This is a genomic window from Collinsella aerofaciens (assembly GCF_040910265.1).
GTDB classification, from domain to species: Bacteria; Actinomycetota; Coriobacteriia; order Coriobacteriales; family Coriobacteriaceae; genus Collinsella; species Collinsella aerofaciens_BK.
The window spans coordinates 1-51,330 of the sequence record NZ_JBDGAW010000017.1; the positions used below are offsets into that span (position 1 = coordinate 1).

At 59.5% G+C, this 51,330-nt stretch carries 45 protein-coding genes, 1 tRNA gene and 2 pseudogenes; 22 read left to right on the forward strand and 26 right to left on the reverse strand.

What is annotated here, in order from left to right:
• Positions 1 to 137 precede the first annotated feature (137 nt).
• Positions 138 to 1,157: a hypothetical protein gene (locus tag AB5Z14_RS07350; RefSeq protein WP_368130920.1), complete on the reverse strand. Its 1,020-nt coding sequence runs from the start codon at positions 1,155 to 1,157 to the stop codon at positions 138 to 140.
• Positions 1,158 to 1,592: 435 nt separating this feature from the next.
• Between AB5Z14_RS07350 and AB5Z14_RS07355 the strand changes: the two genes are divergently transcribed.
• The gene (locus AB5Z14_RS07355) at positions 1,593 to 3,590 is read left to right on the forward strand and encodes a DNA gyrase/topoisomerase IV subunit B (protein ID WP_368130921.1); all 1,998 of its coding nucleotides are present in this window, start codon (positions 1,593 to 1,595) and stop codon (positions 3,588 to 3,590) included.
• Between the two features lie 45 nt (positions 3,591 to 3,635).
• On the forward strand, positions 3,636 to 5,876 hold the full coding sequence (locus tag AB5Z14_RS07360; RefSeq protein WP_368130922.1) for a DNA gyrase subunit A: 2,241 nt from the start codon (positions 3,636 to 3,638) through the stop codon (positions 5,874 to 5,876).
• A 121-nt stretch (positions 5,877 to 5,997) separates the two neighbouring features.
• Here AB5Z14_RS07360 and AB5Z14_RS07365 read toward each other — a convergent pair whose 3' ends face one another.
• The gene (locus tag AB5Z14_RS07365) at positions 5,998 to 6,528 is read right to left on the reverse strand and encodes a flavodoxin family protein (RefSeq protein WP_368130923.1); all 531 of its coding nucleotides are present in this window, start codon (positions 6,526 to 6,528) and stop codon (positions 5,998 to 6,000) included.
• A 319-nt stretch (positions 6,529 to 6,847) separates the two neighbouring features.
• On the opposite strand from AB5Z14_RS07365, the gene AB5Z14_RS07370 reads away from it, so the two are divergent.
• Positions 6,848 to 7,765, forward strand: a complete 918-nt coding sequence (locus tag AB5Z14_RS07370) for an LPXTG cell wall anchor domain-containing protein (protein WP_368130924.1) — start codon at positions 6,848 to 6,850, stop codon at positions 7,763 to 7,765.
• Between the two features lie 631 nt (positions 7,766 to 8,396).
• Here the strand turns inward: AB5Z14_RS07370 and AB5Z14_RS07375 are convergent.
• A complete protein-coding gene (locus AB5Z14_RS07375) occupies positions 8,397 to 8,723 on the reverse strand; it encodes a winged helix-turn-helix transcriptional regulator (protein WP_117803809.1) in 327 nt (108 codons plus the stop codon).
• 151 nt (positions 8,724 to 8,874) lie between these two features.
• Between AB5Z14_RS07375 and AB5Z14_RS07380 the strand changes: the two genes are divergently transcribed.
• On the forward strand, positions 8,875 to 9,228 hold the full coding sequence (locus AB5Z14_RS07380; RefSeq protein ID WP_117803810.1) for a cupin domain-containing protein: 354 nt from the start codon (positions 8,875 to 8,877) through the stop codon (positions 9,226 to 9,228).
• On the opposite strand, the gene AB5Z14_RS07385 is transcribed toward AB5Z14_RS07380, so the two are convergent.
• A complete protein-coding gene (locus tag AB5Z14_RS07385) occupies positions 9,225 to 9,782 on the reverse strand; it encodes a TetR/AcrR family transcriptional regulator (RefSeq protein ID WP_368130925.1) in 558 nt (185 codons plus the stop codon). The genes AB5Z14_RS07380 and AB5Z14_RS07385 overlap by 4 nt on opposite strands.
• Positions 9,783 to 9,925: 143 nt before the next feature.
• Between AB5Z14_RS07385 and AB5Z14_RS07390 the strand changes: the two genes are divergently transcribed.
• The 7 genes from AB5Z14_RS07390 to AB5Z14_RS07420 all read left to right on the forward strand — a co-directional run bounded on the left by AB5Z14_RS07390 (position 9,926) and on the right by AB5Z14_RS07420 (position 16,177).
• Complete coding sequence (locus AB5Z14_RS07390) at positions 9,926 to 10,891, forward strand: SIR2 family NAD-dependent protein deacylase (protein WP_368130926.1); 966 nt, start codon at positions 9,926 to 9,928, stop codon at positions 10,889 to 10,891.
• An 87-nt stretch (positions 10,892 to 10,978) separates the two neighbouring features.
• Entirely contained in the window at positions 10,979 to 11,593 is a 615-nt protein-coding gene (locus AB5Z14_RS07395; protein WP_368130927.1) for an SIR2 family NAD-dependent protein deacylase, read from the forward strand.
• Positions 11,581 to 12,429, forward strand: coding sequence for an SIR2 family NAD-dependent protein deacylase (locus AB5Z14_RS07400; RefSeq protein WP_368130928.1), 849 nt, complete (start codon positions 11,581 to 11,583; stop codon positions 12,427 to 12,429). The genes AB5Z14_RS07395 and AB5Z14_RS07400 overlap by 13 nt, the downstream gene beginning before the upstream one ends.
• A 215-nt stretch (positions 12,430 to 12,644) precedes the next feature.
• Positions 12,645 to 12,995: a class B sortase gene (locus AB5Z14_RS07405; protein WP_497496123.1), complete on the forward strand. Its 351-nt coding sequence runs from the start codon at positions 12,645 to 12,647 to the stop codon at positions 12,993 to 12,995.
• Positions 12,996 to 13,233: 238 nt separating this feature from the next.
• A complete protein-coding gene (locus tag AB5Z14_RS07410; RefSeq protein WP_368130929.1) occupies positions 13,234 to 13,875 on the forward strand; it encodes a hypothetical protein in 642 nt (213 codons plus the stop codon).
• An 11-nt stretch (positions 13,876 to 13,886) separates the two neighbouring features.
• Positions 13,887 to 15,047, forward strand: a complete 1,161-nt coding sequence (locus AB5Z14_RS07415) for a hypothetical protein (RefSeq protein ID WP_368130930.1) — start codon at positions 13,887 to 13,889, stop codon at positions 15,045 to 15,047.
• Positions 15,048 to 15,757: 710 nt separating this feature from the next.
• Entirely contained in the window at positions 15,758 to 16,177 is a 420-nt protein-coding gene (locus AB5Z14_RS07420; protein WP_368130931.1) for a YjdF family protein, read from the forward strand.
• 208 nt (positions 16,178 to 16,385) lie between these two features.
• On the opposite strand, the gene AB5Z14_RS07425 is transcribed toward AB5Z14_RS07420, so the two are convergent.
• Complete coding sequence (locus tag AB5Z14_RS07425; RefSeq protein ID WP_368130932.1) at positions 16,386 to 16,835, reverse strand: hypothetical protein; 450 nt, start codon at positions 16,833 to 16,835, stop codon at positions 16,386 to 16,388.
• A gap of 562 nt (positions 16,836 to 17,397) precedes the next feature.
• Here AB5Z14_RS07425 and AB5Z14_RS07430 point away from each other — a divergent pair.
• The 3 genes from AB5Z14_RS07430 (at position 17,398) to AB5Z14_RS07440 (ending at position 19,565) form a co-directional block, all read left to right on the forward strand.
• Positions 17,398 to 18,027: a class I SAM-dependent methyltransferase gene (locus AB5Z14_RS07430; protein WP_368130933.1), complete on the forward strand. Its 630-nt coding sequence runs from the start codon at positions 17,398 to 17,400 to the stop codon at positions 18,025 to 18,027.
• Entirely contained in the window at positions 18,014 to 18,619 is a 606-nt protein-coding gene (locus AB5Z14_RS07435; protein WP_368130934.1) for a class I SAM-dependent methyltransferase, read from the forward strand. The genes AB5Z14_RS07430 and AB5Z14_RS07435 overlap by 14 nt, the downstream gene beginning before the upstream one ends.
• Positions 18,620 to 18,734: 115 nt before the next feature.
• The gene (locus AB5Z14_RS07440; protein WP_368130935.1) at positions 18,735 to 19,565 is read left to right on the forward strand and encodes a class I SAM-dependent methyltransferase; all 831 of its coding nucleotides are present in this window, start codon (positions 18,735 to 18,737) and stop codon (positions 19,563 to 19,565) included.
• A 95-nt stretch (positions 19,566 to 19,660) separates the two neighbouring features.
• On the opposite strand, the gene AB5Z14_RS07445 is transcribed toward AB5Z14_RS07440, so the two are convergent.
• The 7 genes from AB5Z14_RS07445 to AB5Z14_RS07475 form a co-directional block, all read right to left on the reverse strand.
• On the reverse strand, positions 19,661 to 20,545 hold the full coding sequence (locus AB5Z14_RS07445; RefSeq protein ID WP_368130936.1) for an ROK family protein: 885 nt from the start codon (positions 20,543 to 20,545) through the stop codon (positions 19,661 to 19,663).
• 79 nt (positions 20,546 to 20,624) lie between these two features.
• Positions 20,625 to 21,749 (reverse strand): glycoside hydrolase family 172 protein, encoded by a 1,125-nt coding sequence (locus AB5Z14_RS07450; protein ID WP_172676343.1) that lies wholly within the window; start codon positions 21,747 to 21,749, stop codon positions 20,625 to 20,627.
• A gap of 12 nt (positions 21,750 to 21,761) precedes the next feature.
• Positions 21,762 to 22,160, reverse strand: coding sequence for a PTS sugar transporter subunit IIA (locus tag AB5Z14_RS07455; RefSeq protein ID WP_055287011.1), 399 nt, complete (start codon positions 22,158 to 22,160; stop codon positions 21,762 to 21,764).
• A gap of 26 nt (positions 22,161 to 22,186) precedes the next feature.
• A complete protein-coding gene (locus tag AB5Z14_RS07460) occupies positions 22,187 to 23,020 on the reverse strand; it encodes a PTS system mannose/fructose/sorbose family transporter subunit IID (protein ID WP_117680463.1) in 834 nt (277 codons plus the stop codon).
• Positions 23,021 to 23,022: 2 nt separating this feature from the next.
• Positions 23,023 to 23,808, reverse strand: coding sequence for a PTS mannose/fructose/sorbose/N-acetylgalactosamine transporter subunit IIC (locus AB5Z14_RS07465; protein ID WP_195192560.1), 786 nt, complete (start codon positions 23,806 to 23,808; stop codon positions 23,023 to 23,025).
• Positions 23,809 to 23,817: 9 nt separating this feature from the next.
• The gene (locus tag AB5Z14_RS07470; RefSeq protein WP_117736586.1) at positions 23,818 to 24,291 is read right to left on the reverse strand and encodes a PTS sugar transporter subunit IIB; all 474 of its coding nucleotides are present in this window, start codon (positions 24,289 to 24,291) and stop codon (positions 23,818 to 23,820) included.
• Positions 24,292 to 24,414: 123 nt separating this feature from the next.
• Positions 24,415 to 27,156, reverse strand: a complete 2,742-nt coding sequence (locus tag AB5Z14_RS07475; protein WP_368130937.1) for a PRD domain-containing protein — start codon at positions 27,154 to 27,156, stop codon at positions 24,415 to 24,417.
• A 14-nt stretch (positions 27,157 to 27,170) separates the two neighbouring features.
• On the opposite strand from AB5Z14_RS07475, the gene AB5Z14_RS07480 reads away from it, so the two are divergent.
• Positions 27,171 to 27,641: a hypothetical protein gene (locus AB5Z14_RS07480; RefSeq protein WP_368130938.1), complete on the forward strand. Its 471-nt coding sequence runs from the start codon at positions 27,171 to 27,173 to the stop codon at positions 27,639 to 27,641.
• 497 nt (positions 27,642 to 28,138) lie between these two features.
• Here AB5Z14_RS07480 and tet(W) read toward each other — a convergent pair.
• The 5 genes and pseudogenes from tet(W) to AB5Z14_RS07505 all read right to left on the reverse strand — a co-directional run bounded on the left by tet(W) (position 28,139) and on the right by AB5Z14_RS07505 (position 34,131).
• Positions 28,139 to 30,058: pseudogene (gene tet(W) / locus AB5Z14_RS07485) on the reverse strand (tetracycline resistance ribosomal protection protein Tet(W)).
• Positions 30,059 to 30,429: 371 nt separating this feature from the next.
• Positions 30,430 to 31,773 (reverse strand): plasmid recombination protein, encoded by a 1,344-nt coding sequence (locus tag AB5Z14_RS07490; RefSeq protein WP_368130939.1) that lies wholly within the window; start codon positions 31,771 to 31,773, stop codon positions 30,430 to 30,432.
• Positions 31,774 to 32,229: 456 nt separating this feature from the next.
• Positions 32,230 to 33,384, reverse strand: a complete 1,155-nt coding sequence (locus AB5Z14_RS07495) for a helicase RepA family protein (protein ID WP_052792089.1) — start codon at positions 33,382 to 33,384, stop codon at positions 32,230 to 32,232.
• A gap of 7 nt (positions 33,385 to 33,391) precedes the next feature.
• The gene (locus tag AB5Z14_RS07500; protein WP_052792090.1) at positions 33,392 to 33,712 is read right to left on the reverse strand and encodes a plasmid mobilization protein; all 321 of its coding nucleotides are present in this window, start codon (positions 33,710 to 33,712) and stop codon (positions 33,392 to 33,394) included.
• Positions 33,713 to 33,714: 2 nt separating this feature from the next.
• Positions 33,715 to 34,131 (reverse strand): site-specific integrase, encoded by a 417-nt coding sequence (locus AB5Z14_RS07505; RefSeq protein WP_227791403.1) that lies wholly within the window; start codon positions 34,129 to 34,131, stop codon positions 33,715 to 33,717.
• Between AB5Z14_RS07505 and AB5Z14_RS07510 the strand changes: the two genes are divergently transcribed.
• Positions 34,124 to 34,417: an XRE family transcriptional regulator gene (locus AB5Z14_RS07510; RefSeq protein WP_068539730.1), complete on the forward strand. Its 294-nt coding sequence runs from the start codon at positions 34,124 to 34,126 to the stop codon at positions 34,415 to 34,417. The two genes, AB5Z14_RS07505 and AB5Z14_RS07510, sit on opposite strands and share 8 nt — an antisense overlap.
• Positions 34,418 to 35,034: 617 nt before the next feature.
• Here the strand turns inward: AB5Z14_RS07510 and guaA are convergent.
• Positions 35,035 to 36,633 carry a glutamine-hydrolyzing GMP synthase gene (gene guaA / locus AB5Z14_RS07515; protein ID WP_368130940.1) on the reverse strand — a complete coding sequence of 533 codons (1,599 nt, stop codon included), beginning with the start codon at positions 36,631 to 36,633 and terminating at the stop codon, positions 35,035 to 35,037.
• A gap of 267 nt (positions 36,634 to 36,900) precedes the next feature.
• On the opposite strand from guaA, the gene AB5Z14_RS07520 reads away from it, so the two are divergent.
• A complete protein-coding gene (locus tag AB5Z14_RS07520; protein ID WP_368130941.1) occupies positions 36,901 to 37,914 on the forward strand; it encodes an asparaginase in 1,014 nt (337 codons plus the stop codon).
• 18 nt (positions 37,915 to 37,932) lie between these two features.
• Here the strand turns inward: AB5Z14_RS07520 and AB5Z14_RS07525 are convergent, their stop codons facing one another.
• Positions 37,933 to 38,151 (reverse strand): helix-turn-helix domain-containing protein, encoded by a 219-nt coding sequence (locus AB5Z14_RS07525; protein WP_368130942.1) that lies wholly within the window; start codon positions 38,149 to 38,151, stop codon positions 37,933 to 37,935.
• A 76-nt stretch (positions 38,152 to 38,227) separates the two neighbouring features.
• On the opposite strand from AB5Z14_RS07525, the gene AB5Z14_RS07530 reads away from it, so the two are divergent.
• Positions 38,228 to 38,617 (forward strand): hypothetical protein, encoded by a 390-nt coding sequence (locus AB5Z14_RS07530; protein ID WP_368130943.1) that lies wholly within the window; start codon positions 38,228 to 38,230, stop codon positions 38,615 to 38,617.
• Positions 38,618 to 38,626: 9 nt separating this feature from the next.
• On the opposite strand, the gene AB5Z14_RS07535 is transcribed toward AB5Z14_RS07530, so the two are convergent.
• From AB5Z14_RS07535 to AB5Z14_RS07560, 6 genes are all read right to left on the reverse strand, one after another.
• A complete protein-coding gene (locus tag AB5Z14_RS07535) occupies positions 38,627 to 39,010 on the reverse strand; it encodes a DUF1648 domain-containing protein (RefSeq protein ID WP_117765273.1) in 384 nt (127 codons plus the stop codon).
• Between the two features lie 11 nt (positions 39,011 to 39,021).
• The gene (gene ychF / locus AB5Z14_RS07540; protein WP_035136922.1) at positions 39,022 to 40,098 is read right to left on the reverse strand and encodes a redox-regulated ATPase YchF; all 1,077 of its coding nucleotides are present in this window, start codon (positions 40,096 to 40,098) and stop codon (positions 39,022 to 39,024) included.
• Between the two features lie 114 nt (positions 40,099 to 40,212).
• Positions 40,213 to 41,466, reverse strand: coding sequence for a 4Fe-4S binding protein (locus AB5Z14_RS07545; RefSeq protein WP_368130944.1), 1,254 nt, complete (start codon positions 41,464 to 41,466; stop codon positions 40,213 to 40,215).
• 151 nt (positions 41,467 to 41,617) lie between these two features.
• Positions 41,618 to 42,685, reverse strand: a complete 1,068-nt coding sequence (locus tag AB5Z14_RS07550; RefSeq protein WP_368130945.1) for a glycerol dehydrogenase — start codon at positions 42,683 to 42,685, stop codon at positions 41,618 to 41,620.
• 113 nt (positions 42,686 to 42,798) lie between these two features.
• Complete coding sequence (locus AB5Z14_RS07555; RefSeq protein WP_368130946.1) at positions 42,799 to 43,899, reverse strand: glycerol dehydrogenase; 1,101 nt, start codon at positions 43,897 to 43,899, stop codon at positions 42,799 to 42,801.
• An 84-nt stretch (positions 43,900 to 43,983) separates the two neighbouring features.
• Positions 43,984 to 45,207 (reverse strand): iron-containing alcohol dehydrogenase, encoded by a 1,224-nt coding sequence (locus tag AB5Z14_RS07560; RefSeq protein ID WP_035136916.1) that lies wholly within the window; start codon positions 45,205 to 45,207, stop codon positions 43,984 to 43,986.
• Positions 45,208 to 45,707: 500 nt separating this feature from the next.
• On the opposite strand from AB5Z14_RS07560, the gene AB5Z14_RS07565 reads away from it, so the two are divergent.
• The 4 genes from AB5Z14_RS07565 to AB5Z14_RS07580 all read left to right on the forward strand — a co-directional run bounded on the left by AB5Z14_RS07565 (position 45,708) and on the right by AB5Z14_RS07580 (position 50,426).
• Positions 45,708 to 46,784, forward strand: coding sequence for a tetratricopeptide repeat protein (locus AB5Z14_RS07565; RefSeq protein ID WP_368130947.1), 1,077 nt, complete (start codon positions 45,708 to 45,710; stop codon positions 46,782 to 46,784).
• A complete protein-coding gene (locus tag AB5Z14_RS07570; RefSeq protein WP_368130948.1) occupies positions 46,784 to 47,827 on the forward strand; it encodes a hypothetical protein in 1,044 nt (347 codons plus the stop codon). Before AB5Z14_RS07565 ends, AB5Z14_RS07570 begins: the two co-directional genes overlap by 1 nt.
• A 45-nt stretch (positions 47,828 to 47,872) precedes the next feature.
• The gene (locus tag AB5Z14_RS07575; RefSeq protein ID WP_368130949.1) at positions 47,873 to 50,050 is read left to right on the forward strand and encodes a MurT ligase domain-containing protein; all 2,178 of its coding nucleotides are present in this window, start codon (positions 47,873 to 47,875) and stop codon (positions 50,048 to 50,050) included.
• 299 nt (positions 50,051 to 50,349) lie between these two features.
• Positions 50,350 to 50,426 (forward strand) — tRNA-Glu (locus tag AB5Z14_RS07580).
• 369 nt (positions 50,427 to 50,795) lie between these two features.
• Here AB5Z14_RS07580 and AB5Z14_RS07585 read toward each other — a convergent pair.
• Positions 50,796 to 51,330, reverse strand: a pseudogene (locus tag AB5Z14_RS07585) (glutamine synthetase type III); the annotation flags it as partial.

Consider the following 51,330-nt stretch of genomic DNA (forward strand, 5'->3'; position numbering starts at 1 on the left):
CGTTTGTCTCCACCCGCATAGCGGGTGGGTTGAAGCTGGCCGCTGCGCGCCCAGCAGACTAAAGTCTTGAACCAAAAGGGCTGGCCCCGATAAATCGAAGCCAGCCCCGAGTCGCCTGACGTGGGGATCGCAATCCGTTACTTGAGCTTCAGCGCCTCCATCATGGGCACGGCAGCATCCCAGTCAATCTTCCAACCAATCGACACGCGGACGGTCTCGCCCGTTGCGGGAGCCGTCGCAAACAGCGTATGGCCGTTGTCGGGGCCGGTAAAACGCAGCCACGTTATGCCGTTGTACTCGACCTGGTCGGTTGTTGTTTCCTTGCCTTCGAAGACCTGCTCTAGGCTTGCGACCTCTTCCTCCGGCGAGCGCGGGAAGATGCTGATGTGCAGGCGTCCTCCAGTCTCGTCATGGAAGAAGTCTGCCTTTTCGTGCTCTTCGTTGGACGAATCCAGCGTGTACCCATCGGCGGCCTCGATACTGTACGATGCGCAATCGATGCCTGTTAAATCTGCCTTCTCGCCAGAATCGGCCACGCCACCGGCCGCCTTGAACTCCTTGGTCTCGCATCCCGTGGTGTCAAAGTGCATGGCCTCATGATTCTTGGCGGGGGCGTAAGCGTCTACGAACTCGACAGTGATGGGCCCGTAGTACGCCGTCTTGGGCGCCCAGAAATACACGTACTCAACGGTCTCGCCCGGACCGATATCTTGCCTCTTGGAAAGGTCGATGCCCTCGTGAAGCTCATCGGGAGCCTCGCTTACAACGTAGTCGAGCACGGCCGCCTTGCCGGAAGTAAATAACGGGTCGCCTGCCTCAAGATCGCCCTGGGCAGCATGCACGTTAAAGGAGCTAAACGTCCTGTTCTTTGTGTTGTTGTTGGTGATCTTGACGTGCAGGTAAAAGCCGTCCTGCAGCTTAGCGTCGCCGCGATAGAACGTACCGTGGGCTACCGACTCATAGGTTATGCCAGCCACCTCGACCGTCTGCGACTCATAGGCCTTGGCCTTCTTCTCTACGGGAGCACTGCCGCCCGAGCTGCCAGCCGAGCCGCTCGGAGCACCACCGCCACAGCCGGCCACCGAACACGCCAGCACGGCCGAAAGCGTCACGGTGGGAATTCCTAACAGCAGCTTTTTCGTCATGGGCTTCATCATCCTCACCGCTCCTTTCGGCTTGCAGCTCATCCGCTGCCCGAGGCTTTCGTCGGCCCCGTGGCATCGGCTTCCACTATGAGCGTATGACGAAAAGCGGCGCAGGCGAAGTGACCCGTGGCCCAAATAACGCCCCGTTAGATCCCCTTTCAGGCCAAAAGGGCCGTGGTTCGCATACCCTCGGCCCATAAAACGAGACGTCTGTCCCAATGTTCGATTTGAACCAACAGCCGCAAACAAGATAGGGCCCCTTCAGCCGCCTTCAAACTTACTCGGACAGAACCGACTCGGTTTTGCCCGAGTAAGCGCCGTTGCACCAAATTCCGAACGATTGTTCGATGGATTTCGTGTTAGGTGGAATCGCCCGCGGGCCGGGCTATGCTACCTTGACTATCTATACGACTTAAATGCACAAGAGGAAGCACCAAGAGAGCGAGTATGGCAAAAAACACCGCAAACTATGGTAACGACAGTATCCGCCAGCTCAAGGACGAGGAACGCGTACGTCTGCGCCCCGCCGTCATCTTTGGCTCGGACGGACTCGACGGCTGCGCGCATGCCGCCTTCGAGATCCTGTCCAACGCCGTTGACGAGGCGCGCCAGGGCTACGGCAAGCTCATCACCCTTACCGCCTTTCGCGATGGCTCCATCCAGGTAGAGGACAACGGCCGCGGCTGCCCGCTCGACTGGAACCCCTCCGAGAAACGCTTTAACTGGGAGCTCGTCTTCTGCGAGCTCTACGCCGGCGGCAAATACAACAACAACCAGGGCGGCAACTACGACTTCTCGCTCGGCACCAACGGCCTGGGCTCCTGCGCGACCCAGTACGCTTCTGAGTACATGGACGTCACGGTTTGGCGTGACGGTAACAAATACTCTCTGCACTTTAAGAAGGGTAAGGTCGTCGGCGCCAAAAAGAAGGCGCTCGAGATTGAGCCCAGCGACGAGAACCGCACCGGCACCACCATCAAGTGGCGCCCCGATCTTGAGGTCTTCACCTCCATCAGCATCCCCCACGATTGGTATCGCGAGACCATGCGCCGCCAGGCCGTGGTCAACGCCAACGTTACCTTCCGCCTGCGCATCGAGGGCGACGATGGCGAGTTTTCCGAAGAGGACTTTTGCTACCCCAAGGGCATCGAGGACTATGTGCTCGAGAAGGTCGGTGCCGACTACCTCACCGAGCCCTTCTTTATCGAGGCCGACCGCCGCGGTCGCGACCGCGAGGACCTGCCCGACTACAACGTCAAGATCACCGCGTGCATGTGCTTCTCGCGCACCTTCATGATGCAGGAGTACTACCACAACTCGTCATGGCTCGAGAACGGCGGTTCGCCCGAAAAGGCCGCCCGTAGTGCTCTGACCAGCGCCATCGATGCCTACATCAAGCAACAGGGCAAGTACAACAAAAACGAGAGCGGCATTAAGTGGCAGGACGTCCAGGACTGTCTGGTGCTGGTGACCAACTGCTTCTCCACCCAGACGTCCTACGAAAACCAGACTAAGAAGGCCATCAATAACCGCTTTATCCAGCAGGCGATGACGGCATTCTTTAAGGAGCGCCTCTCGACCTATCTGATCGAGAACAAAGACGCCGCCAACAAGATCATGGAGCAGGTGCTCATCAACAAGCGCTCGCGCGAGAACGCCGAGAAGACGCGCCAGAGCATCAAGACCAATCTGCAACAGAAGACCGACATGGCCAACCGCGTGCAGAAGTTCATCGACTGCCGCTCCAAAGACAAGGACCGTCGCGAGATCTACATCGTAGAGGGCGACTCGGCAGCAGGCGCCATCCGCACCTCGCGCGATGCCGAGTTCCAGGGCGTTATGCCCGTTCGCGGTAAGATCCTCAACTGCCTGAAGGAGGACTACCCGCGCATCTTTAAGTCCGACATCATCATGGACCTCATGCGCGTGCTGGGCTGCGGTGTGGAGATCAAGGACAAGCGCATCAAGAACCTTGGCGCCTTTGACCTGGACAACCTCAACTGGAACAAGGTCATCATCTGTACGGACGCCGACGTCGACGGTTACCACATCCGCACGCTCGTACTCACCATGCTCTACCGCCTGGTGCCCACGCTTATCGACGAGGGCTACGTCTATATCGCCGAGTCGCCGCTCTACGAGATCAACTGCAAAGAGAAGACCTACTTTGCCTACACCGAGCTCGAGAAAAACGGCATCCTCAAGGAGATTGGCGACCAGAAGTGCTCGATCAACCGCTCCAAGGGTCTTGGTGAGAACGACCCGGACATGATGTGGCTCACCACCATGAACCCCGAGACGCGTCGCCTGATCAAGGTGGAGCCCGAGGACGTCACCAAGATGGAAACCATGTTCAACCTGTTGCTGGGCAACGACGAGGCGGGCCGCAAGCGCCATATCTCCGAGCACGGCAAGGAATACCTGGACCAGTTGGACCTGCAATAGCAGCAAATCGATAACGACGGCCCATAAGAAGTTCAAGAGGAAATCGTGGCAAAGAAGAAGACGAAGAACCAGCCAAAGAAAAAGCAGGTCAACGCCGAGAACGTCATCGGCCTGCACTCCGAGGTCACCGACCAGCCGATCACGCAGACGCTCGAGGTCAACTACATGCCCTACGCCATGAGCGTCAACGTCTCGCGTGCGTTCCCCGAGATTGACGGCTTTAAGCCCTCGCACCGCAAGCTGCTCTACACCATGTACAAGATGGGTCTGCTCAAGGGCGAGCGCCAGAAGAGCGCCAACATCGTGGGCCAGACCATGAAGCTCAACCCGCACGGCGATGCCGCGATCTACGAGACGATGGTGCGTCTGGCAACCGGCAATGAGGCGCTGCTTGCCCCCTTCGTGGAGTCGAAGGGCAACTTTGGCAAATACTATTCGGGCGACCTGAGCTACGCCGCCTCGCGTTATACCGAGGCCAAGCTCTCCCCCATCAGCGCCGAGATCTTCAAGGACATCGACAAGGACCCGGTCGACTTCGTCGACAGCTACGACGGCGCCATGAAGGAGCCGCGCCTGCTGCCCACCACGTTCCCCAACATCCTCGTCTCGGCCAACAAGGGCATCGGCGTCGCCATGGCATCCGATATCTGCGGTTTCAACCTCAACGAGGTCTGTACCGCCACAATGCATTACCTGCAGGATCCCGACTGCGACCTGCTCGAATATATGCCCATGCCCGATTTCTCCACCGGCGGTGAGATCATCTACCGCCGCGAGGAGATGGAGAAGATCGTCGAGACCGGCCTGGGCAGCTTCCAGATCCGCTCCCGCTGGCGCTGGATTCCCGAAGAGCGCATCATCGAGGTCTACGAGATCCCCTACACCACCAAGACCGATGTCATTATCGAGCGCATCGTCAAGCTCTCCAAAGAGGGCAAGGTCAAGGAGATCGCAGACATTCGCGACGAGACCGACCTTTCGGGTCTGCGCATCGCTATCGACCTTAAGCGCGGCGTCGACCCCGACAAGCTCATGGCGAAGCTCTATCGCTCGACCACGCTGCAGGATTCGTTCTCGTGCAACTTTAACGTGCTGGTCGACGGCTATCCCCGCGTTATGGGCGTGCGCCAGATCCTGCACGAGTGGGTCAAGTGGCGTATTGAGTCCACGCGCCGCCGCATTAACTTTGACCTGGGCAAAAAGTCCGAGCGCATGCACCTGCTGCACGGCCTTGAGGCAATTCTGCTCGACATCGACAAGGCGATTGCCATCATCCGCGGCACCAAGCTCGAGGCCGAGGTCGTGCCCAACCTTATGAAGGGTTTCGACATCGACGAGACCCAGGCCGAGTTTGTTGCCGAGCTCAAGCTCCGCAACATCAACGAGGAGTACATCCTCAACCGCACCAAGGACATTGCCAAGCTCGAGGGCGAGATTGCCGAGCTTGAGGAGATCCTCTCCAGCGAGGAGAACATCAAGAAGGTCATCAGCGACGAGCTGGCCGCGGTCAACAAGAAGTACGTGATGCCGCGCCGCACGGGCAGGATCGAGCCCCATGAGGTTATCGAGGTAAGCTTGGAGCCCGAGGTCGAGGAATACCCGGTCACCATCATGCTCTCGCGCGATGGCTACCTTAAGAAGATGACGGACCGCGTGCTCAAGAAGGCGACCACGCTCAAGTACAAGGACGGCGACAAACCCTTTATCGAGTTCCCGTCCTCCAACACCCACGAGCTGTTGGTCTTTACCAACAAGAGCCAGGTGTACAAGTGCAAGGTTGCAGCGTTTGAGGACACCAAGTCGGCCCAGCTGGGCTCGTACCTGCCCACCGATCTTGAGATGGAACCCGACGAGAGTGTCATCTGGGTCATCGACCCCGAGGACTATAAGGCCGACGTGCTGTTCGTCTTTGAGAACGGCCGCGTGGTCCGCGTCGCGCTTTCTGGATACGTCACCAAGACCAACCGCAAGCGCCTCAAGAACGCCATCTACGGCGGCAGCAAGCTGCTGTATGCCCAGGTGCTCAAGGAAGATCGCGACCTCGCGCTGGTCTCGAGCGACTATCGTTTGATGAACTTCAACACGTCGCTGCTCAAGACCAAGACGACCACCAACACGCAGGGCGTCCAGGCCTTTACGGCCAAGAAGGGCCGCTCGGTCACCACCGTCGGCACGACCGAGGAGATTCTTGGCGCCGGCGTCTCGGCCGAGAAGTTCACCGCGCAGAGCCTCCCCTCTGCCGGTGCCCTCATGAAAGAAAACGACATGCCGAGCCTGTTTGACTAACGCGATTGGTTAAAACCGCGGGAGTCGTACCGCCACAAATCCGTAAAAGAAAGGGTCCCGGGGCGCGATTAACTGCACTCCAGGGCCCTTTCTTTTACCATTTGCTCGCAGAAGTGCACTCTCACGCCAGCTTGCGAGCGAGCTCTCGCACCTCTTCCAACTTGGGCGACGATGCCATGCTGTCGCGCTCGGTCATGCCGCTAATGGTGACAATGCCCTGGTCCTCCCACTTGCAGTATGCGCAGGTTGACTTGTACATGGCGATCGCCGCGTCATAGACACCCTCGCTGTGGCTATCGAGTAAAAGGGCCGTCTTGGTGAACGGGAAGCCCGTAGCACCGAAGGCGTACAGGCGGTCGATGGCGGCCTTCTCCTGCGCAGTGATATCAAACCAGTAGATAGGCGAAGCGAAGACAACCATATCGGCGCCCTTCAACGACTCGATCACATCGGCCATGTCATCCTTCTGCACACAGGTGCCCTCATGGGTAAAGCAGTACTGGCATCCCAGACAACCAGCGATCTTTTTGCCGGCAACGCGGACGACCTCGACCGTATTGCCGCCCTCACGCGCAGTCTCGGCAAACACCTCGACCATGGTATCGGTATTGGCGCCCTTACGCGGGCTACCACTCAATACAACGATATTCATAGGAATCTCCCTCCTTCATGCCGCAGGCGCGCGGCACACATTTCGTTGTAACCAAAACAGATGGAGCTATTCAGTCGTCCGCAGACCACATCTCTCGTTCGTGCTCTCTAGACATAATCTCATTGCCTGATAACTCCTCGACTGTCTTGACTCTCTCCGAGAATTGAACAGCAAATCGTTGCTCGCAAAGTATCGCCTGTGGGAAAATTAACTTGAGCTTTCTCCCTGCTCGCGTAAGCGTTCGCGTGAAAGAGCCTAGCCGCATCGGCCAGGCGCAATATAGATCCGCGGAAACCGGCCTACGAACAAGGAGCGCCTTATGTATGGACAGCATGCACCACAAACCCAGAACGATCGAACCAGCTCGTTTATCCGCAGCGTCAAGCGTCATGTGGGCGTTAGAGCAGTCGCCTTCGGAGCGATTATTCTTGTGTCAGGGCAGCTCTTGCTACCCAATTCGGCACTAGCGGCCGAAACGCCCGAACCCGATGCTGCAACGCCCATCACCCGCAGCGAAGCCAACACGGACGGCAACTTCACAGCTACCACCGTTGTCGACCATAACTATGACTTGGAGCTCCCTCCTGCCTTCATGTTGGTCCAGAATGAGGCGTTTGTATACGACTTCCCCGACAAACCCGAGGATTTCGGCTACGGGCCTAACGACACCATCCACCTCTTCAAGGTCGACACCGATACCAAAAGCCTTATAAAAACCGAGAACCCCAAAGAAGCCAGCGTCTCTATTACGCTGACCATGATCGACAATCACGTAAGAGCAACCGTAGTCTTTACAGGCGGCTACGCCGACGACCAAATCCCTTATAGACTAAACCTCGCCAGCTCAACCCTCCTTGGCACACACGTTGACCGTGACTACGATAGCGGCCAGGGGATTATGCGCGAAACGCGGCACGACTACTACATCCGCTGCGTCTTCGACAGCGACGTGCAATTGATTGCAACCGACGTGACCGATCCCGAGCCCAGCCCTGACGTTAAACCGAACCCAGAGGTAAAACCCGAACCGGAAACCAAGCCCGAGCCCACACCGCAGCCCGAGGCAGAAAAGCCCGCGGCAAATCCCGTTTCCGCCAAGGCAGTAGCGGCGGTTAAACCAGCCGGGACCACCCTACCCGCGACGGGCGACAACGGTGCGATGGCAGTTGCCCTGAGTGTTGCCGGTGGTGTAGTTGTAGCAGTTGGCATTTCCGCAACAAGGCGTCGCAACCGCTAGCCAGCATTTCGTACCTCGCAGACAAAGATCCATCCCCGCTCCGACGAGCCTTACTCACCGAGAAGATTCTTCCCCACAGAAATGAGCCTCTTTCCAACGGCCGCCTTCACGCCAATCATTACAACCACGTGGACAGTGCGGGCTTCGAGGTCCGCAGCAAGGACGTCCCCCGATGCCCGCAGTGCGGCTGGCAACTCGTGCTGTGGGTGCGAAACGACACGTTTCTGCAGGGCGCGGCGTGGCGCGAGGGCCTCAGGCGATACGGGCCGATTTGGGCACCCTGCTCACGACGACGATTTGAATGCAAGCGAATTCCCGACAAGCATGACAATGCATATGTCGTCATGCTTGTCGGAACATATGACGGCTATCTAGCGTCCAGCCGAGCCATCAATTAGACTTGACTTCGAGTAACTCGAATGCACTAACCTGCGGTTTTGTAAGAGGGATACCGCGTAGCAGCGACGAGCTGCACGAGCGGGTCGCTGGAGGGGACGTTCGGACCCGAGTCCGAGCACTTTGTCTACAGTTGCCTATACACCACCAACGTTCTGCGAAAGCGACGGCACCTCACGGGAGAACTGCCATCGTACTCGTCGCCGCGCTCCGCCCCCCCTAAGCGATGTGCCTGCTACGAAACAATTGTCTTGTAATAAGCGCCGAAGTCTGCCAGCGAGTCCATGATGGGCATCATCTGGCGGCCGAGCTCGGTAAGGCCATACTCAACGCGGGGAGGATTCTCGCCATAGTCATGGCGAAAGACCAGCCCATCATCCTCCATCTGCCGCAGGCTGTCGGTAAGCACCTTCTGAGAGATCCCCTCCAGGTTGCGGCGCAACTCGTTGAAACGCCAAGGGCGTACGCGTAAGTTACGAATAATGAGCAGTTTCCACTTGCCGCCAATGAGCGCTACCGCCGTTGCGACCGGACACTCCGGAAGCTCCTCTTTCGCCATCATGGGAGACCAAACCTCCTTGACCATACCGGTTTCACAAAAAGGCACGCAGTTACAAATATGTGCGTACTCGTATTTGCATGCGCTTTCGCGTTGAATATATCTCACGCAGGAGATGCCTGCAAGGTAAATCAACCCCAAGAGAGGAACCATTATGGCTAATTATGCAAAGACCCACATCGGCAATGAGAGCCGCGTTGAGCTGCACGAGGTGCTCGGGCTTACCGGGGCAGAGGTGAGTATCAACAGTCTTCCCGCCGGCGCTGGCGTTCCGTTCGTCCATGCACACAAGGAAAACGAGGAGATCTATGGCGTGCTCGAGGGCGCAGGCTCGGTCACGATCGACGGTGAGGATATCGAGCTTGCGGCCGGCGACTGGCTGCGCATTTCCCCCGCTGCGCATCGTCAGTTCCGCGCCGCGTCCGACTCGGGGATCACATACGTCTGCATTCAGGTCAAGCAGGGATCCCTCGATGCCTTCACGGCCGACGACGCCATCATGTTCTAATTCGCGATTAATCTGCAAGGGGCCGATACCGCCCGCATGCCCCCTTCGGAATAGGCGCTGAGCAGCTCCTGGGCGTGGGCGAACTCGGGTCTCCGCCTCCAACCGAGCAGGCGGTTGACCGCGAGATTTCCCTGGACGTTGTGGACGAAGAGCAGGTAGGCGTCCTCGCGCGAAAGCCCAGTCTCCTCCATGATCGAGGGAACCATCTGCTCAGCGCCGCGCTCGACGACGTGCTGTGCCACCCGGGCGTACGCGTCGTCATCCGAGTAGAGCAGATAATAGTCATCGTTTGCCGGCGGCCGCTGGCAGAGGGCGCCCGCCTCCGTTCCCTCGAGCGGCGGCGCCGCCGCCAGGGCCTCGTCGATAAGTGCATCGAGTAGCGCGAACTTATCCTCGTAGTGCAGATAGAACGTGCCGCGGTTGATATCGGCGCGGCGGCAGATATCCGCCACCGTCATCTTCGCGAAGCCGACCTCGGCCAGCAGCGCGAAGAACGCCTCCCGTATGACCGAGAGCGTATAGCGTCGGCGACGGTCTATCTTCCCCGTTTCCATTACCCCTCCAATTGCAACGCTCGACAATGCCCGGCAAACGCTCGTTTATCGACAGCAGGCCGAAGCTGTTCATTGCTCTTAAGCAAATCGACATGGATACTTTTTATAGACATCTGTTTATAATAGCTGAAAGAAGGTATCCAGTGACTCAGTACGAGCAGCTCGTTATCGAGCTCACCAACCGATCGTTTTCCCATCAGGCCGCCTACCGCACCGGCGGCACGCCCTATGAGCTGAGTGCCCGCGAGCCCGAGCCCTACGACCAGCAAATCGAAACGTTTGCCCGCATGATCGAGGAAGCCGATTGCGTGCTGGTGGGCGGGGCCTCCGGGCTCTCCGCGGCGGGCGGCGGTGACTTCTACTACGAGGACAACGCGACTTATCGCAGACATTTCGGCAAGTTCGCCGAGCGCTATGGCTTCAAGGGGGCCTTCGAGGGGTCGTTCTATCGCTGGCCCACCGCCGAGGCGCGCTGGGGCTATCTTGCCACCTTCCTCGACACCACGCTCAACGCCCCGCTGCGCCAGCCCTACAAGGACCTCGACGCTATTCTTGCCGAGAAGGACTTCTTTGTGCTCACCACCAACCAGGACACGCAGTTCGTAAAGATCTACCCTTGGGAGAAGGTAGCGGAGATCCAGGGCGACCACCGCTTCTTCCAGTGCTCCCGCTGCTGCACCGATGACGTATGGGATGCGACCGAGCCCGTCTCCCGCATGATCGAGGCCATGGGAGACGACCTAGAGGTTCCAACAGAGCTCGTGCCGCGCTGCCCGCACTGCGGGGCCGAAGCGTTCCCCTGGGTTCGCGGCTACGGTAACTTTTTGCAGGGCGAACTCTACGAGGAACAGTACCGCAAGGCGTCCGACTGGCTTGACGCGCACGCGCATCAGAAGATTCTTTTCCTCGAGCTGGGCGTGGGTCGCATCACGCCTGCGTTTATCCAGGAGCCGTTCTGGGCCCTCACGGCGCAGTTACCGCAAGCCAGCTACATCGCCGTAAACAACAAGACGCAGTTTCTCCCCCGCGCGATCGAGGATCGAGGGCTTGCCGTTCGCGCCGATATCGCCGACGTGCTCGCCGACGTGCGCAAGACGCTGGGGAGGTAGCGCATGGAGACGGCGAAAGCAGTTCGCATAGGCAGGGCGCTAGCCGAGGCGGATCTTGTCATCATCGGCGCCAGCAACGGACTCGACATGGCGGAGGGGCTCAACCTCTTCCGCGCCGATGATCATTTTTGGGAGGCGTACGGGGACCTCGCCCAGACCGACGGTATCGGCTGCATACTGCAGAGGCTCGCCTCCCCGGATGCCGGCGTGCGACGCCGATGGGCCGAGCGGTTTCATCAAAAGGAATATCTCGAATATAAGCCCAGCTCGCTCATGAACGGACTGCGGCATCTTACGGAGCACGCCGACACCTTCGTGATCACGTGCAATATCGACGGGCACTTCGCGCGCGCTGGGTTCGACGAGAACCGCGTTCTCGAGACGGAGGGGAGCATACGCACGTCGGTCGACGAGCGGCGTCTCGCCCATCCAGACACCCTCGCCACAGCCCAGCTCGAGAAGCTCGAGTGCCTTGTGCGCACCCATCGCAACGGCAGGGTCGCCATCCTCGAACTTGGCGTGGGGCTGCGCAACGGCGTCATAAAGCGCATGCTCGCCCAGATCGCGAACGCCTGCGAGCACGCCACCTACATCGTATTCAACTACAGCCAGACCATGGCACCCGATGCATCGTGCGAGACGATTCTCGTCGACGGCGATATGGTTCCGGCTTTCGAGGAGATCGCCCGATGCCACCCCTAGAAAGAGAAGCGCGTAGACTTCGAAGCCTTATCGACGATGCCGACGCCATCATCGTCGGCATCGGCTCGGGCATGTCGAGCGCCGCCGGGTTCAACCATTACAACCGCGCGGGCATGGCGCGCGCAGGAATGGCGGACTGGCAGCAAGCCTTTGGCTTCAAGAGCCTTTTCGACGGTTTTTACCACCTCTACCCCAGCCTCGAGCAGCAATGGGCCTACTACGCGCGATACATCGACTTCATGCTGCGCGAGCCGGCCTCGCAGCCCTATCTCGACCTACGGTCCCTCATCGGCAACAAGGACTACTTCATCCTGAGCACCAACGTGGACACCCAGGTCGAGAAGACGTTTCCCGCCGAGAGAACCTGCAACTACCAGGGAAGCTTCGCACACCTTCAATGCAAACAGCCATGCTGCGACGAGCTCTTCGACGCGAGTCCCTACGTCGAGCGTATGCTTGCGGGCATGGCGGGGTTCGAAATCCGAAGCGAGGATGTCCCCCGATGCCCGCACTGCGGCTGGCAGCTTGTGCCGTGGGTGCGCGACGACACGTTTCTGCAGGGTGCGGCATGGCGCGAGGGCCTCGGGCGATACGAGCGCTTCGTGCGCGAGCGCGGTAGTAGCCGCGTGCTGTTGCTGGAGCTCGGCGTGGGCGAGATGACCCCCGGCATCATCACGCTCCCGTTCTGGAGCATGACCGCAAAGCTGCCGGATGCGCATCTGTTGAGCGTAAACATCTCGGGCGACTCGGCTCCGCTGCAGCTTGGAAGCAAGGCAGAGGCGATCCAGGCCGATTTGGGAGCTCTGCTCTCGGTGGCGCAGACAGGCGGCGAGTAACGCGCAATCCATCGCGACGTGTGAGTTCGCGATCTGGGACGTTGGTGCAATTAGAAGATGAGCCCTTCCTTTTCGGAAAGTCGCCCGTTTAGCTGATAGCTCTCAAAAATGAGGCGCAGCAGCCACATGTAAATGCAAGGGCGGCAGTCCGATGCTTCGACGCCGGGTGCGCGCAGGGCGTCGATAGCCCGCTCGTCATCGCCTACGGGCGCCACATGTCCGACGGCACCATGTTCGCACCGCTCGCGCAGTACTCTTCGCGCACCTTCACCGAGGCGCACCGCACCATCTGTGTCTACACCCGCGACGAAGAAATCGAGCTCGAGGTCTTCGCAGTGGACGTGGTGGACGCGAGCTCGGAGGACAAGCGAACCGACTTCGCAGACGTGGCGGCGCCCGACTCCTACCTCGGGGACAAATTGTCCCGATGCGAGGTCGTCCTGGAAGAACCGAAAGACATCGCCCAAGCCTGGGCCTTCGTCACCTGCAGCTACCAGACAAGCAACTCGCGCACCGTGGTCTACGCGAAGGAGGTAAAGGGGTGGGATTCGCGTTCTTCGGAATAGGGCTCCTCATGGGGCTCCTCACGCACACGGCCTACGCCTGCTGCGCAGCCGGCGACGACGAACGAGATTAGGAGTTGCAGATCGAAACTACAACCAAATATGGCCCTTCGACCCCTTGCCGATATATCTCGGCAAGGGGTTTTGCATGTGGTGAGATAATTTACGCACTTGATAGAAACAAGACGCTGCCGGCTGCTTCTCGATAAGCTTCCGGTTGTCCATGAACAGAGGTGCGCAATTGGGAAAGATAAAGCTGCAAGACGTCAAAAGGGTTATCGACATCGGAAAGGACGTCCTGCCCTTCGTTGAACCCGCCGTGGACAAATACGGGCCCGCTCTGATTGACTGGGGACAGCAGAGGGGAAAGCAGGCAGCGAATAGCCTCGGAGAAGCCAGGGACTCATTCCTTTCAAAAGGCCAGGCAATCAAAGATAGGAAGGAGCAGCAAAAGACACTCGAGGAAGCCCGCAAGAAGGCCGTGGCAAGCTCGCTTCCGCCGATCTCCGCGAAAGAGTTCTTCGAGAACTTTGAGAACAACGTCTCCAGCGAAGCCGACCTCAGCGATGGGTACATGGCAATCGCCGGCTGCTACGCTGTTGTCACGATGAAATCGGCACGAGAGAAAGATCCTTCCGCCTACGAGGACGTCTATGTCGGTTGCGGCAAATCCATGGGCTTCAGCATATACGCCCAGCTTTGCGGTTTCGGCAACGTCGATGTCTACGCCGACTTCAAGTTCAAAAGACCCATGATGATCCTGCTCTTTCCGTGTGAGGAGAAAGACCTCGAGAGCCGCCATGAGGCCCTCGTCAGGGATCTTCAGGCCGAGAGCTCGTACAACAAATGGGACGTTCTGGCACGCTCCGATGAGGCGAGATAGGCACTAAGAGCATGAGCGATAAAGAGCTTGCGCCGATTAGCGTCGAAGTTGTTGCGATCGATGACCTCGACGGTATCAAGGTCATCGCGAACACCAATGCGAGCAAAGAGAACAACGCCGGCATCGGAGAGCGGGCGGACGCCTTTCTCGGCCTCGCCTCGGACGTCATAGACCTCGTCGAGGGAAAGCAACTCTACAAAGTCGAGGTCCCCGAAGGCTACAGCCTCAAGGACCTCGTCGCCTCGAAGAAGGATCCGGAAGCGGTGAGAGCCCTCGTCCGAGACCCAAAGGGTCGTCTGAGCGGCGACGTCTCTCTCAAAGCCACCGGGGTCAGCCCCGCGCAGATCGCCAGCATCGGCCTTGCCGCGGCGGCAATGGTTGTCGGCCAGGCGTACATGACCGAAATCGGCGACAGCCTCCAGCGCATCGACGCCAAGCTGGAATCGATCGCCTCCATGATCGCCGGCGATCAGAAGGCGAAGGTCAAAAACGCCCTGGACATCGCCAGAACCTACGCAGCCTTACACGACGATTACCTCCAAAAGCCCGCCGAGGCGCGCCAGGCGGCAAGAAACGAGATCGAGAGCAGGTACAACGATGTCGGTCAGGTAATCGATTGGATTACCGAGCAGCTCGCCGGCGTCGAAGACGAGGTCAGGGGCACCGCCGAACGCGAGAAGAACCTCGAACCGCTGCTTAAAGAGATCCAATCCTACGAGGCCCAGTTCGGCATGTGCCTCCAGGCCCTGTCGGCGCTCGCAATGACGCGCATGTACTACGACGGCAGCATGGACGACCGCAGCGCCCTCATCGAAGAGCAGCGGATACTCGACAAATCTCAGGGATTCCTGAAAAAGAGGCAGACCCTCGCGGCTCTCATGGAGATGAAGATCGGGGGCATGAAAGGGGCGCCCATCGCGCTTCCTCGCGGCGCCCGGGGGAACGTCCTCAAAAGGCTGGTCTCCCAGACGCCAAGAGCCGCCGCAAAGGAGCAGATCCTCGAGGCCAAGGTCGAGATGCGCGCGAGCCTACGCTCGGGAGAGTCGAAACTGAGGTCCGAAGCCGAAGATCGAAAAGGCGAGATCGAACGCATCGCAGCGGCATCCCGGACAGCCAGGACGCTGCTCACGGACGGAACCGACTGCTGGCTCATCGACGATCAGGAAGATTAGAAACCAAGAAAAAGAGGAGGGCAATTGCCCGCCTCTTACTACATCACCCACTTGAACACGGCGTGGAACAGCCAGACGAATAAGCCCAGCGTGACCTTTAGCACCGCCTTGAGGAACCTACCAAGCCTCTTCATCGACGTCACCCCAATCTTCCTTGACCTTGCGGTCGCCGTCTTCGGTGCCCTCTTCCTTCTCTTCCGCGAGCAGCCTCGCCAGCTCCTCCGGCACGCCCGGAACCTCCGCGCGGCCGGAATGCCGTCCGCGGGCGCGTCGGCGCGCCAGCCGTCGCGCACCTGGCGCCAGTTCGCCGTGAGCCAGATATCCACCCGCCACGTGCGCGAATGCTGTTACTTGCCATCTCAAAGCCCTCGCGCAGCTGCACCTCGTCGATGAAGAGGCGGCTCTGGGCGCCCTCGAGCGCCCAGAGCCGCTCCATGCACGTAGCGCGGTCCACCCATGCCGTCATCCGCTCCCTCTCGGTTTCGAAACTCGAATATTTTTTAAGTTTCGAAACCGATAAGGAGCGAATCTCGGTCGCGCCATGTCGGCAGCAATGTCGGGGCGCGTCCGCGCGTGCTACAATCCAACCACCAGAGATGAAAACACAGTCCCCGTCGGGTAGTCGTGGGCGTGCGCTAGTCCGCATCAGTAACCTGCCTCCTTGGTTGTCCCTTCTCTGCATGGTCATCTACATAAAGGAGGAACCAACCATGCAGATCAGCGTGTCGTCCACCCTGACCGTATATCACGACGGCCAATTCTGGGTCGGGCTGGCGGAGCATGTCGAGGACGGCAAATACGGCGTCACCCGCATCGTCTTCGGCGCAGAACCGTCCGATGAGGAGATTTTGCAATTCGTTGTCGGCAAATGGGAGAAGCTCTCGTTCTTCGGTGGCGAACCGGCTGAGGCAAGCAAGCCCGCGAAGAACCCCAAGCGGCGCGCTCGCGAGGCGGCGAAAGCCCTCAAGCAGCCAGCGATGAGCACCAAGGCGCAGCAGGCTCTCGCGGCACAGCGGGAAGCGATGAAACGGGAGTCGGCTCAAGCAAGAAGCCAGCGTCGCACGGATGAGGCGGAGGCGCGCTTCGAGCAGCGAAAGCTGAAGCGCAAGCAGAAGCATCGTGGGCATTGATCGCCATTTGCAGCAAGGCAAACCATATACAGCAGCGGCGCCAGTTCCACTTGAAGCCGACGCCGCGTAGACGCTGATGGTGACGGCTATGCACGGGCACGGGCGCGCCACCGCACTTCACAGCTTGTTTCTCAAGTATTTGGGACGCACACGCGGCGTTCAAAAATGCGGAGCGACTCTGTATGGCTCGAGACTGAGCCGAGGTGCCCTACTTCTCGCCCTCCAGCAGCCCCACGATGCAGTCGATGTCGACGGCAAAGCGAGGCCTTCCCTCGTGCTCGTAGCGGTCGAGGTATGCCTGGCACTCGGAGACAATGCGCTTGGTGTTGCCGTCGATGATGCGCTGAAGTGTCTCGTAGTAGGCCGAGCCCTCGGTCCTAAAGCGGCGCTGGTAGACCTTGGTTATGGGGAACATCTTGATGTAGTGGATGCCGTGGCGGCAGCCGGGGCGCGTCGTGGGACGGGGTGGCAACGCAAAGTACTGGTCTTTGGGCACGTTGGGGGCGATGTTGGAACGCAGCGGCACGGCGAAGTCCCTGCGCTTGCCGCGGAAACGCAGCCTCACCACCACGATGCAGGGGCGGTCGCGCTTAAGCATGAGCTCACGGTCGCCATCGACGAGGTCGAAGAAGTCCTGGGAGATGGATACGATCTTCATCGGTTACGCCCCTTCATACGAAGCGGGGCCCGCATCGCTGCAGGCCCCTACAGGTGGGCGATATTCTACGCCTTGCGGCACCCCGTCGCCCACGGAGGTTAAACGTACACGTAAGCCGTACTCTGAAAGCCGCGGCTTCCGGCAAGTAGTTTATACCACGAAAGGTCGCTTTCAATGCGCATAGCTCGCAAAATAACACTCGCCGGGCCGTCGCCCCTGGCCGTTACCCTCCAATCTTCATTGGAGTCAGCAGGTCAATTCATATAGTCATGGGGTTTATCCTGAAGGAAATCAAATTTATGCCCCCATAACTAAGGAATTTTCTATTCCCACTCAATAACTAGAGCCCTGGTGTAATTGGCTGGATCACCGTTCCGGGAACCGGTATCGACCTACCTGTCCGCCAAGCTCCTTCTTCAGTTCCAGCCTAGTATCTGACTCGCGCCGCTATAAGCGAAAACCGAAGAGATGCGTCTTAGCCAAGAAAATGAGATTAGCCTTATCTTACTGCATGATTCGTGTGTTATAGTTAGATGGCTCTAACTGTTTGGGGGCGATAGCCATGCACGAACGCAAGGGCTTCTGGGACAAGAATGCCGGTCGGTACGACCGTTTCATGCGAAAGGACCGGGCGGCGTATGAGAAGATGTATGGGCTTATCCGGCCGGTAGTGAAAGCAAAAACCGTACTGGAGGTTGCCACCGGCACGGGGCTTATCGCAAAGAACATCGTGAATGCGGCGGCGCACATCGAGGCTACAGACGCTTCTGCAAAGATGATCCTTGAAGCAAAGCGGGACAATCAATCCGCAAAGCTGCACTTTTCCGTACAAGATATGTTCCGCCTGCCCTATGCACAGAAGTCCTTCGAAGTGGTGATCGCGTCCAACGCGCTTCACATAGTGCCGCATCCGGAAAAGGCCCTGCAAGAAATCAGGCGGGTGCTGAAGGACGACGGCATGCTCATCGCGCCAACCTTCACCCACGCGGGAAACTCGGTTTCCGGCAAGGCAAAAGCCCTTTTCATGAGTATGGCGGGATTCCCCCTCCACAGCAGGTGGACAAGCGAGGAATACCTACGTTTCCTGCGTCAAAACGGCTGGGCGGTGCAGAAAAGCGCGGTGCTGAAGGCCTCGTTCCCGTTGACCTATGCGGAATGCACGAAATCGGAGGGGCCAGATGTCGTTCTTTGAAAACACCCGCAAGCCCGTGGGCCTCGGTGGAAAACTTATGGTTGCCATGATGAACCTGGGCCACAGCCCTGTGGCGCGGTGGGGACTTCGATTTCTACGACTTGCGCCAAACGCCAAGGTGCTGGATTGCGGCTGCGGCGGCGGGGCGAACATAAAACGACTGCTGGAAAAATGCCCGCATGGCGTCGTCAAGGGCATCGACTATTCGCCCGTCAGCGTGGAGAAGGCTAGAAAGCTCAACCGAGTTGCAATTCAGGAGGGGCGTTGCGCCGTTCTGCAAGGCAGCGTGGCGGATATGGTGTTTGAGGATAGCTACTTCGATGCTGCCACGGCCTTTGAGACCGTCTATTTTTGGCCTGATTTGCCCCGATGCTTCCGTGAGGTCTGGCGGGTGCTGAAGCCGGGCGGGACAATTCTTATCTGCAACGAGAGCAATGGCGATACGGACAAGGACGAGAGGTGGACGCAGATCATCGGCGGCATGACCATCTACAAGGACATTGAATTAAAGGCATGTCTGGAGCAGGCGGGTTTTCACGAGGTGCAGATACACAAAAAGAAAAAGTGGCTCTGCGTCACGGCGCGGAAGTAAGGGCATCAAGCACGGGCGTTTTTGCATCTATCCTGCACATGGCGATAGGCATGACGGTCATAGCGGCTGTGCTGGCGGCAATTATGACAGTATTTATTCACTGAGGAAGAAACCTATGAAATGTAAAATTGAGAAAAACACCGTGCAGGAGACGCTGATCCTCCCGCTGTATTCCCGGAAGCTGTGTACGGAGTTGTACCCGAACCTTTACAGGGATGAAACAGCGGTTCGCCTGCTCGACCAGATCGACTACGACTTTTCAGAGGCAGAGAAAAACTCCCGCAGCCTGATGCAGCGCTTTGGTGCGCTGGAGGTGGCCACACGGCAGAGTGATCTTGCTTTCGAGGTGCAGGATTACCTGAAAGGCCACCCCAATGCGGCGGTAGTCAATCTGGGCTGCGGGCTGGACAACACCGGCAGAACCTGCGACAACGGTAGATGCAAGATCTACAATCTGGACTTCCCGGATGTGATTGCCTTGCGGCAGCAGCTACTGCCCGCCGGGGATCGAGAACAAAATATCCCCTGCGACCTGAAAGACACCGCATGGTTTAGCAAAATCGATGCCTCCCGCGGGGCGGTGTTCTTTGCCTCCGGGGTGTTCTATTACTTTCTGACCCAGCAGGTCCGGGAACTGGTGCGGGGGATGGCGGACGCTTTCCCCGGAAGTGTGCTGGTCTTTGATGCTGCCAATCGGACGGCGGTAAAGATAATCGCAAAAACATGGCTTAAGACTGCAAAAATCAAGGATGTGGGGGCATATTTTGCGGTTTCGGATGCCGCCAAGGAAATCGGCACGTGGGACAGCCGTCTGCAGGTCACAAGTCGCGGCTATATGCTGGGCTACAACGATTTGAGAGACCCTTCTGTCAGCGGCTTTTTCCGGTTTCTCGCAAGGGTCGGTGACAACGGGATGAAAATGCAAATCGTGAAAATAAGATTTTGAGAGGCAAAAATGCAAAAGACGAGCACTTCTTGCCGCTCAATTGGCAAGAAGCGCTCGTCTTTTCTTAACGCGTTGTATGGCGGAGAGAGCGCAAGTTACGCGAGCGTCCTTCTTGCCAGCTCGGCCGCGCCGAGGATTCCTTGGTCGCCGCCGCAGCCCGGGGCGCAGATGTAGCTCTCCATGTCCTTAAGCTCGGCGGTCTGGATGTAGCCACCCAGATATTCGAGGGTCTTCTTGCGGACGATGCCGTAGAGCTGCTCCTGGTGCATCACGCCGCCGCCGAGGACGATGCGGCGAGGCGAGTACATGAGCACGAGGTTCGCGCACATCTGCCCCAGATAATCCCCCTCGAGCGCCCACGCCTCATCGTTGTCCGCGAGCTCGGCCGCGGGCTTTCCCCAGCGCGCGGCGATGGCGGGGCCGGAGGCGAGGCCCTCGAGACAGCTCGCGTGGCTCGGGCAGACGCAGCGTCCCTCCTCGGTGGGACGGGTCCTTACCAGCATGTGGCCGGCCTCGGGGTGCAGCATGCCGTGAAGGAGCCTGCCCGCGCACATGACGCCCGCGCCCACGCCGGTGCCGATGGTCACGTAGACGGCGTCCTCGAGCCCCTTGCAGCAGCCGAAGACCACTTCGCCGAGGCAGGCAACGTTCACGTCCGTGTCGTAGGCCACCGGAATCCCGAGGGCGTCGGCGAACGCGGCGCGAAGACCATAGCCTCGCCACGCGAGCTTGGGCGTCTGGAGGATGGAGCCGTAGCGCTCATCGTTGGGGTCGACGCAGGTCGGGCCGAAGGCGCCGATGCCCAACGCGTCCACATCGCGGGCGGTGAACCACTCGACCATTTGCGGGACGGTCTCGGCGGGCGTAAGCGTCGGGGTCTCCATACGGTCGAGGACCTCGCCGTCGCCGGACACCACGGCACAGACCATCTTGGTCCCGCCGGCCTCGAGGGCGCCGAGCCTCATTTGCTTTTCGCTCATGTGATCCTCCTTACAAAGGGACGCCCGCAGTCATGGTCAACCGCGGGCGCCCATAACGTTGGCTTGTTTCGAGGCGACCCTACCTGGGCACGCGGTCCTGCCTTGCGGCAAACGGGGCGAGCACGGCGTGCGGCTCGCTTTGGTACCAGTAGGCGACGGTGGAGATGTCGTCCTCGCGCTCGTAGAGCTTGATGTCGTCGTTGCCGAGGTCCTGGAACGTCACGCGCAGGTCCTCCTTGAACGAGATCGGGTCGGGAAGGTGCCACCTGTAGAGGCCGTGCCTGGGCAGCGCGTCGTCGTTGGTCGCGAGCATCGGGTTCGGGTTCGGCTTGCCCGCGCTGAAGCGGTCGCGCGTGGCGTCGCGCGTCGAGCGGTACGGGTAGCCGGCGAACAGCGTGTTGAAGCACTGCGCCTCGGGCAGCGCGTGGGGCGGCCTGTCGAGGAAGGCCCAGGCACCGCCGAAGTAGTCCTCGGCTCCCGTCGAGGTGACCGTGGGGAACTCCTCGTCGCCGTCGAGGAAGAACTTCATCTCGCCCTCGCCCCACCAATAGCGCTCCAGGGCGCACAGGGCCATGTAGGTGCCGACGTAGTAGCCCTTACCGCGCACGCCGTCGAGCACGGTGTAGTCGACGCCCCTGCGGGTGCTGCGCTCGCGGTTAAAACGGGCGTGGAAGTACATGGCGTCGTCCGGCACGTCGGTGAGCGCGTAGTTGAACGTGTAGAAGATGTACTTAATGAACCCGGGGTGCTCGCTCGTAAGCGTGACCTTGGCGTGCTTCCTGAAAGGCATCTCGAAGTAGCAGTTCATGCCGCCCGTCGGGTTCACGCAGATGGGCATCGAGTTGACGATGGCGCGCTCACCGAAGCCGTTGCAGAAGAAGTCGCCGACAGGGCACTCGACCGAGGGGGTCTCCTCGTCGTCCCAGTAGAAGCGCAGCACGAGGTCGCGCATGACGAAGCTGCCGGCGGCGGTCTTGTCGGGGACGGTCATCCAGATGTGGCGGATGATGCCGGGGCCCTCGATGTCCGCGAGCGTGATGGTCTCGCCGGACTCAAGGGGCACGCAGCACGAGCCCTTGCGGCCGACGCCGAGGTGGCTGGCCGACATGGCGGCACGGCCCTTCTCGCCCGTGATGTTCTCGGGGGTGATGGCGCGGCTTTCCTCACCGCCGTGCATCCACACGTCCTTAAGGAACTCTCTCATCGTCGACCTCCTCTATTCGTCGTCTTCGCACTCGGCGGAACTGGCACCGTTCACGTAGACAATCTGCTGGCGCGCCTCGTCGACGAGGGCGTCGAAGTCGAGTTTCTCGTCGGGGCGCGCGAGCGCGACCGTCATGGCGAGCGGGAGGTTGACACCCGCGATCACGTGGATCCGGTCGGAGGCGAAGCGGGAGAAGCGCTGGTTCACGCTGCCGCCGAGCGCGTCGGTGAGGACGACGACCTCGTCAGTGCCCGAAAGAGCCGCCTCGACCGCCGCGTCGAGCCCCTCGCCGTTGTCGTTCACGTAGGCGCACACGGCGTTGACGGCGTCGCTCTTACCCGTAAGGAACTCGAGGGTGTCCTTGAAGCCCTGGGCGAGAAGGGAATGGCTCGCCACAACTATCTTTCTCATTGATTCACCAATCTCTTGGGTCGAAGCTAGGCAAGGATGCCGGCGGCGGAGGCGACCATCGCGAGGACGATCACCACGAGGATGAGGGCCGTCATGCTCGCGTTCTTCTTGGTAAGAAGGTAATACGCGCTTCCCGTGATGGCGGCGGGGATCATGGCAGGCAGGATCTTGTCGAGCAGCGGCTGAATCTCCATCGAGACGTCGCCGAAGCTGAAGCTAATCGGGCAGGTGACGCCGATGACCGAGGCGATGAGGCAGCCGACCACGGTGAGGCCGAGCACGGAGGCGGCGGCAGTGAGGTTGGGAAGCTTCTCGCTGAAGTCGGTGACGAGCTTCACGCCCTGCTTGTAGCCGAACTCGAGGGCGTGCATGCGGACCCAGAAGATGGCCAGGATGAGCGCGAACCAGATGCCGGCTCCCACGGGGTTGCCCTCGATGGCCATGTAGGCGGCGATGGAGCCCATGATGGTCGGGATCATGGTCATGAGCAGGGAGTCGCCGACGCCGGCGAGCGGTCCCATGGTGCCGATCTTCAGGTCTTGGACGGCGTCCGCCGCCGCTAGGCCGTCGCGTTCCTCCATGGCCACGCAGGCGCCGAGGATGATGGCGGCGAGCCAAGGCTGGGTGTTGTAGTAGCGGAAGTGGTTGTTGAGCGCTTGCTTATAGTCCTCGTCGTTCGTGTAGATCTTCCTCAGGACCGGCGAGAGGGCGTAGGCGACTGAGGCGCCCTGCTGGGTCTGGTAGTTGAAGGTGCACACGCTCATGAGCCAGCGCCAGTTCGCGTTGCGCAGGTCCTTCTTGGTGACCTTGTAGCCGGAGGGCTTGCCCTCGGCGACGGCGGTGATGTTCTCGTTTTCCATGGTTACTCATCCTCTCCGATGAAGGCGTCTGCGGAAGCGTGGGCGGCGAGCTCGGTGTCCCTCTCGGCACGCTGGTAGAACGCGATCGCGAGGGCAACGCCGACGATGGCGGCGCCGATGATGGGCACGTTCAGGAAGGCCGAGAGGAAGAAGCCGGCGAGCAGGTACTGGAAGTACTTGCCAGTGGGCATGTAACGCAGCAGCATCGCGATGCCGACGGCCGGGAGCATCTTGCCGGCGAGGGTGAGGCCGGAAAGGAACCACTGGGGCATAACCTCGAGGAGCCAGTTGACGGCGGGCTGGCCGAGGGTCACGGAGACAAAGACGGGCAGGGCGGCGCACAGGCCGAAGAGCACGGGGCAGACCCACAGGATGGCGTTCATCTGCTTGAACTTGCCCTCGTCGCAGAACTTCTGGGACTTCTCGACGACGAAGCCGTTGAGGATCTTGACGATGACGTCGAGCTGGATGCCGAGCATGCCGACCGGCAGGCCGATGGCGAGGCCCGTGTCCGCGCCCAGGGTCACGCCGTAGGCGGTGGCGATGATGGCCATCGTGCCGTAGTCGGGAATCGACGAGCCGCCGAAGCCCGCGACGCCGAGCTGCATGAGCTGGATGGTGCCGCCGATGACGAGGCCGGTCTGCCAGTCGCCCATGACGACGCCGGTGATAAGGCCCCAGAAGACGGCATAGTTGACGAAGATCATCGGGATGCCGTAGTAGTCCACGTGCTTGATGAAGGCCAGCAGGGTCAAAAGGACGACTTGCAGGATAGTGAAGTTGACCATGATCCCTCCTTAGATGAGGTCGGCGACGGAGACGGGCTTGTCGGCGGGCACGAACTGTGCCGTCACCTTGACGCCGCGGGCGATGAGCGCCTTGTAGCTCTGGACGTTCTCGGCGGAGGCATAGGCGCGCTGGGTGAGCTGGACGCCGCCCTCCTTGACGAGCGAGCCGCCGACGATCAGCGACGGGAGCTCGATGCCCGACTCGACCAGGTGAAGGATCGTCTCGGGCTCCTTGGCGATGACAAAGACCTTCTCGCGGTCGTACTTGCCCGCCGCGAAGTTCTTGAGCGCGGTCTCCTCGGAGATGATCGAGACGGCCATGCCCGCGGGGCGCGCCATCCTCATAGTGGATTTCAGGACCTCGTCGCCGGCGACCTTGTCGTCGATGACCATGACTCGGGTCGCGCCCGACACCGGGGCCCACTGCGTCACGATGATGCCGTGAAGCAGGCGATTGTCGATTCGTGCCATAACAACACTCATGTTTGCTCCTATCAAATGAAGTTTTACGTTCGGTACTGCCTCGGCGCTATCCGGATTCGCGCCGGGCAAGGGGTTATCGGATTATTGAGGACGCGCAGTCAGCTTGCGGCGGCGCGGGGAAGGTCACTCGTCGAGCAGGAGGTCCGAGGAGCCGAGGCGCTCTTCTCGCGCCGGGGCGGCGCTCACGCTTATGTAGTCGAAGACATATGCGATCTCGCTTACGGGAACCTCTACGCGATAGCGCGTCGAGATGCTCGAGAAGCTCTGCCTGAAGGACTCGATGAAATCGGCACGCTCCTCCTCGAAGCGGTCCTGGCCAACGTAGGTCTCAATGGGGTTTCTGGTAACAAGGCGCTCGACGAGACAGCAGAGGTGGACGTAGAGCCCAATGATGGCGTTGCTGCCGATCTTCTCGCCTGTCCTGCGCTGAAGCTCGTGCACGGCGCTCTCGATCTCGTGGAATAGCCGCTCCGGGTCGAGGATGGTGATGGAGCGGATGACGTTCTGCAGCGTCATGTTCGAGAGCAGCTTCTCGTGGAAAGAAGAGAGCTCGGAAGCGTCAAGCCACCTGCCGAACACGGCATCGACCTTAGAGGCGGACGCCGTCGACATGATGTCCTCGAGGGCGACGAAGGGGATGGAGGCGACCCCGGGGTCTCCCGTGCCGATGACGGCGCAGACGCGGTGCTCGGAGAAAACGGCGTCGTTCGACCCGTTCGCGACGAGCTGCTTGAAGGGCCTCGTGAGCAGGCGCGCGCCTATGGTGCGCGGGAGGCTCTGCGAGACGAGCTGGCGTATCCTCTCCGCGGCGTCGACCCCGGACTCGGAGCAGAAGACGATGGCGTCCTCACGGTTGACGCGCTCGATCACCTTGCAGTGCGTCACGCACGCGGCGGTCGCATCGCCAAGAACCTCGGCGATGGACTTGCCGCCGAGCAGCCCGACCCCGATCTCGAGCGCAAGACCGGTAGAGACGTTGTTCACCACGCCGATAGTGGAGTCGGTAACGTTCTCGAGGGCCTTATAGGCCTCCTCCAAGGAGCCCATGTCGACGAGGAATACGACCCCGGTGCAGTAGGAATGGCGGTCGACGAGGCGCTGGAGCGGACCGACGATGTCCTTCAGCTGCTGGTCGTAGGGCATGTCGACCGCCTCGTACACATGCATGCCGAGCATACGGTTCGCCGCGTCGGCGATGCTCGTCGCCGTTGAGTAGCCGTGGGACAAGATGACGCAGAGCGTTCGAAGGGCCTTCGCGTCGCGAGACTCCGATGCGACGCACAGCGTCAGAAGCGTCTTCGTGAAGTGATCGAGCGAGATTCCCAGCGCCCCTTCCACGTCTGCGGCGACCTGATCGGAGACGCTCGAGGCAAACGGCAATTCGGAGGTCACGGCACCGAGGAGATGGGAGATTTGCTCCGCACAGGCAGACTTTCGCTTAGCCAGGCCGATGCCCGGCCACAACTGCAGGCAAATCTCCTGGGCCAGCAGAAAAGCGACCTTCCTCGAAAGCTCGATGCCATAAGAAGAGCCTGCGTCGGCAAGGACCGCGCCCACGATGCGCTCGAAGGCGCGCGACCTCGAGGAGGTAACGCCGCGGCTGAAGATCAAGTGATCCTCAACGCCGCGCACAGCGGAGACAGCTTGCGAGACGAGCTCGGAGACAGAGAGCTCCCCGGCGCAGAATCGCTCATCGAGAGAGCACAGGGCATCGAGCGCCTGCTCGACCGGCCCTGTGCTCTCGGCGGCATCCAGGGACGCGTCGATCAGAACGCCATCGTCGGGCTGTTGATCGATCTGCGCGGAGGAGAGGAGCCCGCTGGGAAGAAGATACGGGCGAACGACGACGTAGTCGCCCTCGCGATTGAGGAACGCTTTGGCGCAGCAGTTCGTCACGCAGGCGCGCAAGCCGGCGATGTTATCGGAAAAGTCCGCGTTCACGAGGCAACGGTATGCGCCGCGGCTGATCTTCACATCAGAACCGATTCGGCACCCCTCGCTGCGCAGGAAGCTCAAGATGAGATCCTCGCGCTCCTCGGGGGTCCGCTCCTTGAGTGAGGGGACGCGGGCACAGATGGGCATTTTGCTGTAGGCCGAGGAAACCTTCAGGTCATCGGCGGAAAGCGTCGTCGAAAGAACGAGGCGAGCGCGCGGCGCATCCTGGGAGGCATCGAGCCCGAGGGCCGTCGCAAGGCAGTGCTCCATCGCAGAGGGAGAGAGTGCCTCGATGCCGTTGACAAAAACCACACCCCCGCGCGATTTCGCGATCGACTCGTCAAGAAGCCCGTTGAACGAGGCGGCGTCCGGGACCCCGGCGCAGTCGATGCGCACATAGGAGGAGTCGCGGGACAGCAAGCCCTGGTTCTTGCCGTACTCGTACACAAGGCGAGAAAGGAAAGACTTACCGACACCCACGCCGCCGCTCAAGAGGATGGGTAGGCCAAACGGAGGGTACTGAACCGCAGCCTTGCACTGCTCGACAACGGAGCTGAGGCTCAGGTCGAAGCCCACGGCACGCGCGAAGTCGCGGTGATCGGCGATTCCCGTCGCCTGGATGAGGTCGGCGAGCGAGGCGTACTCGCTTGCAGAGAGCTTTACCTGAAAACGCTTCTGGAACGCGCGGCGATGAAAATAACGGACAGGCCTGCCCGCCACCTTAACCACAAGGCCGGCGCGAACAAGGTCGTTGAGGTACTGGCTCGCCAGACTCCTGGAGATGATGAGCGTCTCGGCGATGTCGGAGGTGGACAGACGGGCAAGGTCGTCGAGCGAGACGGCAGAGGTGAGGGCCTCGAGATGCTCGAGAATCCTGTCCCTCATGTCGACGGGCTTCTTTGCCAAGCTGTCCTGTGCGGTCTTGTCCATGACTTCTTACCTCCTTGTACAAGGAGTATAAGGGGAACACAGAGAACGGAAGGGGGCGCGTGGGGGAATCAACAGCCCCGAGGAGAAGTTCACCACTTGAGGGGCAGAAAACAACGGCCATTGAACATTCAGGGCCGACGCTCAACACTTCGGCTCGACACTTCGCTTTGGAAAGGGCCCTGCACGATGGTGCAGCCCACCATCTCGCAGCACAGGTCACCGAAGGTCGCGAGGATGCGCTCCTTCTGTTCCGCGGGCGAGACGACTCGGTGGGCAAGGTCCTCTCAAAAGGGGTCGTCCGACGCCGCAAGACCTCGATGACCGACTACCGCCTCGAGCAAGTGGCGGATTACCTCTGCACTATCGAACTTGCCTTGGTCAAGTACGAGGCCAAGGAGAACGGTGAGACGTACAACAAGTTCTTCGGAGGTATAGGCTCTTTCAAGAGGAACTGGCTCAAGCAAGCCCGCAACAAGCGGATATAGCTGGTCTCGCGGTTTCGCAAGGAACGGTCAGTTCTCCTCTGGCGAGGAATCCCGGGCGACGTGCTTCGAGCAGCGGAAGCTGAAGCGCAAGCAGAAGCAGCGCGGGCATTGATCGGTGCCGACATGGGCCCAGACGTGAACAGTGCTACGTCCCCTGTTCACGGGGCGCGAAACCGCAAAGGTTGCACAGAGGTTGCAAAATAAGAAGCCCCCGACCTGTTTTCGCAGGTCAGAGGCTTGAAATCAACGAATATCGTTTACTCCCACTCGCAAAATGAAACTTAATTCTAAACGCTTTTGTTTGGGGAATTTGATACCATTTGATTTTTCCTGATACCTATTATCCTTATCCTATGGGCTTGCCGAACTTTTGCTATCATTTGGCTATCAAGGAAATGGCTATCAACGGTAAAATTAGATTGGTTTCTCTGGTGGTTTACAACTACATTTTACCACGAAAGACAGGGAAATGCAATAACCTTCCTCGCTGTGGTGTATCAAGTGATCTTACTGAACATATGGCGCACCTTGTCCAGGCGGCTGTTTGGACGGCGGGGCTGGATGACCGGCTCGCCGACAGCGGCCTGATACCCTTTCAGTTCCGTCAGGCATACGCTCCGCCCGTTGGTGTAAAAGGCCAGATCAGTACGGTATGCCTGTATACAGCGGGCGGGAATCTCGCCAGTAAAGACAACTTCATCCTTTTTTACCTGGACCGTTTCGATGGTGGCACAGTATTTCGGTGCATCATGATAAGCCCTGGAAAGGTATTCCCGGGGCGCATAGAGGGTGAAGGAGAGATAAGGTTCCAGCAGTTGCGTCCCTGATTCCTTCAATGCCTGTTCCAATACAATCGGGGCCAATGAGCGGAAGTCCGCCGGCGTGCTGACCGGACTGTAATAAAGCCCGTATTCAAAGCAAATCTTACAGTCCGTTACGTTCCAGCCGAACAAGCCCTGCTCCAGCCCGTAACGGATACCATCCCTGACAGCGTTTTGAAAACTCTGGTTCAAGTATCCCAGCGAAACCCGGCTCTCGTATTGTACACCGGAGCCAAGCGGGAGTGGTGTAACAGACAGTCCGATGGATGCCCAAAACGGGTTGGGCGGCACCTCGATATGGATGGTGTGGCTGGCTGCTTTGAGCGGCCGCTCCATATAAATGACGGTGGGTTCCTTTACCACTGTTTCAAGCTTGTATTTTTCCGACAGCAAAGCGGAAACAACCTCCAACTGCACCCGGCCCAAAAAAGAAAGAATGATCTCATGGGTGATGGAATCCACCTCGCAGCGCAAAAGCGGGTCAGTATCCGCAAGTTGCGTAAGAGCGTCCAGCAGCCGTTCTCTTTGCGCTGCCGTTTTCGGCGCAATCGACGTCCGCAGCATGGGGAGGGGGTCCTCACGCCACCTTTTACGAGGGAGCCGGGTTGGGTCCCCTAATACATCGTTTAACCTCACGCTGTCGCTGGGAAGGATAACAATTTCACCCGGATAAGCGGTGTCTGTCCGAACAATTTCCCCTTTGGATGGAATACGCATCTCTGTGATTTTCAGCTTTTCTCTCCCGGCCAGAGCCACCGTATCCCGCAGGCGCAGCGTTCCGCTGTATAGCCGCAAATAGATGAGCCGCTGGCCACAATCTGTATACTCCACCTTGAAAACGCTGCCGCATAGGGCGTCGCTCCCCTGTTCCCCAATCGGTTGGAACAGCCCTGTCACCGCATCCATCAACGGTTGAATGCCAAGGCCCTTTTTGGCGCTGCCATGATAGACCGGGAACAGGGAGGCGTCTTGAACCCGCCGCTGTTCCTCCTGCGCAAGTTCTTCCCGGCTGATTGGTTCTCCTGCGATTTACTTTTCCAATAATTCATCGTTATTTTCGATGACCGCATCCCATGCTTCTATGTCGGTATTTTCCTCCAGGACTATTTCCGGGGACAGCGACACCGTCTGCTTGATGATAATATCGGCGGAGAGCTTATCCCGAACAGACTGATACACGCCCTGCAAATCAACGCCAGCCTGGTCGATCTTATTGATAAAGATAACGGTGGGAATGTCCATTTTCCGCAGGGCATGGAACAGAATACGGGTCTGGGCCTGCACACCATCTTTAGCGGAGATCACCAAGATGGCCCCATCTAAAACAGCCAAAGAGCGGTACACCTCCGCCAAAAAATCCATGTGGCCGGGCGTATCCACAATGTTGACTTTACATCTGTGCCACTGGAAGGAAGTGACTGCCGCTTGAATGGTAATCCCACGCTGCCGCTCCAAAAGCATGGTGTCCGTCCTCGTTGTCCCTTTTTCGACGCTCCCCGGTTCTGAAATGGCTCCGCTGGCATATAGCAGGCTCTCCGTCAAGGTTGTCTTTCCAGCGTCTACATGGGCAAGAATCCCGATATTGATAATGTTCATGTCTATCCTCCATACAAGGCCCAAATGGGCGCAAAAATCCCCAGCGGCTAATACTTTTACCGCTGGGGATCATGACTTCGGACAAACAGAAGTATGACGGCTTACATGAGCCGCTGTCCGTCACGATATTTACTAAAAAGGCAAAAGTATTCTTAAATTGGGTACAAAAACTAAGCCCCTGCAAGGGGCAATCATTTTTGCGCCCATTATCAAATTTTATTTAATAATACCTTGCCGCATATTTGGTAGACTCCTCAAATCAAGATTATAGCAGTATATCATAGTACACTCTAAAAAACAAGAAATTATTTTACCCGATTCCCCAAATAAATCAGGAGGGCATTCACTGGAACACCCTCCGTTTTTGGTGATTATCGTGCGCCTAATCTTGCTTTTTGCCTTGCGTCCCGTTTCCGTTCCTTTTCAGCCTGTTCCTGCTGGTAAGCGGCCTCTAATATTCTGTCCGCCTGTTCCGGGCCAATGGCCCGCCTGACCCGCTCATAGTCCCTGACCTTTCCCTTTAGACTGTCCCTCTCGGCGCAGACCTCGTAAATCCTTTCTGATAAGGAACTATTTTTGCTGACCTCCCGGCCATAGTCCGCTTGCAGCCGCTCAAATTTGGATTTGAGGTCGCAGTAGGCCCGGTAGACAGACCGCAGCACCTTGACGATCTTCGCCCATAAGGGCTTGGCCTTTTTCTCCCGGTAGGCCCTGGCCGATTCCAGCGGTCCCGCTTCTGGCAAGACCTGTTCCGGGTCGCTGGAAAATTCCTCCGCCAGCTTCTCCATGCCTTTCAGCATGTGGGCCACATCGTTTAGTTTGGCCTTGGCCTGGGCCGCTTCCTTTTCGGCAGCTGCCGCCTCCCTGTTCCTTCGGTCAACCTCGGCCTGGGCCAGCACAGCCGCCTCCTGAAGCTGTGCAAGCCGCTCCTGTTCACACTTCACCTTGAACTGCGTGACCGTCAGATGTTCCTCGGAACTGCCACGCTCTCCACGCTCCAAGTCCGTGTAGCCAGCGGAGCGCATCTGCTGAAAGAAATCATCCTGCAAGACGCTGTACGACTTTCTCAGCACAGGCTTGCCCTTTGCTGTTCGTAATGGCTCCCCGGTGGCCTCGTCTACTGCGGGCTGGGATGCCCACTTTTTGCTCATGCTGACCTGCATAACGGTTTCTTTGACCTTGCCCACCAGGGATTTGTCCTTGCACCGCTTTGTCCATCGTATCTCCTTCTCCACCACCGGGATATAGACCACATGGAGGTGGTAGTGGTACACGTCCTCTCCCAGCGCCTCGGACATAGCCCGGTTGCGTTCGTCGGCGTGCATGACCGCCGACAAAATATACTGCTCTCCACCTACGATTTTGATTGCGGATTTGTATGCGTCGGTGTAAAATTGTTTTGCGAAGTCATAGCCGCCGTGATTGTAGAAGTAGGCGGAGTTCACATCAAAGACCAACTCACCGTATCGAAATGCGTCCGCCTTAATGCCACGGGTGGAGATCACACCATCGGCCTCCATTTGGGAGAACATCTCCTGATACCCTGCGAATGGGACCTTGAAATGGACATTGAGCGACGTCCGCTCTGGTACAATGTCCTGGTTGACATAGGAATCCTTCTCGCGTTCGTTGTGCTGCTGGGTGTTGCCGATTTTAGCAGCGGTCAGCCTCATATTTCTTGCGTTGGTGCGGTCAATGCCGTCGCCTCTCGCCATAGGCAAAAATCCTCCCATTTCAGATGTTTGGTTGTTGAAAATGGACGGGGGTTCGGGGAAGGCACTTCCTGCGGGAAGTGTAATAACCCACTATGACACTTTCGCCCCGTTGGTGCGAAAGTGCCGTGGGCTCTCCGAGGGGGTGCGGGGGCTTTGCCCCCGGCAACTGCGGTTGCCTCCCCCAGCAGGGCCGCCCTTTGAAAAGGGCGCCCTGCACCCCGCCTAAACTTTTCCACTTGCCGGGTGGTGGAAAGGCACAGCCTTTCCACCACCCGGCAAGTGTCCTCCGTGGGCCAAATATCAAGGGGTTCGGGTTGTATTGCCTTGCGGCAATCTCCACCCACAGGTATGCCCCCTTGACATTTGACCCCGCTCCCCGTGACAGCCGTGACGACCGTGACGATGTTTTGGACACCGCCCCCGCTCTCAAAAAAGCCGTCACAGCCGTCACGGTCGTCACGCTTGGGGAGGATCCAGGGTCAGGCTGATACTTCTCCCGGCGTGGGTGCGGGTGTTCTCATAGCGGATATGATAGTCCGTTGCCAGTTTCCCGGCCCGGACGTTCAGCCGCATCGCCAGGGCATTGGGCTTCATATCCACTTGCAGGGCTGCCGCCAACTCCGTGGCCGTACCGCCCCAGGACGGCCTCTCCGCCGTGATAAAGGCGGCTACGGCCTCCAGCACCGGGTCGGGGGGTTCTACCCACAACTCCGTTTCCATCCGCTCCAGTGTCCATGTCAGGTGTTCCTTGTCCTTAATGAGATAGAGCCGCTGGTCTTGCTGGTCACGTCCTACCACATCCAAGGTGGCGGTGCCGTCCGTCCGCTTCTCCTTCTGAAGAAGAAAGGCCCCGTCTGCTGCCCCCGACAGGCCGTTGGTGCCGGAGATCATATCAAACTTGTCGTCGGCCTGCTGCTTCCGAGTGTGATGTACCAGTAGGAGGCAGACGCCGCAAGCGTCAGCAAGGCGTTTCAGCTTTCCTACCACCTCATAATCGTTGGCGTAGCTGTACTTATCCCCGCCAGCCTCCCGAATCTTCTGAAGGGTGTCAATGATAATCAGTTTGGTGTCTGGGTGTTCCTGCACGAATCGCTTTAGCTGTTCCTCCAGCCCGTTGCCGACCTGCTTTGCGCAGATGGAAAAGAGGAGGTCGTTGGTGCCGTCCATGCCGAACATCCGGTAAAGCCGCTCCTGCAAGCGACGGTGATCGTCCTCCAGCGCCAGATAGAGGACAGTCCCCTTGTGAACGGGATAGTCCCACAGGGGGAGGCCCATGCTGACGTGGTAGGCAAGCTGGGCCATCAGAAACGACTTGCCTACCTTGGGCGCTCCCGCAAAGAGGTACGTCCCCGGATAGAGCAGACCGTCAATGACGGGCGGTCTGCTCTGATAGACGTTCTCGTACAACTCGTTCATGGAAATCGTGGGGAGATACGCCGGGTCGTTCATGCGCTGCATTTTCCGCAGCAGTTCCGCATAATTTTTTTCAGGGGGATTGTTTTCTGTCGTTTCCTCTGTTATACTTGCGGTAGGTGTTTGTGAAATGGGCTGTTCCCCGTCTGCGCCAACAGACGGAACCGGGACAGTCCTTTTCGTTTCTCTGGAATCCATCAATCTATCAATCCTCCTTCATGCCGCCCATGATAGCGGCGATCATCTGAATGGTGTCCAGCAGTTCATCGTCCACGCCAGCCCCGTCCTCGGCCCGCCGCAGTTCGTCCAGAACGGCGGCAAGCTGGTCACGCAGGGCTTTGTAGACCTTGGGATTACCCTGTACCACTACGTCCCGGCACAGGAGGCGTCTTGTGATGTAGTCCTGCTTTGTCAGGCCGGAGAGCCGCACAGCGGCCTCGATCTGTTCATCTTCCTCCGGGGACACCCGGAAGGCCACGGTCTTGTTCCTCCAGCGATTTTTGTTGTCTCGGTTTTTCAGTGACATGGTTACGTTCCCATCCTTTCAAAGTCCAGTTTGTCCGCCATCTCCGTCTGCCTTGTAGGAAACAGATGGGCGTAGCGGTAGGTGATATCGATACTCTCATGCCCCACCCGGTCAGCGATTGCCAGGGCGGTGAAGCCCATATCAATCAGCAGGGAAATGTGTGAATGTCGGAGGTCGTGAATTCTGATCCGCTTCACTCCCGCCGCTTTCGCACCTCTGTCCATTTCATGGTGGAGATAGTGCTTGCTGACAGGGAAAATCCGTTCATTTGCCCCGGTGCTGTAAAACATCTTTAAGTAGTCCTCCATCTCTCCACAGAGGAATTTGGGCATCTTAATGACACGGTTGCTCTTTTTAGTCTTAGGAGTGGTAATCACGTCCTTGCCCTTGAGCCGCTGATAGGATTTGCTGATGGACAAGCCCGAGCTGCTCGAGTCCATCGCCGCAGCGCTCGGCGTGTCCGTCAACGCCCTCAAGGATTACGGCGTCGAGACCGCAGGCGACCTCATGTCGCTGCTCGTGCGGCTCGAAGACTCCTTCGGCATAGTTCCCTCAGCCGACGGTTCGGGCCTCTCCCTGAACCCCAAGGCGCCGCACGCGCCCAAAGCCGCGATGGCGATCGAGTTGTGGGCAGAGAAGCGCGCACGGCTCGAGAACGGCGAGATCGACGCCGACGAGTACGAGGACTGGAAAGCCTTGCTGTAACGGCTCCCCGCATTTCGCAATCAACGCAACCGAATCAGGACGCCAGGCTAGGCGGTGAGCTCCGCTCGCTCCTGCGTAAGCTGAGTTTTTACTCCCCATTGCATGCAAAGGCATTTCAAGCGTAAATGGGGAGTAAATGACGCGGTGGCTTACATGGCGGCACACGGCAGTACACTGCGGCATTTCCCCTGATTACTCCCGTTTTCATTGAGGCGGCGAGATTCTTTACTCCCCATTAACCACCTGGGGAAACGCCGTACGGAGACCGTAAAAACGCCCGTTGAGTTCGATTTGAGTTTCACGGGCCCCGAAACGGCCTCGTTTCGTTCTCGGGGACAAAAATCGCGCGTCTACTCATTCGGGATAAATCTTTACTCCCGTTCCTCCGAATACCGCCCCGTGCCTTGTCGTCTTGAAATACGGGGAGTAAATCGCGAAATCGCAGGTGAAAGGGAGTAAAACGGCAAAGAAAAAGCCTCCGTCCCAACGCGGGAACGGAGGCCAGATTACCGTATTTACTCACCGCCGTCGCTGGCGGCTTTGCCATGACTCTCGTACGAAACGAAACTCAGCAGCACAGTGCGGCACTCAAAAATACAGGTCAGAACCCTGTCAGCCTACTCCCACTCGATGGTCGCGGGCGGCTTGGACGTGATGTCGTAGCACACACGGTTGGCGCCGGGAACCTCGGCCACGATGCGGCCGGAGATGCGGGCCAGCACGTCGTAGGGCAGCTTAGCCCAGTCGGCGGTCATGGCATCGCTGGACTCGACGGCACGCAGGATGATCGGGCGCTGATAGGTGCGCTCGTCGCCCATAACGCCGACGGACTTAATGTCGGGCAGGACCGCGAAATACTGCCAGCAGCTGTGCTCGGAGTTGCGCTCACCGGTCTGCTCAAACAGACGCTGGTTGTAGGCGTCGAGCTCCTCGCGCACAATAGCATCGGCGTTCTTGAGGATCTCGAGCTTCTCCTTATCGACCGCACCGATGATGCGGATAGCCAGACCCGGGCCCGGGAAAGGCTGACGGAACACGATGTGACCCGGCAGGCCCAGCGCCAGGCCAAGCGCGCGGACCTCGTCCTTAAAGAAGTGATCGAGCGGCTCGATGAGGTCGAAGTGCACGCCCTCGGGGAACGGGATCAGGTTGTGATGGCTCTTGATGGTGGCCGTCTTGCCACCCGTCTTGCGAGCGCCGGACTCGATGATGTCGGGGTAGATGGTGCCCTGAGCCAGGTACTTGACCGGTTTGCCATCGGTCTCGAGCTGCTGAGCAACCGCGAAGAACTCTTTCCAGAACTGCCTACCGATGATGCGGCGCTTCTCCTCGGGCTCGGTCACGCCGGCCAGAAGCTCGGCATAACGGTCCTCGGCGTGAACGTGAATAAAGTCGACGTCAAACTGCTTGGTGAAGACCTCCTCCACCTGCTCGGGCTCGCCCTTGCGCAGCAGACCGTGGTTGATGAACACGCAGGTCATCTGCTTGCCCACGGCGCGAGCGCCCAGCGCAGCCACGACAGAGGAGTCGACGCCACCGGACAGAGCCAGAATCACGCGGTCGTCGCCGACCTTCTCGCGGAACTCGGCCGTCATGGTCTCGACCAGGTTGTCCATGCTCCAGTTGGGCTCCAAGCCGCAGATCTCAAACAGGAAGTTGCTCAGCAGCTGCTGACCATACTCGGAATGCTTGACCTCGGGATGGAACTGCGTGGTGAAAATCTTGCGCTCGACGCACTCCATGGCAGCAACCGGGCACACGTCAGTGCTGGCGGTAACGGTAAAGCCCTCGGGCACCTCGGAAACGGCGTCGCGGTGGCTCATCCACACGGTCTGTTCCATAGGCGTGGAGTTAAAGAGCTTGGCGCCGGCCGTGCGCGTGATGGTGGCGCGGCCGTACTCGCCCACCTCGGAGTGGCCGACCTTGCCGCCGAGCGTCACGGCCGTGATCTGATGGCCGTAGCAAAAGCCCAGGACGGGAAGGCCCAGGTCAAAGATGGCAGGATCGATGGACGGAGCGTCCTCGGCATACACGGAAGCCGGGCCGCCGGAAAGGATGAGCGCAGAGGCGTTCATCTCGCGAATCTCGTCGGCCGAGATGTCGCAGGGGACGATCTCGGAATACACGTTGAGGTCGCGGACGCGACGGGCAATGAGCTGACCGTACTGCGCACCAAAGTCGAGTACGAGGACCTTTGCGGAAGCCTTTTGATCCATGGTTCCCCCTCTTGTTGGCGGGGAGCCGGTGCCCACCCGCGTGAATGAACGAAAATAGCCTTCATAGTGTACACGTTATATGGGGCTTCTCGCCCCTCGCAGCCATCAGCGCACGGCAAACGCACGACCTAGGCCCCTATTTGACGGCAATTGAAGTGTTACCGAACGTTACAGATGATGTAATACGTTTGAACATTGGACGCCCTGTGCCACAATACTGCAGAACGACTCCGCCCTTGCGGCGGCAAATACGATAGGAATACCAGCATGAAGCGCATCCTTCTCATCGCCACGGGCGGCACCATCGCATCGACCGAGGACGGCAACGGCCTCTCCCCCGCCCTGACCGGTGAGGAGCTCGCCCAGAGCGTCCCCGAGATCTCGGACCTCTGCGAGCTCGACGTGGTGCAGCCCATGAACATCGACAGCACCAATATGCGCCCGAGCGACTGGATGCGTATCCGCGACGTCATCGTCGAGGGCTATGCCGACCACGACGGCTTTGTGGTCCTGCACGGCACGGACACCATGAGCTACACCGCGGCAGCGCTTTCCTACCTGATTCAGGACAGCCCCAAGCCCATCGTGCTCACCGGCTCGCAAAAGCCCATGGGCAATCCCTTTACCGACGCCAAGCTCAATCTGTATCAGAGCCTGCTCTATGCGCTCGACGAGCATTCGCACGACGTCTCGATCGTGTTTGGCGGCGTCGCCATTGCCGGCACGCGAGCCCGCAAGCAGCGCACCATGAGCTTTAACGCGTTCATTAGCGTCAACTATCCGCCCATTGCCTACATCCGCAACGACCGCATCGTGCGCAACGGGCTCCACGGCACTCATCAGGGCGAAAACCCGGTGCGTTTCTACGACAGCATCGACCCGCGCGTATTTGTACTCAAGCTTACGCCCGGCGAGAACCCGGGCGTCCTCGACGCCCTTGCCGATAGCTACGACGCCGTGATTTTGGAGACCTTTGGCATTGGCGGTATCCCCGAGTTTGGCGAGTCGAGCGAGTCGTTCCAAGAGGCGATTTTCCGCTGGGTCGATTCGGGCCGAACCGTCGTTATGACCACGCAGGTCCCCGAAGAAGGCCTCGATCTGGGCGTTTATGAGGTCGGCCGTGCTTACGCCGATCATCCGGGCATTCTGCGCGGCGACGACATGACCACCGAGACGCTCGTGGCCAAGACCATGTGGGCACTCGGCCAGTCACGCGATGCCGCCGAGATCCAGCGCCTGTTCTACAGCCAAGTCAACCACGACCGCATCCCGATGGCGTAAGTTGTCGACGGGTGTCCCCTATTCAATATCCTTGAGAAGCTCTGACACCGTCATACCGAGTGCAGGCGCAATCTTAAATAGAACCTTGAGCGTGAAATTTGCCGTTCCATCTTCGATTCTGTCGAGATAGGGGCGGCTGATTCCTGCTGCCACACAAAAATCAACCTTGGAGATACCAAGGTCCCTGCGCGTCTGTTCGACTCGCTTGCCAAGAATCTGTTTCGCACGTTCGTCCATGCAGCCGAGTTTGAAATGGAGCCGAACAAAAACGTAAACTATAGTTTACGTTTTGCCGAATACACAGGAGTTTTCTATGGCGGGTTCTTCGGTCCGCACGTACCGAGCCACGCTTCGCACAAACAGCGCACCGCCCAAGCTCGTCGTCGTTGAAGCAGAATGTCTTTCGCCCGATGAGCGCACAGCATTTGCATTGCTATCAAGTCGCGTCGCCGCCGTTCTGATCCCTTGCCCGGCGCAAGGTGAACTTGCCATCCAATGCCAAACGCATAGCTGCTCGCTTAATCAGGCTGCCGTAATCGCAACCAGCCAGCGTGGCCTGCCCCTTCTCCTGGAAGCCGGTACCGCGCTCACCCTTCGCGGCACCGGATACGAAAACGAGACCGCCGCCGACATGGTCTTTACACCACGATCGAGCGGCGGCCTCGCAGCAGCCATCGAATATGCTTGCAGGCTCGTTGCCTAAAGGCGCAAGCTAAAAGCCCAGGCCAAAGCCCATACCGGTAATCGCCGAATACATAAAGTAGACGTTGATCACGTTGAGGAACACACCCGTGATGCAACCGTTACGCAGGTAGCGCTCGCACACGATGCGCGCCATGGCGGCGGAGTCATCATTGTTCTTTGCCTGGCGTCCCGCCGTAAAGTACGTCGCCACGCTCAGCAGCAAGTTGAGCACCGGCAGCGCCAGCAACTCGTAGCTCTTGCCCCAGCGCGTCGCCTCGCCGGCGGCATTAAACTTTGTTGCCACCTCGGGACCAATGTTGGGGATAACACACGCTGCGACCACCAGCGGAATCACCGCAAGTACGAGCAGCGCAATACCCATGTAACCAGCTTTTTTGCCATATTTAAACATATGCGTCGTCCTTACACGTTAAAGCGGAAGTGCACGACGTCGCCATCGGCCATGACATAGTCCTTGCCCTCAATACGCAGCTTGCCGGCAGCCTTAGCGCCCTGCTCGCCACCGAGCTCGATGTAGTCGTCATAGCCAATGACCTCGGCCTTAATAAAGCCGCGCTCAAAGTCGGTGTGAATGACGCCGGCGGCCTGCGGAGCGGTCGCACCCTGACGCACCGTCCAGGCCTTGACCTCCATCTCGCCAGCCGTAAAGAACGACTGCAGGCCGAGCAGCTTGTAGGCTGCCTGCGCGAGCACGTCCAGACCGGGCTGCTCCAGGCCCAGGCTCTCCAGGTAGTCGGCGGCGTCCTCGGGATCGAGCTCGGAAAGCTCGGCCTCGATCTTGGCGCAGATGGGCAGTGGCTTGACACCATCGATGGGCGCCAGGTCGTCGTTGAGCATGTCCTCGTCTACGTTGGCCACATACAGGATGGGCTTCATGGTGAGCAGGAACAGGCCCTTGGCAGCGGCGCGCTCCTCGTCGGTCATCTCCATAGACGCAGCGCGCTTGCCCTCGTTGAGCCAGGCAAGCAGACGCTTGGCGACCTCGAACTTGGGCATGAGCTCCTTGTCGCGCTTGGCCTCCTTCTCGAGCTTGGGCAGCTGCTTCTCGAGCGTACCCATGTCGGCCAAGATGAGCTCGGTCATGATGGTATCGGCATCGCCGGCAGGATCGACGAACTCGCCCGTGCGGCCCACTTCACGCATGACGTTGGGATCCTTAAAGTAGCGCACGACCTCGCAGATGGCGTCGGTCTCGCGGATGTTTGCCAAGAACTGGTTGCCCAGGCCCTCGCCCTCGTTGGCGCCCTTCACCAGACCTGCGATGTCGACGAACTCGACCGTAGCCGGCACGATGCGGCCCGGGTTAACGATGTCGGCGAGCTTTTGCAAGCGGCTATCGGGCACATCAACGATACCCACGTTGGGGTCGATCGTGGCAAACGGGTAGTTGGCGGCAAGGCCGGTCTTTTTGGTAAGCGCGGTGAACAGCGTCGACTTGCCCACGTTGGGCAGGCCCACGATACCGATGGAAAGGGACACGACAGCTCCTTTTGGTACAAGCATTTCAAACTGCATAAGTATAGCGCCGCCGCGGCATCTGGGCGAACCCGGACGCCACGGCGGCACGAATGAAGCAGAGATAGGGGTCGCTGACTAGTCCGCGAGTTTCTCCACCTGATCGAGCATCTTGTCGAGCTTGGCCTTTGCCTCAGCCTTGACCTTCTGGGCTTCTTCGTGGGCCTTCGCCTTCTGGGCGGCCTTTTCCTCGGCCTCGGGATCGACGACGACCAGGTTGGATGCATCATGTTCAACCAGCTTAAGCGCATGCTCGGGGCACACCTTGACGCAGGCTCCGCAGCCTAGGCAATACGTGGACTCCAGTGCAAAGCGACCGCTTCCCACCAGATCGCAGGCAAACGTGGGGCACACGTTGACGCACTCGCCACACGACGTGCACTTGTCAAAATCGCATTCCGGCGTGCTCACCTGCATGTTCTGGGCAAGCTCGGGGTGGTTTTGCAACGTCGAGAGCACCAGTTGGCGCCCGTGCGTGAGTGAACGGCGACGCTTGGTCGTCGTGGTGCCGCACATGGTATTGAGCGTGCGCTCCAGCTGGGTAATCTGGTGGCGGTGGGCTTTGAGCTTCTGCGTCACCGAGGCCAGCGCCGCCGTTGCCGGGTTGAGCTTGGTCACGGTAAGGCCCGTGGTGCGGGCAATCTTATCCATGTACTCCTTGCGCTCGTACTCGCGGCGCTTATGACATTTGAGGCTCTTGGGGTCGACCTCCAGGCCCATGCCCGTACCGGCCCACTCCTCGGCGGTAGCGATTGCCTCGCCCAGAATGTCCTCACCGCCGGTGTTGCGGCATTTATCGCACACGCCCAACGGCAGGTACACACTCACGTTGGGATAGTCCGCCAGTACCGAGAACCAGGTCTCGGCCGTAATATCGCCCACGCAGGCGACGACGACCTCGTTCTCGCGCGGCATGCGCTTGAGGGCGCGCGTGCAGGTGACGTAGGCGGTCTCGTGGCTCGTAGCTGCAGAGACGATATCGTCATACAGGTTTTTGGGCGCCAGGCGCGGCGAGATGATCGCCTCGGTCGGACAGGCAGCGGCGCACAGGCCGCACTTGCGACAGGAGTCGAGGATCTCGATGGCGTCTTCCTCGACCTCGATAGCGTTGACCGGGCACACGTCCATGCACGCGGTGCAGCCGCTCTTTTCGTTTTTGCAGGTCAGGCACGGAATGGTGTTGCCGCGCGGGCGCTCCTTGTAGTCGGCAGGATTCCACTGCGGCGCCGACGGATCGAGTGCATCGGTCACACCGCCAAGCGGGTTTTTAAGAAAGTCGAAACCCTTGCTGATCTCGATAATGTCATCAAACAGATCGTGTTCCTGCGCCATGCGCGGCCCCTCCCTGAGCAGTGCAAACAAGCAAGAGATAATGATACGCTATCGGCCCACGCCTCGGGCAAATTACACGCGGAGCATCTTTGCGGCAAATAGCCCATGGTCTATCGCCGCCTCGATTGCACAAGGCCAATCAAGCGCCAAACTATGCCTCGCACATGAGCTGCACGAGCTGTTGTTTGGTCACCTTGGCGTGTTCGTTAGCCATATTGCGCTCGTTTCTAAAGACCGCATTTGCAACACCTTGCAGATCAGCATCGGAAATCTCGCCAAGGCCCAGCTCCTCGAGCGTCGTCGGCAGACCGACGCGTTGGCAAAACTCGAGCACCTGATCAAGATCGGGTGCACGCTCCAGGCGCAGCTGCACCACCAGGCCAAATGCCACGGCCTCGCCATGCATTGCCTTGCACTCGGGCAGAATCGTCAACCCGTTGGCGATGGCATGCGCCAACGCCAAGCCACCGCTCTCAAAGCCAACACCCGAGAGCAGAATATTGCACTCGATCAGGCGCTCAACTGCCGGCGATGTACGGCCCTTTTTGAGATCGCGCTTGGCAGCGACGCCGCACTCCATGAGTGTGTCATAGCAGGCACGAGCCGCAACCAAGGCCAAGTGCCCCGGCGCGCCACCGTGCTCGTTGGTACCGTGCGCCGCGGCGCACGAACGCGCCTCGAAGTACGTTGCCAGTGCGTCGCCCATGCCAGCGACCGTCATACGCAGTGGGGCTGCCGCGACCACGTTGGTATCGACCACGACCAGGTCTGGATTCTTCTCGAGCATCAGGTAGCGGTCGAACGACCCATCCTCGTGATACAGCACCGAAATCGCGCTGCACGGACCGCCCATCGAAGCCGCCGTGGGGCATACGCACAACGGCACCTCGGCATAAAACGCAACGGCCTTGGCAATATCGAGTATCTTGCCGCCGCCAATACCCACCACCATGTCACAATACTCGGCCCGGGCTTCCTTGGCCATTTCGACAACGGCATCTTCCGTACACGGACCGTTGTAAATCTTAAAGAACGGCTCGCTTAGATCTTCGTCCAGAAATCCATCGACGATCTGCCTGCACAGCCGATCCTCGGTGCCCTGGTCAAACAAGACATAGGCAGCGCAGCCCAACCATGACAAATACCTGCCCTGACGCGAAAGTTCGCCCGGCCCCTGAACATACCGGCCGGGACCGCCATAAACCATGGGAAGCGCCATACGAGAATCCGCCCTTCATCAAACAACGATTGGTGCAAAGTAACCTGACCCCTTTGCACCATAGCAAAAAGGGGCAAAGCCATCTGCCGGCTTTGCCCCTTCCTTAGCTTGATTTACTCATCCATGAGGTAATAATGACCCAGTGCGTCGGCACCCAGGATGGCGTTGGCGACCATCTCGGGCGTCACCTCAAACGGCATGTTGCACATGGTGTCATCGGGCGCGCAGGCGGCCTCGGCAACAATCATGGCCTGCTCGCGCGTAAGCTCGGCAACGCCAAGTTCCTTCATCGTGACCGGCAGGCCCAGCTCAATGCAGAAGCCCAAGACTTCCTCGAGCTTCTCGGTCGGAGCATCCTCGAGTACCAGCTGGACGATGGTGCCGAAGGCGACCTTCTCGCCGTGATACATGCCATGGCACTCGGGCAGCATCGTCAAACCGTTATGGATGGCATGAGCAGCAGCAAGGCCTGAGCTCTCAAAGCCAATGCCCGAAAGCAGTGTGTTGGCCTCGATGATATGCTCGACGGCAGGCGTAAGCGCACCCTTCTCCAGCGCGACCTTGGCCTTGACGCCGTCGGCCATAAGCGTCTCGTAGCAGAGCTTGGCAAGCGCCAGACCAGCCATGCCGCCCTTGCCGCCAGCGCAGGTGCCACCGTCGGCATCGTGCGTTGCCTGGGCCTCGAAATAGGTTGCGAGCGCATCGCCCATACCGGAAACCGTCAGGCGCACCGGGCTCGCCGCGATAACCGTCGTATCCATCAGGACAATGTTGGGGTTTGCCTTAAGGAAGAGGTACTTGTCGAACTGGCCGCCATCGGTATAGAGCACCGAAAGCGCCGAGCACGGTGCATCGGTCGAGGCGATGGTGGGGCAAATGATAACCGGGGATTCCAGGTAATAGGCAACGGCCTTCGCGGTATCGAGGATCTTGCCGCCACCGACGCCAACGATGATGTCGCAACCGTTGTCGCGAGCGAGCGCAACCAGACGATCGACCTCGCCCTTGGAGCACTCGCCGTTAAAGTCCTCAAACAGCAGCTCGGCCTTAGCCTCGGCAAAACCGCCCTCGATCTTGGCACCGACGCGCTTCTTGCCCGAAGGCGTCACGATGACGAGGGCCTTAGCGCCGAGCGGTTCGACATAGGAGCCGAGCTTGGCGAGCTCGTCCGGGCCCTGGATGTACTTGCTGGGGCTATTGAAGATTGCAGCCATTTTTATCCCATTCTCTAATAATTAAAAAGAAAGGGGCTCCGTACGGATACGTGCGGAGCCCCTCGTTACGATAACAAGAGTCGATTAGAAATCGATGTCGGTGTCGTAGTAGCAGGCCTTGAGGATCTTCTCGAAGTCGGCAGCCTTGGTCTCACGCGGGTTCTCGGGCGTGCAGGCGTCCTGCTCGGCGTTCGCAGCGATCTCGGGCAGCTTGGCGAGGAACTCCTCCTCGGAAACCATCTGCGGGTTCTCGGCGTCGACCTTCACGCCACCATTCGCGTAATCCTTGATGGACTGCGGAATGTTGAGCTGGTCGTTGAGGTCGCGAATCTTCTGGACGAGCGCAGCGATGAGCTCCTCGTTGGTCTCGCCGGGAAGGTGCAGGATCTCCTTGGCCACGTAAGCGTAACGCTCAGCAGCACGCGGGTCCTTGGAGTTCCACTGGATGACCTTGCCCAGGTACATGGCGTTAGCAGCACCGTGGATGATGTGGCCGTTCTCAAAGGCTGCACCGGTCTTGTGAGCCATGGAGTGAACGATGCCGAGCAGGCCCGAGGAGAAGGCGATGCCGGCGATGCACTGAGCCTCATGCATGTGCTGACGGGCCTCATGGTCGCCAGCATAGGACTTGGGCAGCCACTCGACGATCTCGCGGATGCCGTGCAGGGCGTTGGCATCGGTGAACATAGAGGCGCAGGTGGAAACGTAGGCCTCCATGCAGTGGGTCAGAGCATCCATGCCGGTGTGAGCGCACAGCTTGGCGGGCATGGTGTAGGTGAGCTCGGGGTCGACGATGGCGACATCAGGGGTGATGTTGAAGTCGGCCAGCGGGTACTTGATGCCCTTGGCGTAGTCGGTAATGACGGAGAACGCGGTGACCTCGGTAGCGGTGCCGGAGGTAGAGGAGATGGCGCAGAAATGAGCCTTCTGACGCAGCTCGGGGAAGCTAAACGGCTGGATGATGTTGTCGAAGGACTCCTCGGGATACTCGTAGAAGACCCACATGGCCTTAGCGGCATCGATGGGCGAGCCGCCGCCGATGGCGATAATCCAGTCGGGCTCGAACTCACGCATGGCCTCGGCGCCCTTCATAACCGTCTCGATGGACGGGTCGGACTCGACGCCCTCGAACAGCTTGACCTCGAAACCGCCTTCCTTAAGGTCGGCCTCAACGTCCTGCAGGAACCCGCCGCGGCGCATAGAGCTGCCGCCAGAAACGATGATGGCCTTCTTACCCTTGAGGTTCTTCACCTCGTGGCGAGCGCCCTCACCAAAGTACAGATCGCGAGGATTGGTAAAACGTCCCATACTGTGCCTCCTAAACAAGCCCCTCTTAGACTTGCGTATATAACGGAGCACCCGATTGGCTCCGTTAGGACCATTTTGCGCGTTGCCGGCGATGACAATGCGCGATGTCTAAACGTCTCAACGCTCAGACAAACACTATTTTACCGTTCTGGTTGGTCAGTTATTCACCTAAAGCCGCCAATGATGAAACGTTTTTTCTATCCCTGAAGACCCTTGTGCGGCATCCATACTCCCAAGCTGGGCAAACGTTTTATCAAGGTTGACTACATATCCCGGGCAGGACTGTGCCCCTCCAAAATATGCACCGTTCGCCGCCAAAAATCGACCGTTTGCGGCACCGTGATACCACTCGGTCGTCCAAGGTGCCGACATTTGTGCGACATCCGTCTTCGTGGTGCAAAGGTGCAAGTCCAAGTGCGGCACCCCCGGTGTGCCACATGCGGGTAAACTAGAACCTTATATAGAGATATTTGAACCCTAACCGCAGCAAAGGAGGCCCCATGGCATTCGATCCTATTCAAGAGGATTGCCATCGCCTCGTTCTTGAGGCTTTGCGCCGCGACAATATCCCGCTCACCGACGCTGCCGCCGTAGAGCGTCTGATGGAACAATTCACCCGCAACCCCGCACCGCTCATCGTGCACGACCGCGACCGCGCCGGGCACCTCATTGCCAAGGTGGTCGAGGCCGTCGACTACCGCATCCCTTTTATTCCCGACGACGCCCAGGCAGAACAAGAAGAGGCCGCTGCCGAGAACATGCTCCGCGAGGCGGCCGCACTCGACCCGGCCAACTGGGATGCCCAGCGCATGCTGACGGCGCTCACCGCCGAATCCAACGAGGAATACGTACAGTACTTGGCATCCAAGTGCGATGAAGTCGAGCACGACCTGGCACTCAAGATCGCCTCGGCGCAGGACCCCTACGAGCGCGAGGCCGCTGGCGACCTTATGCGCCGCCCCTACCTGCGCTGGCTTGCCGCCTTGGCATCGCGCGCCCTCATTAGCGGCCGCTATCGCATGTCGCTCGAAGCCGCAAATCGCAGCTTGGACTTTGCGCCCAACGACCCCGCTGGTGTCCGCCACACCGCGATGCTCGCCATGGCAAAGCTCGAATACCCCGCCGAGGAGCTCAAGCGCTTTCGCTCCGCTCACTCCGTGCCCTATCTTGCCAACACGCCGCTGCGCCGCCGCCCCAAAGATGCGGAGCGCGACTTGGACCCGTGGACGCTCATCGCACTGATGAGCGCAGCCTGGCGCGAGCTGGACTACGAGGGCGCCGAGCACTACTTGCGCATCCTTGCGCGCTCGTGTCCGCACGCAGCCGAGGCACTCTACTTCCAAACCGAGTTTCCCGATGGCGTCTATGCCCGCGTCAACGTGGGTGCGGGCTCCACCGACGAGCTTGTCCTTGCGCTGTCCGAGGCGACGCCGGTACTGCAGGAGGGCCTGGGCGCCCCCGACAACGCCAGCTTTGCCGCCTGGGTCGCCACCAACGATATCGTGCGTTCCCAAATCGATGAGCGCATCCTGCAGGCGGCCGAGCAGGGTTTGCCGTTTAAGGGAGGAGACCTCTAATGGATCCGAGCGTCTACATCCCCGCCTACCTGGAGCGCACCTATCTGGCGTCGCACCCCGAGCTCACCGATGCAGCACGCGAGCTTGTCCATAACGACATGAGCGCGAATCCCCAAAAGTATGCGCAGTCCGAGCATGCCCAGGCGCTGCTGTCCTACGCCGGTGTTCATCGCCACCTGCTCGACGAGCTCCATCGCATCGAGGACATGGGCAGCGACGAGGAGTTTGAGCAGACGCGCAACCGCCTGTTCGACGACATGCGCGATGAGCTGCTCAAGATCGTCCGCATCGATGCGCATGTCCTCGATGCCCAGCTGCTCGCCATCATCTTGGCCGACACGCCCGTTGACGCCTGCCTGGGCGACCTGATGAAGCTCGAGGCGACCACGGCCGATTACCTGCAGCAAAGCGTGCCCGGGTTCGATATGGAGGCCCCGCACTACTGGGCCAATAATGTTTTGGCCGACGGTGTCACCGCAGCGGACCTTACCGTGAGCGAGCCGGCCCTTATCGGGTGGCTCCACACGCTCGAAGCCATCTCGCAGCTGTGCATGGCGAGCGCCCGCTACCGCGCTGCTGCCAACTACGCCCGCCGCGTCCTTAAAGCAGAGGGCTATCCCACTCGGGCCGCCGGCACCGTGCTGCTTGCCCTCGCCCGCTTGGAAGACCAAGACGGCTTTTTTGCCCTGGCGCATCAGCTCGAGGAACAGATGGGGGCAGACGCACTCGAAAACTCTCCTTGGTACCTGCTCGCCCGCACGATTCTGCTGTTCAAAACAAACAAGATGCGCCCGGCGACACGCGCGCTGCGTGAGTTCGCTAACCGTTGCGAGGGCGGCGCGTTCTTCTTGCTGAACTCCATGTACCAGACGCCGTACCTTCCCTGCCGACCCGAGCCACGCGATCCCTGGGATCTTTCGCACCAGGCCGTTTGGGAAGCAGATGGCATTATCTCGGACACTCCCGACTTTGCCCCCTGGGCCAATGCCTGCGAAGACGTGTCGCAGCTTGCCCAGGAATTTGCGCGCCGCTACGGATTTTAGTGACGCACTCGACCCGACCATGTCATTCACGTTAGGAACGACTTCATGAACTTCCGCTCATCTCTCGCCTGCACCTCGAGCGATATCGCCCGCTGGGGGCTGCGCTCTATCCTTAAGCGCCAGGGCGGCGTACTCCCCGGCCGCATCGCCATGAAGATCGACCCCGAGTTGCTGAGCGACCTCGCCGGCCTTGTCGACCGCAGCGTGGTGATTACCGGTACTAATGGCAAGACTACCACCTCCAACCTCATCGCTGACGCCGTTGCCGCCAGCGGCGCTACCGTGGTGTGCAACCGTGCCGGCAACAATATGGAGCCTGGTGTGGTGGGTGCTCTGCTCGAGGCCCGCGGCGGCCTTAAGCACACCAGCAGCGGCAAGCGCGTGGGCGTTTTTGAGTGCGACGAGCTCTACACCGTACGCGTTCTGCCCAAGCTCAAGCCGACGTACTTTGTGCTGCTCAACCTGTTCCGCGACCAGCTAGACCGCTACGGCGAGATCGACCATACCCAAGACGTCATCGCCCATGCCTTGGAGCTCTCTCCGGCAACGACGCTCATCTACAACGCAGACGACCCGCTGTGTGCCGCGATCGCCGCGCGCGTTCCCAACGCAAGCATCGCCTTTGGCATCGACGGCGCCACCAACACCGAGTCCGACCGCATTAGCGACTCGCGCTTTTGCTCGCAGTGCAACGCCCCGTTGGAGTACGACTACGTACAGTACGGACAGCTCGGAGCCTATCATTGCCCTTCGTGCGGATGGAAGCGTCCCGCGCTGGTCCGTCGCGTGACGGGCGTGGAGCTCGGCTGCGACGGCTACGGCTTTGACCTGGCCTTTGGACCCGAGGCCAACGCGCCCGCCGTGCACATCGCCACGCGCTACAACGGCCTGTACATGGTCTATAACGTCGCCGCTGCCTTCTTTGCGGCGCACGAGCTGGGCGTGGACGCGGCGCATCTGCAGCCCACGCTTAATGCCTACGTGCCAGCAGGTGGTCGCATGGGCCGCTGGGATATTGCCGGCCGCACCGTCGAGGCCAACCTGGCCAAGAATCCCGTGGGCTTCGATCGCCAGATCCAGTCCATTAAAACGGCAGGTGGCAGGCTCTGCGCCTTCTTCCTAAACGATAACGATGCCGACGGCCACGATGTCTCGTGGATCTACGATGTCGACTTCGAGCGCATCGCCGACACGCCGGGTCTTGTCGCCTTTGCCGGAGGCACGCGTGCGCACGACATGCAGGTACGCCTCAAGTACGCCGGCATCGATGCCGCGATTATCTCGGACGTCGCGCAGGCGATCGGCGCCGTGGCAGACGAGGCCGCCGATGACACCTTCTACGCCGTCGCCAACTACACGGCCTTCCCGCCGCTGGTCAAGGAGCTCGACGGACTCAAAGGCACCGATGCGGCCACGGTTGCCGCCCACGCTGCACCGTGCGCCGATGGTAGCGCTGTCCCCACCGATATTGCGCCGGTCGAGCTTTCGCGCCCGCTGCGCATCGTCTATCTGTACCCCGATGCCCTTAACCTCTACGGCGACGGCGGCAACGTCATCGCCCTCGAACGCCGCTGCGCCTGGCGTGGCATTCCCGTGCGTGTAGACGAGGTCCGTATGGGCGAAACGCTTGATTTGACCGATGCCGATATCGTCATGATGGGTGGCGGCTCCGACCGCGACCAGCTAGCCGTGGCACACGAGCTGCTCGCCCAAAAAGACAAGGTCGCGGCCTATGTTGAGGATGGCGGCTCGCTGCTTGCCATCTGTGGCAGCTATCAGCTGCTCGGCCGTTCGTACTATATGGGCGACGATCGCATTGAGGGTCTGGGCGTCATTGCCGCCGAGACTGTGCGCGGCTCAGACCGCCTGATCGGCAACGTCGCCGTCAAGACCGACCTGGCACCCGAGCCCTTTGTGGGATTCGAGAACCACGGCGGCCGCACTCTGCTCGACGCAGATGCCACGCCGCTCGGAACGTCCGTCGTCACGGGTACCGGAAACAACGGCGACGATGGCTTTGAGGGACTGATCTACAAGGGCGTCATCGGCACGTATCTACACGGACCGGCACTGCCCAAGAACCCCGAGCTTGCCGACTGGCTCATTACCCACGCCCTCGAGCGCCGCGGCGATGCGCAGGCCACAGCCCTGCTGCCGCTCAAGCCCCTCGACGACACCTACGAGCACACCGCCCACGACGCCGCCATGAAGCTCCTCCCCTAACGCCCCACTACCACAAAGGGGACAGGCACCTTTGTGGTGGTTTTGACCTGCCCCAGCGATTTATCTCGATCTGTAACATCTAGACCGTTAAAAGTCGTCTTAGTGTTACAGATTGAGATGTTCATCCCGACGCCTGCCTTTTGTCTCGATCTGTAACAGATAGAGCCGATTTATCCGCCCAGATGTTACAGATTGAGATCTTTGAAGGCCGGGGCAGAGGACCAGCTCCTTTGTGATGGTTTTCCAGTTTGTCATCGATATACGAACTGGTGAAAAAGTCTGCTATACTCTTTCCCGCTGTCCCCATCGTCTAGCGGCCAAGGACGCCACCCTTTCAAGGTGGATATCGCGGGTTCGAATCCCGCTGGGGGCACCATCTGAAGCTGAAGCTCGTTACCCTCGCGGTAACGGGCTTTTTTCTGCCTCAATACCGGGATTCGAACCCGGCAGGGTGCGGAGCTGAGGAAACGCGAAGCGTTTTCCAGCGCAGCACGCAAGGAGCGAAGCGACGCAGCGGAAGCGGGCGGCGCCAGCCGCACGCGGACATCCCGTTGGGGGCACCATTTGAATTGAAAAGCCTGCTGCCAATTCGGTAGCGGGCTTTTTGCTATCCATATGCCGGGATTCGAACACGCAAGCCCCACTCCACCACAAACAAATGCCATCACAGCTTTCGCCAACAAAAAACCGGGGTCCGCGCGATGCGGACCCCGGCTCAATACTGTGACGATATGTCAGTTACGCTCTACACATAGAACAGGATGTCGTCGTAGGTCGGGACCGGCCAGTAGTCGGCAGCCACGATCTCCTCCATGGCGTCCACGGCGGCGCGCAGCGTAGCCATAGCGGGAGCGACCTCGTGAGCGTACACGTTGGCCTGCTCCTGACCATCGAGGGCCTCGGCCTTCTGATGCACGGCGTCGAGGGCCTTGATGGAGTCGTTGATGGTGGTGATGCCGTTGCAGAGCTTGTTGAGCGTGTTCTGCTCGCACTGCATGGCAGCCTCGGCACCGGCGGCGCGAATGGCCTCCAAGCCCTTAGCAACCTTGGTGGCATAGGCGGTGATGACCGGACGATAGGTACGACGTGCCTCGCGAATCATCGTGGTAGCCTCGATGTTCATGAGCTTGTTGTACTTCTCGAGCTTGCAGTCGTAGCGGCACTGGGCCTCGGCCTTGGTAAGAACGCCCATCTCGTCGAACAGGGCAAGAGCCTTCTCGGAGACAAAGGCGGGCAAAGCGTCCGCGGTGGTCTTGTTGTTGGCAAGGCCGCGCTTCTCC

Coding starts and splice junctions, on each gene's coding strand:
- AB5Z14_RS07525 (WP_368130942.1), bottom strand. CDS start 38,151: ATGGACGAACGTGCGAAACAGATTCTTGGCAAGCGAGTCGAACAGACG.
- AB5Z14_RS07415 (WP_368130930.1), top strand. CDS start 13,887: ATGAGCGATAAAGAGCTTGCGCCGATTAGCGTCGAAGTTGTTGCGATC.
- AB5Z14_RS07375 (WP_117803809.1), bottom strand. CDS start 8,723: ATGATGGCGAAAGAGGAGCTTCCGGAGTGTCCGGTCGCAACGGCGGTA.
- AB5Z14_RS07405 (WP_497496123.1), top strand. CDS start 12,645: ATGTCCGACGGCACCATGTTCGCACCGCTCGCGCAGTACTCTTCGCGC.
- AB5Z14_RS07520 (WP_368130941.1), top strand. CDS start 36,901: ATGAAGCGCATCCTTCTCATCGCCACGGGCGGCACCATCGCATCGACC.
- AB5Z14_RS07490 (WP_368130939.1), bottom strand. CDS start 31,773: ATGGCGAGAGGCGACGGCATTGACCGCACCAACGCAAGAAATATGAGG.
- AB5Z14_RS07370 (WP_368130924.1), top strand. CDS start 6,848: ATGTATGGACAGCATGCACCACAAACCCAGAACGATCGAACCAGCTCG.
- AB5Z14_RS07430 (WP_368130933.1), top strand. CDS start 17,398: ATGCACGAACGCAAGGGCTTCTGGGACAAGAATGCCGGTCGGTACGAC.
- AB5Z14_RS07500 (WP_052792090.1), bottom strand. CDS start 33,712: ATGTCACTGAAAAACCGAGACAACAAAAATCGCTGGAGGAACAAGACC.
- AB5Z14_RS07555 (WP_368130946.1), bottom strand. CDS start 43,899: ATGGCTGCAATCTTCAATAGCCCCAGCAAGTACATCCAGGGCCCGGAC.
- AB5Z14_RS07445 (WP_368130936.1), bottom strand. CDS start 20,545: ATGAGCGAAAAGCAAATGAGGCTCGGCGCCCTCGAGGCCGGCGGGACC.
- AB5Z14_RS07380 (WP_117803810.1), top strand. CDS start 8,875: ATGGCTAATTATGCAAAGACCCACATCGGCAATGAGAGCCGCGTTGAG.
- AB5Z14_RS07385 (WP_368130925.1), bottom strand. CDS start 9,782: ATGGAAACGGGGAAGATAGACCGTCGCCGACGCTATACGCTCTCGGTC.
- AB5Z14_RS07560 (WP_035136916.1), bottom strand. CDS start 45,207: ATGGGACGTTTTACCAATCCTCGCGATCTGTACTTTGGTGAGGGCGCT.
- AB5Z14_RS07440 (WP_368130935.1), top strand. CDS start 18,735: ATGAAATGTAAAATTGAGAAAAACACCGTGCAGGAGACGCTGATCCTC.
- AB5Z14_RS07530 (WP_368130943.1), top strand. CDS start 38,228: ATGGCGGGTTCTTCGGTCCGCACGTACCGAGCCACGCTTCGCACAAAC.
- AB5Z14_RS07435 (WP_368130934.1), top strand. CDS start 18,014: ATGTCGTTCTTTGAAAACACCCGCAAGCCCGTGGGCCTCGGTGGAAAA.
- guaA (WP_368130940.1), bottom strand. CDS start 36,633: ATGGATCAAAAGGCTTCCGCAAAGGTCCTCGTACTCGACTTTGGTGCG.
- AB5Z14_RS07465 (WP_195192560.1), bottom strand. CDS start 23,808: ATGGTCAACTTCACTATCCTGCAAGTCGTCCTTTTGACCCTGCTGGCC.
- AB5Z14_RS07425 (WP_368130932.1), bottom strand. CDS start 16,835: ATGAAGATCGTATCCATCTCCCAGGACTTCTTCGACCTCGTCGATGGC.
- AB5Z14_RS07575 (WP_368130949.1), top strand. CDS start 47,873: ATGAACTTCCGCTCATCTCTCGCCTGCACCTCGAGCGATATCGCCCGC.
- AB5Z14_RS07350 (WP_368130920.1), bottom strand. CDS start 1,157: ATGATGAAGCCCATGACGAAAAAGCTGCTGTTAGGAATTCCCACCGTG.
- AB5Z14_RS07495 (WP_052792089.1), bottom strand. CDS start 33,384: ATGGATTCCAGAGAAACGAAAAGGACTGTCCCGGTTCCGTCTGTTGGC.
- AB5Z14_RS07570 (WP_368130948.1), top strand. CDS start 46,784: ATGGATCCGAGCGTCTACATCCCCGCCTACCTGGAGCGCACCTATCTG.
- AB5Z14_RS07365 (WP_368130923.1), bottom strand. CDS start 6,528: ATGAATATCGTTGTATTGAGTGGTAGCCCGCGTAAGGGCGCCAATACC.
- AB5Z14_RS07545 (WP_368130944.1), bottom strand. CDS start 41,466: ATGGCGCAGGAACACGATCTGTTTGATGACATTATCGAGATCAGCAAG.
- AB5Z14_RS07355 (WP_368130921.1), top strand. CDS start 1,593: ATGGCAAAAAACACCGCAAACTATGGTAACGACAGTATCCGCCAGCTC.
- AB5Z14_RS07475 (WP_368130937.1), bottom strand. CDS start 27,156: ATGGACAAGACCGCACAGGACAGCTTGGCAAAGAAGCCCGTCGACATG.
- AB5Z14_RS07535 (WP_117765273.1), bottom strand. CDS start 39,010: ATGTTTAAATATGGCAAAAAAGCTGGTTACATGGGTATTGCGCTGCTC.
- AB5Z14_RS07550 (WP_368130945.1), bottom strand. CDS start 42,685: ATGGCGCTTCCCATGGTTTATGGCGGTCCCGGCCGGTATGTTCAGGGG.
- AB5Z14_RS07450 (WP_172676343.1), bottom strand. CDS start 21,749: ATGAGAGAGTTCCTTAAGGACGTGTGGATGCACGGCGGTGAGGAAAGC.
- AB5Z14_RS07420 (WP_368130931.1), top strand. CDS start 15,758: ATGCAGATCAGCGTGTCGTCCACCCTGACCGTATATCACGACGGCCAA.
- AB5Z14_RS07455 (WP_055287011.1), bottom strand. CDS start 22,160: ATGAGAAAGATAGTTGTGGCGAGCCATTCCCTTCTCGCCCAGGGCTTC.
- AB5Z14_RS07565 (WP_368130947.1), top strand. CDS start 45,708: ATGGCATTCGATCCTATTCAAGAGGATTGCCATCGCCTCGTTCTTGAG.
- AB5Z14_RS07395 (WP_368130927.1), top strand. CDS start 10,979: ATGGCGGAGGGGCTCAACCTCTTCCGCGCCGATGATCATTTTTGGGAG.
- AB5Z14_RS07510 (WP_068539730.1), top strand. CDS start 34,124: ATGGACAAGCCCGAGCTGCTCGAGTCCATCGCCGCAGCGCTCGGCGTG.
- AB5Z14_RS07400 (WP_368130928.1), top strand. CDS start 11,581: ATGCCACCCCTAGAAAGAGAAGCGCGTAGACTTCGAAGCCTTATCGAC.
- AB5Z14_RS07470 (WP_117736586.1), bottom strand. CDS start 24,291: ATGAGTGTTGTTATGGCACGAATCGACAATCGCCTGCTTCACGGCATC.
- AB5Z14_RS07460 (WP_117680463.1), bottom strand. CDS start 23,020: ATGGAAAACGAGAACATCACCGCCGTCGCCGAGGGCAAGCCCTCCGGC.